At 68.6% G+C, this 57671-nt stretch carries 51 protein-coding genes (2 of these 51 only partly in view); 21 read left to right on the top strand and 30 right to left on the bottom strand.

The genetic code is table 11. The annotated features are described in order from the left end of the window. A protein-coding gene (locus EV646_RS04105; RefSeq protein ID WP_132143966.1) for a transcriptional regulator crosses the window boundary here: on the bottom strand, positions 1-162 show its start. It extends 462 nt beyond the left edge of the window; only the first 162 of its 624 coding nucleotides appear in the window; its start codon is at positions 160-162; its stop codon lies off the left edge, out of view. Beyond that, a complete protein-coding gene (locus EV646_RS04110) occupies positions 159-560 on the bottom strand; it encodes a hypothetical protein (RefSeq protein ID WP_241995260.1) in 402 nt (133 codons plus the stop codon). Before EV646_RS04110 ends, EV646_RS04105 begins: the two co-directional genes overlap by 4 nt. A gap of 58 nt (positions 561-618) precedes the next feature. On the opposite strand from EV646_RS04110, the gene EV646_RS04115 reads away from it, so the two are divergent. Continuing rightward, entirely contained in the window at positions 619-1857 is a 1239-nt protein-coding gene (locus EV646_RS04115) for a PEP/pyruvate-binding domain-containing protein (protein WP_132143970.1), read from the top strand. Here EV646_RS04115 and EV646_RS04120 read toward each other — a convergent pair. Then, a complete protein-coding gene (locus EV646_RS04120; protein ID WP_132143972.1) occupies positions 1850-2704 on the bottom strand; it encodes an LLM class flavin-dependent oxidoreductase in 855 nt (284 codons plus the stop codon). The genes EV646_RS04115 and EV646_RS04120 overlap by 8 nt on opposite strands. Positions 2705-2782: 78 nt before the next feature. Here EV646_RS04120 and EV646_RS04125 point away from each other — a divergent pair, with 78 nt between their 5' ends. Continuing rightward, positions 2783-5905: an AfsR/SARP family transcriptional regulator gene (locus EV646_RS04125; protein WP_241995262.1), complete on the top strand. Its 3123-nt coding sequence runs from the start codon at positions 2783-2785 to the stop codon at positions 5903-5905. Here EV646_RS04125 and EV646_RS04130 read toward each other — a convergent pair. From EV646_RS04130 to rimP, 9 genes are all read right to left on the bottom strand, one after another. Then, positions 5875-6354, bottom strand: coding sequence for a hypothetical protein (locus tag EV646_RS04130; RefSeq protein WP_199236772.1), 480 nt, complete (start codon positions 6352-6354; stop codon positions 5875-5877). The two genes, EV646_RS04125 and EV646_RS04130, sit on opposite strands and share 31 nt — an antisense overlap. Before the next feature lie 25 nt (positions 6355-6379). After that, positions 6380-7123, bottom strand: a complete 744-nt coding sequence (locus EV646_RS04135; protein ID WP_132143976.1) for an ABC transporter permease — start codon at positions 7121-7123, stop codon at positions 6380-6382. After that, complete coding sequence (locus EV646_RS04140; protein ID WP_132143978.1) at positions 7123-8067, bottom strand: ATP-binding cassette domain-containing protein; 945 nt, start codon at positions 8065-8067, stop codon at positions 7123-7125. The genes EV646_RS04135 and EV646_RS04140 overlap by 1 nt, the downstream gene beginning before the upstream one ends. 74 nt (positions 8068-8141) lie before the next feature. Further along, a complete protein-coding gene (gene truB, locus EV646_RS04145; RefSeq protein WP_132143980.1) occupies positions 8142-9035 on the bottom strand; it encodes a tRNA pseudouridine(55) synthase TruB in 894 nt (297 codons plus the stop codon). Continuing rightward, on the bottom strand, positions 9032-9472 hold the full coding sequence (gene rbfA, locus EV646_RS04150; protein WP_199236773.1) for a 30S ribosome-binding factor RbfA: 441 nt from the start codon (positions 9470-9472) through the stop codon (positions 9032-9034). Before rbfA ends, truB begins: the two co-directional genes overlap by 4 nt. Positions 9473-9569: 97 nt before the next feature. Next, positions 9570-12695 (bottom strand): translation initiation factor IF-2, encoded by a 3126-nt coding sequence (gene infB, locus EV646_RS04155; protein ID WP_132143984.1) that lies wholly within the window; start codon positions 12693-12695, stop codon positions 9570-9572. 134 nt (positions 12696-12829) lie between these two features. After that, positions 12830-13168 (bottom strand): DUF448 domain-containing protein, encoded by a 339-nt coding sequence (locus tag EV646_RS04160; protein ID WP_132143986.1) that lies wholly within the window; start codon positions 13166-13168, stop codon positions 12830-12832. Between the two features lie 45 nt (positions 13169-13213). Then, positions 13214-14206 carry a transcription termination factor NusA gene (gene nusA / locus EV646_RS04165; protein WP_132143988.1) on the bottom strand — a complete coding sequence of 331 codons (993 nt, stop codon included), beginning with the start codon at positions 14204-14206 and terminating at the stop codon, positions 13214-13216. 1 nt (position 14207) lies between these two features. Continuing rightward, on the bottom strand, positions 14208-14726 hold the full coding sequence (gene rimP / locus EV646_RS04170) for a ribosome maturation factor RimP (protein ID WP_132143990.1): 519 nt from the start codon (positions 14724-14726) through the stop codon (positions 14208-14210). A gap of 185 nt (positions 14727-14911) precedes the next feature. On the opposite strand from rimP, the gene EV646_RS04175 reads away from it, so the two are divergent. From EV646_RS04175 to EV646_RS04220, 10 genes are all read left to right on the top strand, one after another. Beyond that, positions 14912-15451 carry a cell division protein FtsK gene (locus EV646_RS04175; RefSeq protein WP_132143992.1) on the top strand — a complete coding sequence of 180 codons (540 nt, stop codon included), beginning with the start codon at positions 14912-14914 and terminating at the stop codon, positions 15449-15451. Continuing rightward, positions 15448-15858, top strand: a complete 411-nt coding sequence (locus tag EV646_RS04180) for a ferritin-like domain-containing protein (protein WP_132143994.1) — start codon at positions 15448-15450, stop codon at positions 15856-15858. Before EV646_RS04175 ends, EV646_RS04180 begins: the two co-directional genes overlap by 4 nt. 295 nt (positions 15859-16153) lie before the next feature. Continuing rightward, positions 16154-16492 (top strand): cupin domain-containing protein, encoded by a 339-nt coding sequence (locus EV646_RS04185; RefSeq protein WP_132143996.1) that lies wholly within the window; start codon positions 16154-16156, stop codon positions 16490-16492. Next, entirely contained in the window at positions 16485-17837 is a 1353-nt protein-coding gene (locus tag EV646_RS04190; RefSeq protein WP_132143998.1) for a class I tRNA ligase family protein, read from the top strand. The genes EV646_RS04185 and EV646_RS04190 overlap by 8 nt, the downstream gene beginning before the upstream one ends. Continuing rightward, positions 17834-20152: an FAD-dependent oxidoreductase gene (locus EV646_RS04195; RefSeq protein ID WP_132144000.1), complete on the top strand. Its 2319-nt coding sequence runs from the start codon at positions 17834-17836 to the stop codon at positions 20150-20152. Before EV646_RS04190 ends, EV646_RS04195 begins: the two co-directional genes overlap by 4 nt. After that, a complete protein-coding gene (locus tag EV646_RS04200) occupies positions 20149-20517 on the top strand; it encodes an avidin-fold protein (protein ID WP_132144002.1) in 369 nt (122 codons plus the stop codon). Before EV646_RS04195 ends, EV646_RS04200 begins: the two co-directional genes overlap by 4 nt. Continuing rightward, positions 20514-21764 (top strand): ATP-grasp domain-containing protein, encoded by a 1251-nt coding sequence (locus EV646_RS04205; protein ID WP_132144004.1) that lies wholly within the window; start codon positions 20514-20516, stop codon positions 21762-21764. The genes EV646_RS04200 and EV646_RS04205 overlap by 4 nt, the downstream gene beginning before the upstream one ends. Beyond that, complete coding sequence (locus EV646_RS04210) at positions 21761-23011, top strand: MFS transporter (RefSeq protein ID WP_132144006.1); 1251 nt, start codon at positions 21761-21763, stop codon at positions 23009-23011. The genes EV646_RS04205 and EV646_RS04210 overlap by 4 nt, the downstream gene beginning before the upstream one ends. Before the next feature lie 9 nt (positions 23012-23020). Next, positions 23021-24259, top strand: a complete 1239-nt coding sequence (locus tag EV646_RS04215) for an ATP-grasp domain-containing protein (RefSeq protein ID WP_132144008.1) — start codon at positions 23021-23023, stop codon at positions 24257-24259. Between the two features lie 12 nt (positions 24260-24271). Then, on the top strand, positions 24272-24661 hold the full coding sequence (locus EV646_RS04220) for a YchJ family protein (RefSeq protein ID WP_132144010.1): 390 nt from the start codon (positions 24272-24274) through the stop codon (positions 24659-24661). Between the two features lie 21 nt (positions 24662-24682). On the opposite strand, the gene EV646_RS04225 is transcribed toward EV646_RS04220, so the two are convergent. From EV646_RS04225 to hisD, 5 genes are all read right to left on the bottom strand, one after another. After that, positions 24683-26080, bottom strand: a complete 1398-nt coding sequence (locus tag EV646_RS04225; RefSeq protein WP_132144012.1) for an alkaline phosphatase PhoX — start codon at positions 26078-26080, stop codon at positions 24683-24685. An 88-nt stretch (positions 26081-26168) separates the two neighbouring features. After that, a complete protein-coding gene (gene hisH / locus EV646_RS04230; protein WP_132144014.1) occupies positions 26169-26810 on the bottom strand; it encodes an imidazole glycerol phosphate synthase subunit HisH in 642 nt (213 codons plus the stop codon). Then, positions 26807-27406: an imidazoleglycerol-phosphate dehydratase HisB gene (gene hisB, locus EV646_RS04235; protein ID WP_132144016.1), complete on the bottom strand. Its 600-nt coding sequence runs from the start codon at positions 27404-27406 to the stop codon at positions 26807-26809. Before hisB ends, hisH begins: the two co-directional genes overlap by 4 nt. Further along, positions 27403-28521, bottom strand: coding sequence for a histidinol-phosphate transaminase (locus tag EV646_RS04240; RefSeq protein WP_132144018.1), 1119 nt, complete (start codon positions 28519-28521; stop codon positions 27403-27405). Before EV646_RS04240 ends, hisB begins: the two co-directional genes overlap by 4 nt. Then, positions 28518-29858, bottom strand: coding sequence for a histidinol dehydrogenase (gene hisD, locus EV646_RS04245; RefSeq protein WP_132144020.1), 1341 nt, complete (start codon positions 29856-29858; stop codon positions 28518-28520). The genes EV646_RS04240 and hisD overlap by 4 nt, the downstream gene beginning before the upstream one ends. A 101-nt stretch (positions 29859-29959) precedes the next feature. On the opposite strand from hisD, the gene EV646_RS04250 reads away from it, so the two are divergent. From EV646_RS04250 to EV646_RS04260, 3 genes are read left to right on the top strand one after another with little or no spacing between them, the layout of a single operon-like run. After that, positions 29960-30628 carry an LON peptidase substrate-binding domain-containing protein gene (locus tag EV646_RS04250; RefSeq protein WP_132144022.1) on the top strand — a complete coding sequence of 223 codons (669 nt, stop codon included), beginning with the start codon at positions 29960-29962 and terminating at the stop codon, positions 30626-30628. A 41-nt stretch (positions 30629-30669) separates the two neighbouring features. Beyond that, positions 30670-30906 carry a ribbon-helix-helix domain-containing protein gene (locus EV646_RS04255; RefSeq protein ID WP_132144024.1) on the top strand — a complete coding sequence of 79 codons (237 nt, stop codon included), beginning with the start codon at positions 30670-30672 and terminating at the stop codon, positions 30904-30906. Between the two features lie 16 nt (positions 30907-30922). Beyond that, positions 30923-31225, top strand: coding sequence for a type II toxin-antitoxin system PemK/MazF family toxin (locus EV646_RS04260; RefSeq protein ID WP_132144026.1), 303 nt, complete (start codon positions 30923-30925; stop codon positions 31223-31225). Here EV646_RS04260 and ilvD read toward each other — a convergent pair. Next, positions 31222-33072 carry a dihydroxy-acid dehydratase gene (ilvD, locus tag EV646_RS04265; RefSeq protein WP_132144028.1) on the bottom strand — a complete coding sequence of 617 codons (1851 nt, stop codon included), beginning with the start codon at positions 33070-33072 and terminating at the stop codon, positions 31222-31224. The genes EV646_RS04260 and ilvD overlap by 4 nt on opposite strands. A 125-nt stretch (positions 33073-33197) precedes the next feature. Between ilvD and EV646_RS04270 the strand changes: the two genes are divergently transcribed. From EV646_RS04270 to EV646_RS04285, 4 genes are all read left to right on the top strand, one after another. Next, a complete protein-coding gene (locus tag EV646_RS04270; RefSeq protein ID WP_132144030.1) occupies positions 33198-34025 on the top strand; it encodes a helix-turn-helix domain-containing protein in 828 nt (275 codons plus the stop codon). Further along, positions 34022-34450 carry a VOC family protein gene (locus tag EV646_RS04275; RefSeq protein ID WP_132144032.1) on the top strand — a complete coding sequence of 143 codons (429 nt, stop codon included), beginning with the start codon at positions 34022-34024 and terminating at the stop codon, positions 34448-34450. Before EV646_RS04270 ends, EV646_RS04275 begins: the two co-directional genes overlap by 4 nt. Positions 34451-34520: 70 nt before the next feature. Then, positions 34521-36371, top strand: a complete 1851-nt coding sequence (gene recQ, locus EV646_RS04280; protein ID WP_199236774.1) for a DNA helicase RecQ — start codon at positions 34521-34523, stop codon at positions 36369-36371. An 85-nt stretch (positions 36372-36456) separates the two neighbouring features. Beyond that, positions 36457-37035, top strand: coding sequence for a dihydrofolate reductase family protein (locus tag EV646_RS04285; protein WP_132144034.1), 579 nt, complete (start codon positions 36457-36459; stop codon positions 37033-37035). A 4-nt stretch (positions 37036-37039) separates the two neighbouring features. Here EV646_RS04285 and EV646_RS04290 read toward each other — a convergent pair whose 3' ends face one another. The 8 genes from EV646_RS04290 to EV646_RS39825 all read right to left on the bottom strand — a co-directional run bounded on the left by EV646_RS04290 (position 37040) and on the right by EV646_RS39825 (position 50632). Next, positions 37040-38203 (bottom strand): serine hydrolase domain-containing protein, encoded by a 1164-nt coding sequence (locus tag EV646_RS04290; RefSeq protein ID WP_132144036.1) that lies wholly within the window; start codon positions 38201-38203, stop codon positions 37040-37042. 24 nt (positions 38204-38227) lie between these two features. Continuing rightward, complete coding sequence (locus EV646_RS04295) at positions 38228-38599, bottom strand: VOC family protein (RefSeq protein WP_132144038.1); 372 nt, start codon at positions 38597-38599, stop codon at positions 38228-38230. Between the two features lie 146 nt (positions 38600-38745). Next, positions 38746-40698: a DUF3352 domain-containing protein gene (locus tag EV646_RS04300; protein WP_132144040.1), complete on the bottom strand. Its 1953-nt coding sequence runs from the start codon at positions 40696-40698 to the stop codon at positions 38746-38748. A gap of 46 nt (positions 40699-40744) precedes the next feature. Continuing rightward, complete coding sequence (locus EV646_RS04305; RefSeq protein WP_241995265.1) at positions 40745-41362, bottom strand: hypothetical protein; 618 nt, start codon at positions 41360-41362, stop codon at positions 40745-40747. Positions 41363-41396: 34 nt separating this feature from the next. After that, entirely contained in the window at positions 41397-44945 is a 3549-nt protein-coding gene (dnaE, locus tag EV646_RS04310) for a DNA polymerase III subunit alpha (RefSeq protein ID WP_132144044.1), read from the bottom strand. Between the two features lie 155 nt (positions 44946-45100). Continuing rightward, positions 45101-46093, bottom strand: a complete 993-nt coding sequence (locus tag EV646_RS04315) for a hypothetical protein (RefSeq protein ID WP_132144046.1) — start codon at positions 46091-46093, stop codon at positions 45101-45103. A gap of 445 nt (positions 46094-46538) precedes the next feature. Beyond that, positions 46539-48203, bottom strand: a complete 1665-nt coding sequence (locus EV646_RS04320) for a glycoside hydrolase family 13 protein (protein WP_132144048.1) — start codon at positions 48201-48203, stop codon at positions 46539-46541. Between the two features lie 110 nt (positions 48204-48313). Continuing rightward, complete coding sequence (locus EV646_RS39825) at positions 48314-50632, bottom strand: ATP-binding protein (protein ID WP_132144050.1); 2319 nt, start codon at positions 50630-50632, stop codon at positions 48314-48316. 59 nt (positions 50633-50691) lie between these two features. Here EV646_RS39825 and EV646_RS04330 point away from each other — a divergent pair, with 59 nt between their 5' ends. Next, positions 50692-51483 (top strand): alpha/beta hydrolase, encoded by a 792-nt coding sequence (locus EV646_RS04330; RefSeq protein ID WP_132144052.1) that lies wholly within the window; start codon positions 50692-50694, stop codon positions 51481-51483. On the opposite strand, the gene EV646_RS04335 is transcribed toward EV646_RS04330, so the two are convergent. From EV646_RS04335 to EV646_RS04350, 4 genes are read right to left on the bottom strand one after another with little or no spacing between them, the layout of a single operon-like run. Further along, entirely contained in the window at positions 51480-52097 is a 618-nt protein-coding gene (locus EV646_RS04335) for a Type 1 glutamine amidotransferase-like domain-containing protein (protein WP_132144054.1), read from the bottom strand. The two genes, EV646_RS04330 and EV646_RS04335, sit on opposite strands and share 4 nt — an antisense overlap. After that, positions 52094-53002, bottom strand: coding sequence for an RluA family pseudouridine synthase (locus tag EV646_RS04340; RefSeq protein WP_132144823.1), 909 nt, complete (start codon positions 53000-53002; stop codon positions 52094-52096). Before EV646_RS04340 ends, EV646_RS04335 begins: the two co-directional genes overlap by 4 nt. 14 nt (positions 53003-53016) lie before the next feature. Beyond that, a complete protein-coding gene (gene lspA / locus EV646_RS04345) occupies positions 53017-53613 on the bottom strand; it encodes a signal peptidase II (protein WP_241995267.1) in 597 nt (198 codons plus the stop codon). Positions 53614-53636: 23 nt separating this feature from the next. Beyond that, entirely contained in the window at positions 53637-54335 is a 699-nt protein-coding gene (locus tag EV646_RS04350) for a TraR/DksA family transcriptional regulator (RefSeq protein ID WP_132144058.1), read from the bottom strand. Positions 54336-54860: 525 nt separating this feature from the next. Here EV646_RS04350 and ileS point away from each other — a divergent pair. After that, on the top strand, positions 54861-57671 hold the 5' portion of the coding sequence (gene ileS, locus EV646_RS04355) for an isoleucine--tRNA ligase (RefSeq protein ID WP_132144060.1). It continues 339 nt past the right edge of the window; 2811 of the gene's 3150 nt are visible here — the first part of the coding sequence; it begins with the start codon at positions 54861-54863; its stop codon lies off the right edge, out of view.

A 57671-nucleotide genomic window follows, 5' to 3' on the forward strand; every position in this document is an offset into this window, starting at 1 on the left:
GGCGAACTCGCTCCACGAAATCCAGCCGAAGGCCTGGTGGTCGAGCAGCAGCTCTGTCGTGTCAGCGGGATCGAGCGCGAATCGCCGAGCCACCGCGTCGTCGCCTGCCACACCGAGAAGCCGTACGGCGTGCAGCGTCAGCAACTCGGGCGTGGACGTCATGCGTCCGTCCCTGGTGTGCTGCTGCGCGCAGCCAGCCGGTCGAGTCGCTGCTGACACGCCTGCGGAGAGTTGAGCCCGAGCGCCCGGGCCATCTCGGCCCAGGTCAGCCCGAGACCGCGGGCGGTGAACATCAGTCCGGTTTCGAGCTGCTCGAGCTCGGCCCGCGCCGCCGCCAGCAGCCGCAACCCTGCCACCGCCAGGTCCTTGTCAGGAGCCGCGCCGCTGGACCGCCAGAGGACGAACTGGATCAGATCGACGGCCGACGGCGGCATCGCCCCTCGCTGCCAGGGACGCCGCGCGAGCTGGTCGGCTCCACGGTCGAGGAGCAGCGCGCGGGCCTCGTGCTCGCGTCGAGCCTGCGCCTGGTCGTCGGGCCCGTCGAGATAGTTGCTTTGCACCCCAGAACCCTGGATCATTCAACACAATGTTGTCAACATCGTGTTGAAAGGATGCTCGTTGATCGTCAGCCTCTCCGACGCCACTCCGCAGCAGGCCGGCGGGAAGGCCGCCGTACTCGGTCAGCTCATCCGCGCTGGATTCCCAGTTCCACCGGGCTTCGTCGTACCTGTCGACGTGTACCGGGCGGTGACGAGCGGCTTGAGCCTTCGCGGGCTTGGGCCGGACGACGTACGTCGGTTGATCGCCTCGCAGCCCTTGCCGTCGGGCCTGCTGGACGAGCTGGCGGATGCTATGACGCAGATCGGCGAGAACATGGTCGCCGTACGCTCGTCAGGGTCGAACGAGGACACGGCGGTCGCATCGGCCGCCGGACTGCACGACTCCTTCCTGGGCGTCACCGGAGCGGCAGCAGTCGCCGAACGGCTGCCGGCCGTCTGGGCGTCGATGTGGACACCCCGTGCGGTCGCGTACCGCACGCCCAGCGACGCATCACCCGAGATGGCCGTGATCGTCCAGCGCCACATCAACGCCGACGTCGCCGGAGTGCTCTTCACCGGTGAGCCCAGGACCGTGATCGAGGCCTCCTGGGGGCTGGGCGAATCCGTCGTCCGCGGGTTGGTAACGCCCGACAACTTCACCGTGACCCGGCACGACGTGCTCGAACGCCGTACCGGGGACAAACAGACACGCATCGACGGGACTGTCACCTCCCAAGTACGAGCGGACGACCGCGGACGGCTGTGCCTCGACGATCGGCAGCTCCTGCGACTGGCGCAGCTCGGCCACGAGGTCGCGGAGAGCTTGGGTGGCCCGCAGGACATCGAGTTCGCTGTTGAGAACGATCAGGTCTGGCTGCTCCAGGCCCGCCCGATCACCGCTTCTCTGCCAACCGCAGCCCACACCGGCACCTCAGCCAGCCTGCGCGGGACCGCCGCGAGCCTGCGCGGGACTGCCGCGAGCCTGCGCGGGGCCGCGGGGAGTCTGCGCGGGACCGCCGGAAGCCCGGGCGTCGCAGAAGGCGCGGCCCGGGTGGTCCGCGGGCCCGAGGACTTCAACCGGATCGGGCCAGGCGACATCCTCGTCTGCCGGTTCACCGACCCGGCCTGGACACCGCTGTTCGGCGTCGTCGCCGGAGTGGTCACCGAGACCGGTGGCCTGCTCTCCCACGCCGCGATCGTGGCCCGCGAGCACCGCATCCCCGCTGTACTCGGGGTCCCCAACGCGATGACCACGCTTCACGACGGCCAGGCCGTAACCCTCGACGGCAACACCGGCACCGTCCAGGCGATCAGCTGACCCGGGGTGGGCCGGCTTTGAGGCGGCGTTCGGCAGCGGGGCGGACGGTGGCGGGGTCCATCGAGGACCAGTCGGCATCGATCCACCAGGTGGCGCCGGCATCGGCCCAAGGGCGGACTGTGTCGGCGGCTGCCGGGTCGTCAGCGGCGGTCGTGCCTTCGGCAACAACGTCGTACCCGTCCATGGTCAGGCCGTTGGCGGCGCGCTCCTGCCGGATCCAGGCGACACCCTCGGCCAGCAGCTCGGGCGTCCACTCCCCCGGCTGTTCACCAATCGGTGCGTAGTTCGGCAGCCAGCCGTCCTGCAGCGCGGCCCGGCGCATGGACTTCGGCCGTGGCCACGCGCCGACGACCCAGGTCGGGATCCGCGGCTGCTGAACCGGTGGCGGCGGCGCGGGCGGCATGAGTTCGGCGACTTTCTTCGATCGGTAGTGCCTGCCGGCGAACTCGAACGGCTGATCGCGCCACAACTGCTGCAGCATCGCCAGCGACTCGTCCATCAACTCGGCCCGCACCTTGCGTCCCGGGTCGTCCTCGAACAACCAGAACCGCTCCTCGCCCGCGACCCCGAGCCCCACTGCCAGCGTCACCCGGCCGTTGCTCAGGTTGTCCACCGTCGAGGTCTGCCCCGCGACGTCCCACGGTTTCCGCCGCGGCAACGGCGTCAGCATCGTGCCGAGCCGGATCCGCTCGGTCGTCATCGCCGCCGCGGCCAGCATCGCCCAGGCGTCGATCCCCCAGATCGACTCCCACACGAAGAACCCGTCCCACCCGTGCTCCTCGGCCATCGCCGCCAGCTCCGCGGCCGCCCGGGCATCGCCATACGCCATCACAAATCCGTATTTCATGAATCGACCGTAGGACGGCCCACCGACAATCTCGGGGCGGCCGGGGTGCCGTGGGAGAATCGGCGGGTGCAGATCGGGATGCTTGGGTCATTCGAAGTTCGTACGGCCGACGGCATCGTGGCCGACGTGCCGGGCGCCCGGCTGCGCGCACTGCTGATCGCCCTGGCCCTCGAACCAGGCCGCATCGTCTCGAAGGCGACGCTGATCGACTGGATCTGGGGTGAGAACCCGCCGGCCGACGCGGCGAATGCCCTGCAGCGCTTGGCTTCCCGGCTGCGGAAGGCGCTGCCCGGAGGGTTGATCGAGGGTCTGACGGGCGGCTACCGGCTGACGGTGAGCACCGACGACGTCGACGCACTGCGCTTCGAGCGCCTGCTCGCGAAGGCCCGCCAGGAGGAGGGGTCCGGGCGGCTCCGGCTGTTGCGCGAAGCTCTCGGGTTGTGGCGCGGCGCGGCGATGCAGGACGTCGGGTTGGAGGACAGCGAAGCGTTCGACTCGGCGGTGACGCGGCTCGAAGGGCTGCGCCTGACGGCGATGGAGGATCGGTTCGAGGCAGAGGTCAGCCTTGGCCACAGCGCGGACGTGGTCGCCGAACTGAACGACGCGGTGACCGCGCATCCGCTGCGTGAGCCGCTGGTGGCCGCGCTGATGCGAGCCCTGGTGGCAGCGGGCCGCGGCTCCGAAGCCCTGCTCGTCTACGAGCGCACGAGAGAGGCCCTGGCCGACGCGCTGGGTGTCGACCCCTCGCCGGAGTTGTCGGCCCTGCACGTCGCGCTGCTGCGAGGCGAGTTGGGGCAGCGGGACGAGAACCGGAAGACCAACGTGCGTGCCGAGCTCACGAGTTTCGTCGGCCGGGACGCTGATGTCGCCGTGGTCCGCGAGCTGATCGCGGAGCATCGGCTGACCACCCTGGTCGGGCCGGGCGGCTCGGGCAAGACCAGGCTGGCCACGGAAACCGCGCGTACGCTCCTCGGCGACCTGCCGGACGGGGTGTGGTTGGTGGAGCTCGCCGCCATCGGCGCCGACGGTGATGTCGCACAGGCAACGCTCACCGGGCTCGGGCTGCGGGATGCGCTGCTCGGGGCGGGACCGAGCGCTGACCTGACGGACGGGCTCGTTGCCGCGATCCGCGAGCGGGAGGCGCTACTGATCCTCGACAACTGTGAGCACGTGATCGAGGCCGCGGCGAAGTTCGCCGATCGAGTGCTCGGAGAGTGCCGGCGGCTGCGGATCCTGGCAACGAGTCGGGAACCGCTCGGCATCACCGGTGAGGCATTGTGGCTGGTCGAGCCGCTGGCCCTGCCGGCGGACGCCAGCCCCGACGAGATCGCATCGTCTCCAGCCGTCCGGTTGCTGCGGGACCGGGCGGGTGCGGTGCGCAGGGATCTCGGGTCCGGGGACCTGACCTTGTCGACGATGGCCCGCGTGTGCCGGGCGCTGGACGGGATGCCACTGGCGATCGAACTGGCCGCGGCCAGGTTGCGCACGATGTCCATCGATCAACTGGCCAACCGGCTCGATGACCGGTTCCGCCTACTGACCAGCGGAAGCCGTACGGCGTTACCGCGGCACAAGACGCTGCGCGCGATGGTCGACTGGAGCTGGGAGTTGCTCAGCGACGCCGAGCGGACAGTGCTGCGCAGGCTGTCGGTGTTCTCGGGCGGGGCCAGCCTGGAGGCGGCCGAGCGGATCTGCGTCGATGCCGAGGTCCAGCCGGACGACGTACTCGAATTGCTCACCTCACTGGCCGAGAAGTCGCTGCTGGTTGCCGAGGGCAATGATGCTCCGCGCTACCGGATGCTCGGCACGATCAAGGAGTACGCCGCCCAGCGGCTGGCGGAGGCGGGTGAGTCGGAGCAGGCCCGCCAAGCGCATCTCGCCTACTTCACCGATCTCGCCGAGACGGCGGAACCGCATCTTCGCCGCGCCGAGCAACTGGAATGGCTCGCCGTCCTCGAGGCCGACCGTGACAACATCGGCGCCGCGATGCGCGGGGCGATCGCTGCCGGTGAGGCGCAGGCTGCGATGCGGCTTGCGGCAGGCGCCGGCTGGTACTGGTGGCTCGGCGGGCGCCGATCCGAAGGCATCGAGCTTATGATCGCGGCCACCAACATCCCCGGCGAGGTGACCGACGACGTCCGCGCGATGACGTACGCGCTGGTGGTGCTCTTCGTGACGTCTGGGCACGGCGGGGAACACCAGGGCGTGGATTGGATCCACAAGGCGTATCAGTTCAACCAGCAAAGTGAGCACCGCAACCCGTTGCTGGATTTGGTCACCCCGCTGGAACGCATGCTGGACGCTCCGGAGGCCGTCGTACCCGCGTTCGAGGCGTTGCTGGACAGCGAAGACCCCTGGGTGCGCGCCCTGGCGCGGTGGCAGGCCGGCAAGATGCGGCTCATGCTCGGCCAGGGCGTCCGCGAGGCAGAGGCCAAGATGGAGCAGGCGCTCGCCGAGTTCCGGGCGCTCGGCGAGCGGTTCGGGATTTCGATCGCCCTGTCCGAGCTGGCGGAGCAGCTCGCCAAGCGCGGCGAATTCGCCGGTGCGTGCGATCTCTATGATCAGGCGGTCGCGGTCATCACAGAGGTCGGTGCCACCGAGGATGTCATCCGGTGCCGGACCCGCCAGGCCCTGATCTATTGGCTGAACGGCGATCAGAACGCTAGCGCCGCCGCCATCGCCGAGGCCGAGCATTGTGCCGAAGAGGTCACCTGGCCCTATGCGCTGGTCGAGCTGGCGCAAGCCAAGGTGGCACTCGCACGGTGGGGCGGCAAGGCCGAAGAGGCCCGCCACCAACTCGACGTCGCGACCACGCTGCTCGGCGACGAGGCCGAGTTGCCACATGTCCGCGCGATACTTCGCGACATACTCGGCTATCTTGCGGACGATCTCAGTGACGCCCGTGCCCATCGCGTTGCGGCCTGGCAGGCTGCGTCCGAGGCGGGACAGGCTCTCCTGATCGCCCAGATCATCGTCGGCGTCGCGGACTTGGCGGTTCGCCTCGACCAGTACGAACAAGCGGCTCGGCTGCTCGCCGCCAGCGTCGCCGTACGTGGACAAATGGATCGATCCTTGCCGGATGCGGCCAGGATCGAGCAGGCGGCACGGCATCACCTCGGCGAAGAACGGTTCGCCGAGGTGACGCAGGAGGGTGAACAGACGAGCTGGGCTCAGCTGGTCGAAGCCACGCTCGCTTCCTGAATGCTGATGTCGCCGGAGCCCTTGATATCGGCGGGTCCGGAGATGTGGCGGATGGCGACCTCACCGGCGGAGACGTTCGCGTCCAGGGACTCGATCCGATCCAGCTCGACCCGGCCCGATGCCAGGTGCAGCTCGCACTCGCCGTATGAACCGTCAGCGCGGACATCCGAGTGCGCGAGGTACGCGACCAGGCTGGAGCCGGTGGGCAGGTCGATCGTGATGGCGACCGAACCGTGCTTGGCGCCGGCGACGGTCGTCTTGACCGATAGCTGCCCGCCGGCGAAGGCGACCTTGGTCTTGCTGGCCACCTTGACGTCCGACCGGCTCGCCGCGTTGACGGGCTCGACCAGCACCACGGTGTCGGTCCGGTCGCTCGCGATGAGCCGGACCCGAGCGCCGGCGACCTGCACGGTGGCCGCGATCGGCCCTGGCGTTGCGAACGTAGGCATGACAACTCCCCCTTCGATCTGTTGGTCAGGCCCGCTTCTTGAAGGTCGAGAGCGACCACACATAGCCGACCACGGCGATCCCGACGCACCAGACGACGGCCTGGATCGCGCTGCTCGTGGACGTGTCACCGGGCAGCAGCAGCCCGCGCAAGGTTTCGATGATCGGAGTGAAGGGCTGGTACTGCGCGAATTGCCGTACACCGGCCGCCATCGTGTCGGCCGGCACGATCGCACTGCTCAGGAACGGCAGCATGATCAGCGGTACGCAGGCCATCCCCGCCGATTCCGGAGTCTTCGCGAACAGTCCCAGGGCGACCGTGATCCAGGCGGTCGCGAGACTGACCAGCACCAGGAGACCGATCGCACCGAGCCATTCGGGGAAACTCGCCGTCGGCCGGAATCCCGCCGCGAACGCCACCGCGATGATGGCCGCGATCGCGATCAGGGTGCGGAGGACGGTCTCGGCGACATGGGCGTTCAGGACGGCACTGCGGGAGATGTCCATCACCTTGAACCGGTTGATGATCCCCTTCGTCATGTCGGAGTTCACCGCCGTCGCGGTCGCGCTCAACCCGTAGCAGATCGCCATGATGATCATGCCCGGCGTCGCGTAGTCGATGTACTTGACGCCGACATCGAACGCGCCACCGATCACGAAGACGAACATCAGCAGCAGCACGATCGGGAACAGGACCGCGTTGAACACGGTGATCGGGTTCCGGACCGTGTGCTTGAAGTTGCGACGCAGCATCGTCGTCGAGTCGCTCATTATGCTTCCACCTTCGTGCTGGTACGGCCGGTCAGGGCAAGGAAGACGTCATCGAGGTCCGGGGTGTGCACCGAGAACTCGTCGACGTCAATCGAATGGGCATCGAGCTGGTCCAGCAAGGAGCGCACCGATTTCGCCCCACCATCGCTGGGAACGTGCAGGATCAGGTCGTCCTCGGCGTCCCGCGTGGCGTCGGGCAGGACCCGCAACGCGGCATCGAACTCGGCGACCTCGGTGAAGCGGAACCGGACATGACTGCCGGGGATCTGCCGCTTGAGCTCTGCGGGAGTGCCCTCGGCGACCAGCTTCCCCTGGTCGAGCACCGCGATCTTGTCCGCGAGCCGGTCGGCTTCGTCCAGGTACTGCGTGGTCAGGAAGATGGTGGTGCCCTCGGCCACCAGTTGGCGGATGATGTCCCACATCGTGCGGCGGCTGCGCGGGTCCAATCCCGTCGTCGGCTCGTCCAGGAAGATGATCTTGGGCTTGCCGACCAGGGTCATCGCCAGGTCCAGCTTGCGGCGCATACCACCGGAGTACGTCGTCGACAGCTTCTGCGCCGACTCCGTCAGGTCGAACTGCTCCAGCAAGTCCCCGATGATCCGCCTGCTCTGGCCGGAGTCCAGGCCCTTGAGGTCTGCCATCAACTGGAGGTTCTCCTGGCCGGTCAGCAGCTCGTCCACCGCGGCGAACTGGCCGGTGACGCCGATCGCCGCGCGTACGGCCTTGGTCTCGGTCGCCACATCGTGGCCGGCGACGCGGATCGTGCCGGCGTCGGCCTTCATCAACGTGGTCAGCACGTTGACCGTCGTCGTCTTGCCCGCACCGTTCGGTCCGAGCAGCGAGAAGACCGTGCCCGCGGCGACCTCGAGATCGAGGCCGTCGAGGACGACCTTGTCCTTGTATGCCTTCCGCAGCCCGGAAGCCGTGATCGCTGAACTAGTCATGCGATGAGCTTCGGCGCCCGCCCCGCCACCCACCTGACACGCCGCTGACACGGCGGCTGACATGCTGACAGACGTCAGCTGACGAACACAGCGGTGGGTTTCGCGACCGGGCCGTGGGGCTCGTAGAGGGCCAGGAAGGTGCCGGTCGGGTCGAACATCGCGGTCTGCCCAGCCGCCAGTTTGAGGCCGGACAGTGGGCGGCCGGTCCGGATGGCCGCGGCTTGGTCGGCGTCGGCGTCGTACCGCGGGAAGGTGTCCGCGGCGACCTCGGCGATCGGGAGCCAGGCGAAGTCCGACGCCAGCGACTCCAAGCTGTGCGCGACCGACAGGTCGAAGGCGCCGACGCGCGTACGGCGAAGTGCGGTGAGGTGACCGCCCACGCCCAGTTCAGCGCCCAGGTCGCGAGCCAGCGCACGGATGTACGTCCCGCTGGAGCAGTCGACCGACACGTCGACGTCGATCCAGTCGGCCGACGACCGTACGTCGAGGATGTCGTACCGCGAGACCGTCACCGCGCGGGCCTTCAGCGCGACCTCCTCGCCGGCCCGGACGCGTTCGTACGCGCGCCGTCCGTCGACCTTGATCGCGGACACCTTAGACGGCACCTGCGAGATCTCGCCCCGGAAACCCGCCACCGAGGCCTCGATGGCCTCGGCGGTGACACCCTCGACCGGCGCCGTGGACACGACCGATCCTTCGGCGTCGTCCGTGGTCGTCGTCGCGCCGAGCCGGATCGTCGCGTCGTACGACTTGTCGGCGAGCTGGAGGTGGCCCAGCAGCCGGGTCGCGCGATTGAGCCCTACCACCAGGACCCCCGTGGCCATCGGGTCGAGGGTGCCGGCGTGGCCGACCTTGCGGGTGCCGGCCAGCCGGCGGATCCGGGCCACGACGGTGTGCGAGGTCATCCCCGCCGGCTTGTCGACGACCACGATGCCGTCGGACGACGAGGTGAAGTCGGTACCGGTCACTCGGCCGGCTCGTCCTCGTCGTCGGGCTTGTGCTTGTACGGGTCCGCGTCACCGGCCGGCTTGGCGCCCGCAGCGGCCTTGGCCACCTCGGCGTCGGCCGTCCGGGCCTTGGCCAGCAGGTCCTCGATGTGACCGGCGCTCTCCGGTACGGCGTCCAGGAAGAACGCCACGCTCGGCGAATGCCGGAGGCCGAGTGCCTTGCCGACCTCGCTACGGATCAGCCCGCGGGCCGACTCGAGCGCGGCCGCCGTCGAGGCGCGTGCCTGCTCGTCGCCGTACACCGTGTAGAAGACGCTGGCCTCGCGCAGGTCGCCGGTCAGCCGGGCGTCGGTCACGGTGACGAAGCCGAGCCGCGGGTCCTTCACCCGGCGCTCGAGCAATTCGGCCACGAGTACCTGGATCCGGTCGGCCAACTGCTTCGCCCTTGCTTCACCCATCAGGGCTCACTCCCTCATTCATGAGTAACGTCCGGAGAGACGACGCGCCTCTCCGGACGTTACTCCGGTGCCCGGAAGCTCCGGGCACCGACTGCTGTCAGTTCCGCGGCTTCTCGCGCAGCTCGAACGCCTCGACGACGTCACCGATCTTGATGTCGTTGTAGCCCTGGATCGTCAGACCGCACTCGAAGCCCTCGCGGACCTCGGACGCGTCGTCCTTGAACCTCTTCAGCGACGACAGCTCGGTGTTGTCGACCACCACCGCGCCGTCCCGGATCAACCGGACCTTGGCGTTGCGGCGGAGCAGGCCACTGGTCACCCAGCAACCGGCGATGTTGCCCACCTTCGAGGAGCGGAAGATCTCCCGGATCTCCGCCTGGCCCAGAGTGGCCTCCTCGTAGATCGGCTTGAGCATGCCCTTCAGGGCGGCCTCGATGTCGTCGATCGCCGAGTAGATGACCGAGTAGTACCGGACATCCACGCCTTCGCGCTCGGCCAGGTCCCCGGCCTTGCCGGCCGGCCGCACGTTGAAGCCGATGATGACGGCGTTCGACGCGATGGCCAGGTTGACGTCGTTCTCGTTGATCGCACCCACACCGCGGTCGATGACGCGGAGGTTGACCTCGTCGCCGACCTCGATCCGGACCAGCGCGTCTTCCAGCGCCTCGACCGAACCGGACACGTCGCCCTTGAGGATGAGCAGCAGCTCCTGGGTCTCGCCCTTCTCCATCGAGGCCATGAAGTCCTCGAGGGTCCGGCGCGCCCGCCGCTTGGCGTTGGCCGCCGCACGAGCGCGGGCTTCCCGCTTCTCCGCGATCTGCCGCGCCATCCGGTCGTCGTCGACGACCAGGAACTTGTCACCCGCACCTGGTACGGCGGTCAGACCGAGGACCAGCACCGGACGCGACGGGGTCGCCTCGTCCACCGGGTCGCCGTGCTCGTCGAGCATGGCCCGGACCCGGCCGTACGCCGGACCGGCCACCATCGAGTCGCCGACCCGCAGCGTGCCGCGCTGCACCAGCACGGTCGCCACCGGGCCACGGCCCTTGTCCAGGTTGGCCTCGATCGCGATGCCCTGGGCCGGCATGTTCGGGTTGGCCCGCAGGTCCAGCGCCGCGTCCGCGGTCAGGACCACGCTTTCGAGCAGCCCGTCGATGTTGATCCGGGACTTCGCCGAGACGTCGACGAACATGGTGTCGCCGCCGTACTCCTCGGGCACCAGGCCGTACTCGGTCAGCTGACCGCGCACCTTGGATGGGTCCGCGCTCGGTACGTCGATCTTGTTCACCGCGACCACGATCGGGACGTTCGCCGCCCGGGCGTGGTTCAGCGCCTCGATCGTCTGCGGCATCACGCCGTCGTCGGCCGCGACCACCAGGATGACGATGTCGGTGGCCTGCGCACCACGGGCACGCATGGCGGTGAACGCCTCGTGACCCGGGGTGTCGACGAAGGTGATGGCCCGCTGCTCGCCGTCGACCTCGGTGGTCACCTGGTACGCACCGATGTGCTGGGTGATGCCACCGGCCTCCTTGGCGACCACGTTCGCCGACCGGACCGCGTCCAGCAGCTTCGTCTTACCGTGGTCGACGTGACCCATCACGGTCACCACCGGCGGCCGCTTGACCAGATCGTCGTCGTCGCCCTCGTCGGAGCCGAAGTCGATGTCGAACGACTGCAGCAGTTCGCGGTCCTCGTCCTCCGGGGACACGATCTGGACGTCGTACTCCAGCTCCGTGCCGAGCAGCTGCAGGGTCTCCTCGTTGACCGACTGGGTCGCGGTCACCATCTCACCGAGGTGGAACAGCACCTGCACCAGCGACGCGGGGTCGGCGCCGACCTTCTCGGCGAAGTCCGTCAGGGACGCGCCACGGGCCAGCTTCACGACCTCGCCGTTGCCGTGCCGGACCCGCACACCGCCGACGGTCGGAGCCTGCATGTTGTCGAATTCCTGGCGCTTCGCCCGCTTCGACTTGCGGCCACGGCGAGCCGGACCACCCGGACGCCCGAAGGCACCCTGAGTGCCACCCCGGCCGCGGTTGCCCGGACCCGGACGGCCACCGCCGCCACCGGGCGGGCCGCTCGGGCCGCCGCCGCCACCCGGACGGAAGCCGCCACCGCCGCCACCGCCACCGGCGCGCGCACCGGCGCCCGGTCCACCCGGACCGCCGCCGGGACGGCCGCGGCCACCGCCGCCACCACCCCCGCCGCCGCCAGGACCGGACGGACGACCAGTGAACGTACCGGCCGAGGACTTCGGCATCATCGCCGGGTTGGGCCGCGGCGCACCGGGCACACCCGACGGACGCGGACGGTCGCTACCGCGGCCGTCGCCACTGCGGGACTGCGGCGGACGCGGAGGCATCCCCGCCGGGCTGGCGCCCTGCGGGCCACCCTGACCGCCGCCCTGGCCCGGGCGAGAGCCACCGCGCTGCATGCCCTGGGTCGAGCTGAACGGGTTGTTCCCCGGACGCGGCGCACCCGGACGCGGCGCACCACCCTGCCCGCCCGGACGCGGCGCACCACTCGGACGCGGTGCACCCGGACGCGGCGCACCACCCGGACGCGGGGTCGCACCCTGCCCGCCGGGACGAGGGCCGGAGCCCTGGCCACCCGGACGCGGCGCCGGACGGGCCGGCGACTCAGCGGCAGGACGCTGCTGAGACGGAGCGGCCGGAGTGGCCGGCTGAGCCGGAGTCCGGTCGGCAGCCGGCGCCTCGGGCGCGGCCTTGGCAGCCGGAGCCTCGAACGACGGCGTGGCCGCGGGGGCCTCGGCCGGAGCGGCCGGTGCGGTCTCTTGACGCGGACCTGGCTTCGGGCCAGGCCGCGGACCCGGCTTGACCGGGGACGGTGTCGCCTTCACTGGTGCCGGTGCTGCCTTCTCCTGAACCGTGGGCTCGGCGGCCACCGGAGCCGGGGTCGCCTCAGCGGCCGGAGCGGGGCGCTCGGCCGGGGCCGCGGGCGCGGCCTTCTTGGCCGGCTCGGCAGGCGCGACCGGAGCGGTCGCCTGCGGCGCGGCAGACGTGCTGGCGGCGGCCTTCTTGGCCGCGCGCTTCTTCGGCGGGTTCTTCTCGAACTCTTCCGCCAACCTGCGGACTACTGGTGCCTCGATCGTCGAGGATGCCGATCGGACGAATTCGCCCATGTCGTTCAGTCTGGTCAGAACGACCTTGCTGGTAACTCCGAGCTCCTTCGCGAGCTCGTAGACCCGGACCTTTGCCACTACTCTCCCTCTGGTCCGAGCCTGGGCGCGGACCGTTAGTTGACGTACGTGCTCATCGCATTGCACTCATCGGTAGACACTCATCGAGTGGTCATGAGTCGATGACCCGCCTTCATGTCGTCGCGACGGTCCCGCTAGACCGCTGCGGGCGGCCGGGTGGCCGCCTTGGTTACTTCAGTTGCATTGCCATTCTTGTTGCACTGCCCGACATAATCCCGCACGGCCGACGCGTCCAGCGGCCCGGGGACCCGGAAGGCCCGCGGGAACGCCTTGCGCCGTACGGCGAGGTCGAAACACTCGGCCACCGGGTGCAGATGCGCCCCGCGGCCAGGCGCCCGATGAGCGGGATCCGGGAGGACAAGCCCTCCGGAAACCGTCATCCGCAGCAGGTCAGCCGGACCGGACCGCTTCCGGCACCCGATGCAGGTGCGCTCCCTGGGCTTCCCAGGGCGCGCTTCCACCGTCACTGTCACGTGATCCTTTGGGTGTGGTTGCGACTCAGTCGACCGACCGAGAGATCAGTCTACCTTCTTGCCATCAGCAGTCACATCGGTATCCGGCCGGATGTCGATCCGCCAGCCCGTCAGCCGGGCCGCGAGGCGGGCGTTCTGCCCTTCCTTGCCGATCGCCAGCGACAGCTGGTAGTCCGGTACGACGACCCGTGCGGCGCGCGCGGCGGCGTCGACGACTTCCACCGATGTAACCTGCGCCGGCGACAGCGCATTCCCGACGAAGGTGGCCGGGTCGTCGCTGTGGTCGATGATGTCGATCTTCTCGCCGTGCAACTCGTGCATGATGTTGCGCACCCGCTGGCCCATCGGCCCGATGCAGGCACCCTTGCCGTTCACCGACGGGTTCAGCGTCCGTACGGCGATCTTGGTCCGGTGGCCGGCCTCCCGGGCGATCGCGGTGATCTCGACGGTGCCGTCGGCGATCTCGGGCACCTCGAGGGCGAACAGCTTCTTGACCAGGTTCGGGTGGGTCCGGCTGACCGTGATCTGCGGGCCCTTGAAGCCCTTCCGGACGCCGACCACGTAGACCCGCAGCCGGGAGCCGTGCTCGTACTTCTCCCCCGGCACCTGCTCCGGGGCCGGCAGCACGGCCTCGATCTTGCCCAGGTCGACCATCACCGAGCGCGGGTCGCGGCCCTGCTGGATGACGCCGGAGACGATGTCGCCCTCCTTGCCGGAGAACTCGCCGTACCGGACCTCGTCCTCGGCGTCGCGCAGCCGCTGCAGGATGATCTGCTTGGCCGTGGTGGCCGCGATCCGGCCGAAGTCGTGCGGGGTGTCGTCGTACTCGCGGGCGAGCGTGCCGTCCTCGTTGAACTCGCGCGCGTACACGGTGACGTGCCCGGTCTTGCGGTCCAGCTCGGCGCGGGCGTGCTGCTGGGCGCCCTCGGTCCGGTGGTAGGCCACGAGCAGCGCCTGCTCGATCGCCTCGACGACCACGTCGAGGGAGATGTCCTTCTCCCGCTCCAGCGACCGCAGCACGGCCATGTCGATGTCCATCTCAGTTCTCCTCCACCGTGCCGTCAGCGGCCGGTCCTTCGTCGTTGCCGGCAGCCCGGTTGAATTCGATCTGGACCTTGGCCTTGGCCACGTCGGCGTACGCGACCGTCTGCGGCTTGCCGTCCACGTCCAGCTCGGCCGCCTCCTCGGAGGCGGACTTGATCCGGCCGGTCACCTTCCCGCCCGCGGTCAGGGTGACCGCGACCAGCCGGCTGACGTTGCGGCGCCAGTGCCGGGGCAGGGTGAGCGGCCGGTCGACGCCCGGGCTGGAGACCTCCAGCGTGTAGGCGCCGTCACCCATGATGTCGTCGGCATCGAGTGCCTTGGAGATGGCCCGGGTGACCTCGGCGACGTCGTCCAGGCTGATGCCGCCGTCCCGGTCGACCAGGACGCGCAGCAATCGTCGGCGGCCGGCCGGTGCGATGTCCGCGGCCTCCAGGTCGCAGCCGAACTGCTCGACGATCGGCCGCAGGAAGTTCTCGAGGCTCGTGGTGTCCGTGTGGTCAGTCCTTCGGCTCACAGGTTGACCTGCCTCTCTCTCCAGTTGTGCACCCGTTCCACCGCCCGGCAGTCCGACCGAGGGCAGTAGCCCACCATATCCGGCCCACGACCTTGCCCATGTCACCGCCTCGTCCCAGGCCAGTCACCGGCTCGTCACCGGACCGGTCACCCCGCTCTCACTTGTCTCCCGGGTATCGTTCCGCCGTGCCGAACGAACCCCTCCGCCTGTCGCGCCGTATAGCCCTGCTGACCGCGGGGGCGGTCGCGCTGGCCGGTTGCGACGACCACCCGAACAGTTCTGGTACGCCGGGCTCCTCCAACGCCACGGCGGGTCAGCCGGCCGAGGAGACGCCCAGCACGGACCCGGTGATCGTCGCGGCACTGAGCTCAGCGGCCACCCTGGTGACTCAATTGTCCCTCCGCTACACCAGCACCGGTCAGAAGTTCCCGGCCCTGCGGACCCAGCTCGCGGCCGGGCTGAAGTACCACGCCAGCCACCTGGCCAAGCTCAAGGAGACCGCCGGTGTGACACCGGCCGCCGGCGGCAAGCTGCCTGCCCTTCCGGCAACCTCGGCCGCCGCGCTGGCCGACCTGGCGAAGCGGGAGAAGGCAGCGGCGACCGCGCACGCCGCCGCGGCAGCGAAGGTGTCCGGTCCGGCCGCCCGCCTGCTCGCGATGATCGCCGCGTCCGAAACCCAGCTGGCCACGACGCTCACCCCGAAGAAGAAAGCAGCCGCCCAATGAGCCAGGTCGAAGCACTGCAGGCCGCGCTCGCCGGTGAGCACGCGGCGATGTACGGCGTCGGGGTCGCCGGCGGCAAGCTCCGCGGCGCCCGCTTCAGCGCGGCCACGAACCTCTACGACCAGCACCGCCGGAGCCGGGACCGCCTGAGCAACCTCCTGGTCGCCGCCGGCGAGACCCCGGTCGCGGCCGAAGCGGCGTACGACCTCCCCCAGGCGGTCACGAACGCGGCGACCGCCACCGCTCTCATCCTGCTGATCGAGAAGCGGATCGCTCCCGTGTACGGCGATCTCGTCGAGGCGGCCGAGGACACGGCGATCCGGACCTTCGCGATCGACAGCCTGCTGGCCGCGTCGAGCGCTCAGCTGGCCTGGGGCGGCGCTCCGGCCGCGTTCCCCGGCGACGCCTGAGCGTAGTCATTCGATCACAATAGTGATCGACAACGAATGACTTTCTGTCCAGTTATGGCCGTGACACTAAATCGTCGCGTATTCCCCTTTACTCGCTGCGTTACCTTCCCTATATTTTTCGGTCACGGAGACTGGGGGGTCGCCGGGTTTTCAGGTCCGACGTTGGTGGCGTCGTGACGGGCTCGATTCAGAGCTGATCTAAGCGTCTGTTCCGTGCGTTCAATTCCGCTGTCATTTCAACTTCTTCAGCCGTGCCGTGTCATCACACGGGCGCGGCTTCGGAGGGTGGCGAAGCATGCGTACATTCGATCTGAGCACCGGCACCGACCAGTACGTGAAAGACCTGCGGGTGGTCCGCTGGGAGCAATACGGGCTGGAGCGCGACCTGCCGTTCCAGGCGATGTGGTACAGCGTTCCGCCGGGCTCGGAAAGCCCGGTGGACCAGCATCCTGAGCTGGAACTGTCCGTCGTCGTGGCGGGCACGGCGCACGTCGTGGTCGGCGGCAACGAGTACGAAGTCCACCAGGGCAACGCGTTTCTGCTCAGCAGCACCGAGGCACACGTCGTACAGAACCGTTCGACCGATCTGGAACTGACGGTCTTCAGCGCTTACTGGATGCCCAGCGATGGGTGAGCCGATCACGGTCTTCACGTTTCCGCAGCCGACCGTCAATGGACCGCTGCACGTCGGTCATCTGTCCGGCCCCTACCTCGCGGCCGACATCGCGGCGAGGGCCGCGCGCGCCCGCGGCGAACGCGTCGTCGTCACCACCGGTCTCGACGTACACCAGAACTACGTGCTGACCCGGGCCGAGAACGAAGGCGTCGAGGCCGGCGTGATGACGGCGGATTTCCGCGCGGACATCAAGGACACGTATGAGCTGGCCCGCATCGGCTATGACCGGTTCACCGATCCGCTCGAGGACGAGCACGCGCCGATCATCCGGCAGCTGATGAATCACCTGGTCACCTCCGGCGCGACGCCGTTGCGCGAGGTCACTCTGCACGCCTGCACCGACTGCGGCCGGACTCTGCACGAGTCGTATCTCAGCGGCTTCTGCGGCGAGTGCAAAGCGCCCGCGGCCGGTGGTGCCTGCGAGCAGTGCGGCGGTTTCACGCACGTCGAGAACATGATCGATCCGGTCTGCGGTCGTTGCGGTGGCGAGCCTCGTCCGTTCGCGGCGACAGTGCCCGTACTGCGGATGGAGGACCACCGTGAGGCGCTCGTCTCGATGTGGTTGCGGGCGGACCTCCCACTCGCCGTGCGGGAGCTGATCGACCGCAACCTCACAGCCGGTTTGCCGGAGATCGCGCTCGCCTATCCGACCAACTGGGGGATCGAGGGCGACGGCCCGTTGACCGGCCTGCGGATCGGCCCGTACACGGAGGTCGCGCTCGCCGATCTGTACGGCATCGCGCGGGCGGTCGACCCCGGGGCCGGCGACGTCGCCGGCTACCTGGCCGCGCTCGCTCGGGTAGACCACTTGTGGCACTTTCTCGGTCTCGACAACGCATTCTGGTATGCCCTGTACTGGCGCGCCGTCTGGGCCGCCGCCGGTGTCGCCCGGCTGCCGCTGTCCGGGCTGGTGGTGAACGAGTTCTACACCTTCGACGGAGCGAAGTTCTCGACCAGCCGGAAACACGGCATCGGTGCGACGGAATTACTGCGCGCCGAAGATCCGTCAATCGTTCGCTTGTTTCTGGCCTGGGATCGGCCCGACCGCTACCGCAGTGATTTCACCTTGAATTCTTTCCGGGCCTTCGCGGACCGGATCGAACCATTGCTGGCCGGTGTTCAGCGCGTTTCCGAAGCACTTGATCCGGCCTTGGCGGCGATCGAGCGTGCCCGCGGTGAGAGCGCGCTCCGGCCGGAGGGATTCGACCCGCCGCTGGCGGTTCGCAGCCTGCTCACCCTGCTGGCCGGCGGCGTCCAGGACACCGGCTCGCTCCGCGCCGCGCTGACCGGGACAGACCGATGAGAATCTGCGTCATCGGTGCCGGTATCGCCGGGGCGCTGCTGGCCTGGCGACTCAGCGAACACGTCGAGGTAGACCTGGTGAAGGGCCTGCCCGGCACCGACGCGACCGACGCGACCGCCGCGTCGGGCGGTGGAGTGCGGGGGTTCGAGACGCACCCGGTCCAGCGGCGGCTCGCGATCGACAGCCTGAGCGAGCTGTTCGAGAGCTTCCGCGACGAGGCCGGCTACACCGAAACCGGCTGTACCTACCTGTTGCCGTCGTACGCCGGTATCGAGGCAGCTGTCGCCGAGGTCGAAGGCGCTCAGATCCTCGACGGCGCCGAACTGCGCCGGCAGGGCTGGCACGGCCTGCCCGACGGCACAGTCGGCGTCTACGAGCAGCGGGCCGGCTTCATCAACCCGGATCAGCTCCGCAAGGCAGTGATCCGGCAACTGCCCAGTGTGCTCGACGGACCCGTATTGCGGCTTGTCCCGCACCCCGACGGCTCGGTGAGCTGCCACCTCCCCGGCGCCAGTCACCGGTACGACGCAGTCGTCGTGGCCGCGGGGGCGTGGACACCCGGCTTCCTTTCCGGCAACGCCCTCCCGGCCGAGCCCTACCGGACCAAGGCGATCCAGGTCGCCATCTACAAGGTGGACGGCGCTCTGCCGACCATGTTCGTCGATGAGACCAGCGACCTGTACGGGCGCCCGACGGCCGACGGCAGGTTGCTCCTCGGCGTGGACACGCACAACTGGTCCGTACCACCGGGCAGCAGCACGCCGATCCCGGACCTGGCCGCGAGGGCCGTCCGGATCGCCGGTGAGCGGCTGCCACACCTCAAGCTGTCGGCGCCCGACCTGATGGTCAACAACGCCGACTGTTACGCCGATCCGCCGGTACTGACGCTCTGGTCCGTACTCGGCAGCTCACATCGGCTCTTCACCTTCACCGGTGGGTCCGGCGGCAGCGTGAAAACCGCGCTGGCCGCCAGCCGGGCCGCGGCGAGCGACCTGCTCGCCACAGGTGAAACCACTTCGCGGACGGAGAACAGGCGCATGACGATCACCCAACCAGGCAAGCAAGTGCCCCGATATCACACCATCGGCATCGGGGCCGGGCCCTCCAACCTGTCGCTGGCGGCCCTCTACCAGAACGTCACCACTGAGCGGCTCGCGCTCTTCGACGCCCGCCCGGGCAGCGGCTGGCACACTCCGCTGCTCTACCCGGGTGTGCGGATGCAGACCGGCTGGATGAAGGACCTGGTGTCGCTGGTCGATCCCCGACACGAGCTGACCTTCCTGAACTACCTGGTCACCTCCGGACGCCTCTATGCGCTGATGAACTCCCAGTTCGACTCACTCCCCCGGATCGAGTACGAGCGCTACCTGGCCTGGGCCACTGACCGGCTCGGCGTGGTGAACTTCGGCACCCGGGTGGACGCGATCTCGATCACGGACGACGGTTTCGAGATCAGCATCGACGGCGAGCCGGCCGCGGTCTCGGAACACCTCGTCCTCGGACTCGGCACCCGTCCGGTCCAGCCGTCGTACATCCGGGAGCTGCCGGCCGCGCGGGCCTTCATCGCCGACGCTCTCGCGGACCGGCTGCCGACGCTGGACACCAGCGCGCCGGTCGCGGTCGTCGGCGGCGGCCAGACCGGTCTCGAAACCGTGCTCCGGCTGCTTGGCTCCGGTTTCACCGACATCCGCTGGATCGGCCGGAACCAGTGGTTCCGCAGCATCGACGACTCGCCGATGGCCAACGAGTTCTATCGGCCGTCGCACATCGAATACCTGCAGGGCCTCAGCCGCGGCACCCGCCGGGAGATGATCGACGACCACCGCTACAGCGGCGACGCGATCACCCCGGGCGGCCTGCGTGCCCTGTACCAGGCCAACTACGACGGTTTCCTGAACCTAGGCCGCTTCCCGATCACCTTGCTGCCGGGTCGCGACGTCACCTCGTCCGAGCTCCTTGCCGACGGCACCATCCGGCTCCGGTGTACGACGCCCGCCGCGCCGGAGGAGCACGACGTACGCCAGGTCGTCGTGGCGGCCGGCCGGGAGCACGTGGAGGCACCGTTCGACGACGACCTGCGGGAGCGGATCGAGTTCGACGACGACGGTGGGCTGCTGGTCGAGCCGGACTACTCGGTGCGCTGGAAGGGCATGAACGGGCACAAGATCTACTCGTTCAACGCGAGCCGGTACAGCCACGGCCTGACCAACGCCGGTCTGACGCAACTGCCGGTCCGGGCCGCGATCGTGCTCAACTCGATGTTCGACCGGGAGATCTACTCGATCTCCGATGAGCTGTGCGCGGTGCAGTGGTGAGCGCGCCGGCTCCGGAGCCGCTCGTACCCGACGTCGATGGGGTGTGGTTCCAGCTTGAGGCTGAGGGGCCGGCGCCGTACGGGCAGTATCACCGCGAGGACGATCTGGTCTGGGCCGAGTTCTACGCCGGCGGCACGTTGCGCAGCGGCCGGCTGGTCGGGCGGGTGCAGCCCGACGGTTCGTTCGACGCGGCGTACTGCCTGATCGACGCGGCCGGTGACCTGATCATCGGCGAGTGCCACAGCGTCCCCGAGTTCGATGCTCAGGGCAACATCCGGATCACCGACCACTTCCGCCGCAGCGACGGCACCACCGGGGTGAGCCACATCCGGCAGATCCCCGCACCCGTGAGGGAGGCCCGATGAAACCCCATCTGCTGGTGGTCGCCACCGGCATGCGGCTGTTCCGCGAGTACATCCTGCGATCGATCGCGCCGCAGTACCGGATCCACATGTTCCTGCACAGCGAACCGACCTGGGAGAAGGAGTACATCGAGGACTGGACCGTCCTGGAGAGCACCCTCGACGCCGACGCCCTGGTCGCCGCCGCACACGAGCTGCACGACCGGCAGTCGATCGACGGCGTGCTGTGCTGGGACGAGGCCCGGATCCTGCAGACCGCTCACGTCGCCGAAGCGCTCGGCCTGCCGGGCGGCGACGTCGCGATGGTGAATCGCTGCCGCGACAAACACCTCACCCGTACGGCGCTCGCCGAGCACGGCGTACCGCAGCCGAAATCGGTGCTCGCGAACACCGTCGACGAAGCCCTTGCCGTGGACGTCGGCTACCCGCGCATCCTCAAGCCACGTGCGCTGGCCGCGAGCCTCGGCGTGGTGAAGGTGAACTCGCCCGAGGAGCTGCGGGCGAACTGGGACTTCGCGCACGACACGACCGTCCCCGAAGCGCCGCACTACGACGTGAAGGTGCTGGTCGAGGAGTTTGCCGACGGCTACGAGATCAGCATCGACGCCGCCGTCTTCCAGGGGCAGGTGACGCCGTTCTGCCTGGCCCGCAAGGAGATCGGCTACCCGCCGTACGCCGAAGAGGTCGGTCACTTCGTCGACGCACACGACCCGTTGCTCTCCGACGAGCAGCTGCTGCAGGTGCTTGTCGACGCGCACAAGGCGATCGCGTTCACCGACGGCGTCACCCACACCGAGATCATGATCACGGCCGACGGCCCGAAGGTGATCGAGATCAATGCCCGGATCGGCGGCGATCTGATCCCGTACCTCGGGCTGAAGGCGACCGGCGTCGACCCTGGGCTCGCAGCGGCCGCTGTTGCGTGCGGACGTGCCCCTTCGTTGGTGCCCGACCGAACCCTGGTTGGCGGCGTTCGCTTCTTCTACGTGGACGAAAACGACACGGTGCTGGATGAGGTCAGCTTCGACGCGGAAGGTCTGCCCGATTCCATCGACCAACTGGTGCCGCTGATGGAGGCAGGCCAGACGACCAGCCCGCCTCCGGACGGCACCCTGTGGGGCCGGATCGCCTACGCGACCGCGGTCGCCGGGTCGATCGCCGACTGCCGGGCCGGTCTCGACGCCGCGGAGAAGGCGCTGCGCTGGTCGGGCGAGGTCAAGGCGAAGGCACCTGAGGAGGCGGCAGGATGACGTCCGCCACCGACGAGAGCACCGGCATCTGGGCCACCATCCGGGAGGCTCCCGTACCGGTGAAGGCGCTGCTGGTCGGGGTCTTCGTGAACAAGCTCGGCTGGTTCCTGCAGGTCTTCCTGGTGCTGTTCCTCACCACCTCCAAGGGCTTCACGCCGGTTGAGGCCGGTACGGCGCTCGGCGTGTACGGCGGCGGCTCGGTGATCGGGCTGATCATCGGCGGATCGCTGTCGGACAAGCTCGGGCCGCGGGCCGCGGTGATGATCAGCATGTTCGGGATGGCCGGCTTCGTGCTGGCGATCGCGTACGTCCCGAGCTACCCGGCCGTCGTGGTCGTGGTCGCGCTGGCCGGCGCAGTCGGGCAGTTCTACCGGCCGGCGTCGGCCGCGCTGCTGACCGAGCTGACGCCGAAGAACCGCCAGGTGATGATCTTCGCGGTCTACCGACTAGCGATGAACCTGGGAACCACAGCGGCACCCCTGATCGGCGCGGCCCTGGTTGCGGTGTCGTGGAACCTGCTGTTCATCGGCGAGGCGGTCGCCGCACTGGCTTACGCGGCTGTGGCGATCGTTGCCCTCCCCAAGCGAGCTCCCCAAACGGTCCAGGACACGGCTGCGGATGAGCCCGCAGCGGGTGGCGGGTATGTCGCCGTACTGAGGGACTACAAGTACGTGTTGTTCCTGCTGTGCATGCTCATCAACGCGGCGATCTACATGCAGTACCTGGCCGTGCTGCCGCTGCACATGAAGTCGGAAGGGCTGTCGACGTGGTGGTTCAGTGCGGTGGTAGCGCTGAACGGGTTCATCGTCATCACCTGCGAGTTGCTGGTGACGAAGGTGGTCCAGAACTGGCCGGCCCGCTTCGTCGCGATGACCGGGTTCGTCCTGCTCGGCGGCGGGCTGGCGTTCTACGCGCTGCCGGGCGGGCTGGCGATCTTCGTGATCGGCACGCTGCTGTGGACCTTGGCCGAGATCATCGGCGGGCCGACCATGTTCGCCTATCCGGGGATGGCCGCACCGAAGCCGTTGCTCGGCCGGTACGTCGGGTCCTCGCATGCCATGTTCGGGCTCGGTTCCGCGCTCGGCCCCTTCCTCGGGGTGTGGGTGTGGAACTCGTCCGGCACGCGGGTCTGGCTCTGGTGCGGTCTGGCCGGTGCGATCGGCGTCGTACTCGCGTCCGTCGGCATGCGGCCGACAGCGGAAACCACCGAGCTGGCACCGGCCGCAGTGCCGAGCGAGAGCTCCTAGGAGGATGCTATGAGCAACTACACGATCATCGTGGATCCGTTGTCCACGGGACAGGAATACCCGGCCGCGTTTCGCGAGGCCGGGCGGCTGCCGGTCGCCGTACTGAGTGCGGCCGAACCACCACCGGCGTACACGACCAGCTGGCATCCAGACGACTTCGAGCACGTGCACTACTTCACTGGCGACGTACGGGCGCTCGCCGACGAACTGCGGCAGTACGAGCCGGAGTACCTGGTTCCAGGCGCCGAGAGCGGGGTCGAGCTGTGCGACCAGCTGATCGAGATCCTGGTGCCCGGAACCGGCAACGTGCCCGGGCTCGCGTCCGCGCGGCGGGACAAATGGGAGATGGCGCAGGCACTCACGGCCGCGGGTGTGCCGCGGTTGCGGCAGTTCCTGACCGCGGATCCGGCCGAGGCGGAGAAGTGGCTGAAGGAGAACGACCTGCTCGGCAAGCGGCTGGTGATCAAGCCGCCGAAGAGCGCCGCCGGTGACGAGGTGTACGTCGTCTTCGAGGACGGCGACTGGCGGGAGCGGTTCGACCGGGTGCTCGGGCGGACCAACAAGATGGGCCTGACCAACGACGCCGTACTGATCCAGGAGTACGCCGAAGGGACGGAGTACCTGGTCGACACGTACAGCGTCGACGGGAAGCACGCGCTGGTCGACGTCTGCCGATACACGAAGGTCGGCCGGGGCGACAAGATCGGCATCTACCGGCGGATCGACTTCCTGGCCGAGGACGACCCCGAGGTGCAGGCGTTGTGGCCGTACACCCGGCAGGTGCTCGACGCCGTCGGCATCCGGGTCGGCTGCGGACACGTCGAAGTGATGATGACGGCCGACGGCCCGCGGCTGATCGAGGTCGCGGCCCGGCCCGCCGGCGGCGGTCACCAGATGGTCAGCGAGCTGGCGACCGGTGACAACCACATCAAACGGACCGTGGCGCACCGCGTTCGCGGCGAGGTCCGGGACGGGTTCGACCTGGTCCAGCACCTGCGCGGCATCTTCGTCATCGCGCCGCGCGAGGGCTACTTCCGCAACCGCGAGGTCTTCGCCGACATCGAGTCACTGAAGTCGTTCCACTGGATGAAGATCCTGTACGACGAGGACGCCGTCGTACCCGAGACGGTCGACCTGTTCACCTGCCTCGCCTGGGTCATCCTGATCCACAGCGACGCCCAGGTGCTGGACGAGGACTACAAGCGAGTGCTGGACATGGAGGCCGGCATCGTCATCGACGCCCCCTGACACAATTGGCGGATGGCCAAGCCACCATGCCCATGTGGGCTCGGAGCACCGTACGGCGACTGCTGCGGCAAGCTGCACCAAGGGCTCGCCGCAGCAGCCACCGCCGAACAACTCATGCGGTCGCGCTACTCGGCCTTTGTCGTGGGCGACGCGGCGTACCTGCTCCGCACCTGGCACTCCGCGACCCGCCCGGCCGAACTTCAGTTGGACAACAACATCCGCTGGACGGGTCTCGAAGTCCTGCACACCACCGGCGGCAGCCCTTTCCACACCGAGGGCACCGTTGAGTTCCAGGCTTACTACCAGGGCGGCTCTCTCCACGAGAACAGCCTGTTCACCCGGGAGAACGGCGCCTGGGTGTACGTCGAAGCTGTCATCGACGGCGGCGCTGCGTCGGTTTAGCGCCTTCGGCGCTGCGTCGGTTTAGCGCCTTCGGCGCCAGGGGCCGGTGATGGCGTAGGTGATGCCGGGGTTGTAGACGTTGAAGAACATCGTCCGGCCGTCGGCGGAGAAGCCGGCGCCGGCCAGTTCGCCGAACTCGGGGCCCTCCGGGGTGCCGATGTTCACCCGGTTGCGGGCGAACTTGAACACCTCGCCGTCCTCCGTCGTCCCGAGGATGTGCTGCTCGCCGAGACCGTCCTCGCACATCATCAGCCCGCCGTACGGCGACATCGTGATGTTGTCGGGCGCATCGAACTCCGGGTCGTCCGAGCCGGGCTTCGGCCGAGTGAAGATCACCTCGAGGCGCAGGGTGTGCTTGCGCGGGTCGTACCGCCAGACCTGCCCGTCGTGGTCCACCTTCGGGCCGAGCTCGGTCCGGGCGAACGACGAGACGAAGTACACGCAGCGGTCCCGAGTACCCCACCAGCAGCCCTCGAGCTTGTAGCCGCCGGTGATCGGCTTGCTGTAGTCCTGCGCCCGTACCGACACCGAGGTCGCCAGCGGGTCCGGCACCTTGACCCACTGCACGCCGTGGAACTCTGTCCCGGCCTCCTGTACGACGGACAGGTCCGGCAGATCCGGGATGTGCATGGCCTGCAGCTCTCCACCCGCCCGAAGCGTTCCCCAGCCACCGCGCGGACGGTTCGGGAGGAACCGGTAGAAGCCGCCGAGCGGCGCGACGAACGCGTCCTCGGTCTCGTACACGATCCCGGTCGCCGGATCGATCGCGACCGCCTCGTGCTGGAACCGGCCCATCGCCTTCAGCGGGGTCGGGTCGACGTTGCGGCGGTCGTCGTACGGGTCGACCTCGAAGATGAAGCCGTGGTCCTTGGTGTAGCCGCTGTCGCCGGCCTTGAGTTCTGTCTCCTCACAGGTCAGCCAGGTCCGCCACGGGGTGATACCGCCGGAGCAGTTGATCGCCGAGCCACCGAGGCTGACGAACTCCTTGGTGGTGCCGTTGTGCCGGTCCACCACGAGCGTGCTGGTCCCACCCGCGGCGCCCGGGTCGTACGTGCGCTCGGGCGGCGCGACGACCTTGATCTTGGCGGTCGGGCTGCACTCGTGGTTGCGGACCAGCCGGGCGCCGCCGTCGCGGTCCGGGAAGGTGCCCATGCCGTCGAACCGGCTCGGCGTCGGCAGTCCGTCCGGCCGGACCGTGCCCTCGCGGGACAGGATTTTGTAGCTGAACCCGTGCGGCAGGTCGAGCATGCCGTTCGGGTCCTCGATCAGCGGCCCGTACCCGAGCTTCGGACCGGAGGTGCCGAGCGCGGGTTGTGCGGTGTAGAGCGCTTCGACGGACCCCGCGACACTGACCGCAACACCGGCCGCGGCGGCTCGGGCGACGAACTGACGTCTGGACAGGTTGGATTCGACAGTCACGGGCGGCTCCTGTTCGAGAACAAGCAGTGGTCGCCAGTGAACGTACGGTAAACAACTCCCTAACGGCAAGAGAATGCGTGTCAGGAAGTCACAACGAGCGCACCCAGTTCGAGAGCAGGGCGGCGCCGGCGTCGCCGGACTTCTCCGGGTGGAACTGGGTCGCCGAGAGGGGTCCGTTCTCGACCGCCGCGACGAAGCGATCGCCGCCGTACGTCGTCCAGGTCACCTGCGGAGCGACCGACTCCCGGGCGTCGGTGAGCTGCCAGTCGCGGACGCCGTACGAGTGGACGAAGTAGAACCGCTCCTTCTCGAGGCCGTCGAACAGCGTGGTGCCGGACGGGACTTCGACCGTGTTCCAGCCCATGTGCGGGACCGGCTCGCCGTTGTGCGGCTCGAGGCGCTCGACGGTACCGGGCCACTGGTCACAACCCTCGGTCTCGACACCGTGTTCGATGCCGCGCGCGAACAGGATCTGCATGCCCACGCAGATGCCCAACACCGGCCGGCTGCCGGTCAACCGACGATCGACCAGTACGTCGCCGCGCACTTTCCGAAGGCCCGTCATGCACGCCTCAAAGGCACCGACGCCGGGGACCAGCAGTCCGTCGGCGTTCAGCGCCTCGTCGAAGTCCGACGTCACCGTGACGTCGGCGCCGACACGCTGCAGCGCCCGCTCGCCGGACCGGATGTTGCCGGATCCGTAGTCGAGCAGGACGACCTTCTTGCTCACAAGGCGCCCTTCGTGGACGGGATGCCTGGCTGCCGCGGGTCGAGCTCCGCGGCGGCCCGGAGCGCGCGGGCGAAGGCCTTGAACTGGGCCTCGACGATGTGGTGCGGGTCGCGACCGGACAGCACCCGGATGTGGATGCAGATCGCGGCGTTGAACGCGAGCGTTTCGAACACGTGCTGGGTCAGCGAACCGGCGTAGTCGCCGCCGATGATCGCGTGGACCTGGCCGTCCGGCTCGCCGGTGTGGACGCAGTACGGCCGGCCGGACAGGTCGACCGTGCAGTGTACGAGCGCCTCGTCCAGCGGGACCGTCGCGTCGCCGAACCGCCGGATGCCGCGCTTGTCGCCGAGAGCTTCCTTCAGCGCCTGGCCGATGCCGATCGCGGTGTCCTCGACGGTGTGGTGGGCGTCGATCTCGAGGTCGCCGACCGTGTTCACGTGCAGATCCAGCAGTGCGTGCTTGGCCAGCGCGTTGAGCATGTGGTCGTAGAAGCCAACGCCGGTGGAGATGTCGGCGCGGCCCTCGCCGTCGATGTTCAGCTCGACCAGGACCTTCGACTCGCTGGTCTCCCGGTCGATCCGTGCCGTGCGCGTCATGTCAGCCTTCCCACGTCTGTCTTGAGGACGCGCTCCAGTGAAGCGCGGAATGCGGCCATCTCGGCGCTGGTGCCGATGGAGACCCGCAGCCAGCCGTCCGGCCCGGTCTCGCGGATGAGGACGCCGTCGTCCAGGAGCGACTGCCAAACCGCGTGCCGGTCGGCGAAGGTGCCGAACAGGACGAAGTTCGCGTCCGAGTCGACCGCGCGCAAACCCTGCGAGCGCAGCCAATCGACCGTCTCGTCCCGCTCGACCCGAAGCTGCTCGACCCGGCTGAGCAACTCGTCGGAGTGCCTCAGCGCAGCCCGCGCGGTCGCCTGCGTGATCGCGGACAGGTGGTACGGCAGCCGCACGATCCGCAGCGCGTCCACCAACTCCTTGCTCGCGGCAAGGTATCCGACCCGGCCGCCCGCCATCGCGAACGCCTTCGACATCGTCCGCGCCACCGCCAGATTCGGGTACGACGGCAACAACGTGACCGCACTCGGAGTCCCGGTACGGCGGAATTCGGCGTACGCCTCGTCGACGACCAGGACGGCCCCGATCGCCGCGGTCCGGGCGGCGAGCGCCTCGACCACCTGGATCGGCAGCGCGGTGCCGGTCGGGTTGTTCGGCGAGGCGAGCAGGACGACCGACGGCCGATGCCGGGAGATCGCAGCGAGCGCCTTGCTCTCGTCGAGGGTGAAGTCCTCGGCCCGGCGACCGGTGACCCAGGCCGTGTTCGTGTCGCGGGCGTACTCCGGGTACATCGAATACGTCGGGGCGAAGGACAACGCCGTACGGCCTGGTCCGCCGAAGGCCTGCAGGATGTGCAGCATGACCTCGTTGGAGCCGTTCGCCGCCCAGACCTGCTCGGCGACGAGCTGCGCGCCGGACTCACGGCCCAGGTAGGCGGCCAGGTCCGCGCGGAGGTCGAGGAACTCGCGGTCCGGGTAGCGGTTCATCCCCCGGGCCGCCACGGTGACCGCCGCGGCGATGTCCGCGACGGTCTCCTCGCTCGGCGGATACGGGTTCTCGTTGACGTTGAGCAGGACAGGTACGTCGAGCTGCGGGGCGCCGTACGGCTCGAAGCTCTTGAGCTCCTCGCGGATCGGCAGCCCGTCGAAGCGACTCATGCGTCACCCTCCGGGAAGCGCACGGACACGGCGGCGCCGTGGGCGGGCAGGTCCTCGGCGTGCGCCAGCGTGACCACGTGTCCGGCGACCTGCTGGAGAGCGTCGCGGGAGTAGTTCACGACGTGCATCGCCTTCAGGAAGCTCCGGACGGACAGCCCTGACGAGTGACAGGCGCAGCCCGCGGTCGGGAGGACGTGGTTGGATCCGGCGCAGTAGTCGCCGAGCGACACCGGCGACCAGCCGCCGACGAAGATCGCGCCGGCGTTGTTGATCAGCCCGGCCCGCTCCTCCGCGTCCGCGGTCTGGATCTCCAGGTGCTCGGCGGCGTACGCGTCCACCACCGCGGTCCCCTGGTCGAGATCGTCCACGAGTACGACGGCCGACTGCTGACCACTCAGTGCTTCCGTGATCCGGTCGGCGTGCTTGGTCTTCGCGACCTGACGCGGCAGCTCGGCCTCAACTGCTGCGGCGAGAGTCTCGCTGGGTGTGACCAGGACGCCGGCCGCCATCGGGTCGTGCTCGGCCTGGCTGATCAGGTCGGCGGCGACGTGCGCGGCGTCCGCGGTGTCGTCGGCGAGGATGGCGATCTCGGTCGGCCCGGCCTCGGAGTCGATGCCGACCTCACCCAGCAGGAACCGCTTGGCCGCGACCACGTAGATGTTGCCCGGCCCGGTGATCAGGTTGACCTTGCGGCAGCCTGTGACACCAGCACCGAAGCCGTACGCGAACCCGGCGATCGCCTGCGCGCCGCCCATCGCGTACACCTCCTCGATCCCGAGCAGCGCACACACCGCCAGCACCGTCGGGTGCGGCAGACCGCCGAACTCCTTCTGCGGCGGCGACGCGAGAGCCAGCGACGGGACACCCGCCACCTGCGCCGGTACGACGTTCATCAGCACGCTGGACGCCAACGGGGCACGGCCGCCTGGGACATACAGGCCGACGCGCTGGACCGGGACGAAGCGTTGCGTGACCCGGCCGCCGGGCGCGGGCTCGGAGGCGACGTCAGCGGTCAGCTCGTCCTGGCTGACCTCGCGGACCCGGCGGATCGACTCCTCGAACGCACTGCGGAGCTCGGGCTCGAGCTCCTCGAGCGCGGTCTTCAGCGCCTCGGCCGGGACCCGGAGGTCCTCGACGCGCACATGGTCGAACTTCTCGCCGTACTCCCTGATCGCCTCGAGTCCACGATGGCGGACGTCCAGGCAGATCGGTCGGACGACGTCGAGAGCCTTCTCGACGTCGAACACGGCTCGGGGGACGAGGGCGTTCACTTCGGCTTGGAGGTCGGACACCTCTCCGGCCGCCACTCGGCCCCGCAGGTCGACGCGGCGAATCATGGGCTCAGTCTAGTGGTGACGACCCGTGGGCCTCGCCCCCATATCCACCTGCTGGCAGTTACCAGGCGTAATGAGGTAGCGGAGGCACTAGGCTCGGCAGCATGGACTCCCGCCTGCCGCTGCTCACTGTCGACACGGTGATCTTCCCCGGGCTGGTGCTCCCCATTCCGGTAACCGATGTCCAGGGCCGGGCGGTGATCCGCGATCTGGTCGAGAACGGCGGTGAGCTCGTCTGCGGCGCCCTCGCCGTCCGGGACGGATACGAGCTGGGTGAGCGGGTGTTCCGGTCGCTGTACGGCACCGGCTGCGCCGCGACGATCTCCGAGATCACGCTGGACGCGGACGACGACGGACCGGTCGAGATCACGCTCACCGGCAACCGGCGGTTCAAGGTGGCGGAGCTGGACGGCAGCGGTGACTACCTGGTCGCCGACGTCGAGTGGCTGGTCGAGAGCCTCGGCGACGATCCCTTGGGTACGGCGACCATCGCCGTCGACAAGTTCCGTCGCTACGCCGCCGCGGTGACGGAGATCAGCCGGCCGGGACTGCACATCGGCGATCTCCCCGACGACCCCAGCACACTCTCGTACCTGATGTCGGCCGCGATGACGCTGATCACCCCCGACCGGCAAAAACTCCTCGAGGCCACCGACACCACCACCCGCCTGGCCCAGCTCGTCGGCCTCCTCGACACCGAACTCGCCGCAATCGCCGCCCTCCCCTCCCTCCCCCACACCGACGTCAACTGGTCAGCCATGTCCCCGAACTGACGACGCTACCGATTTGAATCCCAGGTCGGTATGCTTTTGGTATGAGTAAGCAGATCACTGTGCGGCTGCCGGATGAGCTGGTCGACTTCATGGACCAGCTCGTGGCTGCTGACAAGGCGTCGAGCCGGGCCTCCGTGGTGGCTCGGGCGATGGAGCGTGAGCGGCGCCGGGAGCTGGCTGCCCGCGATCTCGCCATCCTGACCGAGCACGGCGATTACCCCGACCTGGAGGGGCTCGCCCCTGCGGCCGCCGGGACCGTGCTCAGCGACCTCGACTGAGGCGCCGTACGACGTCATGCGCCCGCTGCACATCGCACGTCTGGACAAGCCCCGCCCGGTCGTCGTACTCACTCGTGAGCTGATCCGCCCGCGCCTCACCAATGTGACGGTCGCGCCGATCACCAGCACCATCCGCGGCCTGTCCACCGAGGTCCTGGTCGGCCCGGCCAACGGCCTCGATCACCCCAGCGCGATCTCCTGCGACAACATCCAGACCATCCCGAAGATCCAGCTCGGCCGCCTGATCGGCTACCTCCACCCCGACCAGGAACCCGCCCTGGCCGAGGCCATCAGTCTCGCTTTCGACCTGGAGATCTAGCCCAGCTTCGAGACGTCCCGTACGGCGCCCTTGTCGGCGCTGGTGGCCATCGCGGCGTACGCACGCAGTGCCTGGGACACCTTGCGGTCGCGAGACCGAGGCGCGTAGACGCCGTTCAGCGCGGCGCGGCGGGTCGCCAGCTCCTCCTCGGACACCAGCAGCTCAATGGAGCGACCCGGGATGTCGATGCGGATCTGATCCCCGTCCTGCACCAAGGCGATCGTGCCGCCCGAGGCCGCTTCCGGTGACGCGTGGCCGATCGACAGACCCGACGTACCGCCGGAGAAGCGGCCGTCGGTGACCAGCGCGCAGACCTTGCCCAGGCCGCGGCCCTTCAGGAACGACGTCGGGTAGAGCATCTCCTGCATGCCCGGACCGCCCTTGGGGCCTTCGTACCGGATCACGACCACATCGCCCGGCTGGATCTGCTTGGCCAGGATCTTCTCGACCGCTTCCTCCTGCGACTCACACACGACCGCAGGACCCTGGAAGGTCCAGATCGACTCGTCCACCCCGGCCGTCTTCACCACGCAGCCGTCGACGGCCAGGTTGCCCTTCAGCACCGCGAGCCCGCCGTCCTTGGAGTACGCGTGCTCCAGATCCCGGATGCAGCCGCCGGCCGCGTCGGTGTCCAGCGTTTCCCACCGCTCCGACTGTGAGAACGCCGTCGCCGACCGCTTGCAGCCCGGCGCCGCATGCCACAGCTCAACGGCCTCCGGCGACGGCGAGCCACCACGCAGGTCCCACGTCTTCAGCCACTCGTCGATCGAGTCGCTGTGCACGGTGTGGATGTTCTCGTTCAGCAACCCGGCCCGGTGCAGCTCACCGAGGATCGCGGGGATGCCGCCGGCCCGGTGCACGTCCTCCATGTAGTAGGTCCCGCCCGGCGCCACGTTCGGCGCGACCTTCGCCAGGCACGGCACCTGCCGCGACACCGCGTTGATGTCGTCGAGGTCGAAGCCGACCTCCGCCTCCTGGGCCGCCGCCAGCAGGTGCAGGATCGTGTTCGTCGACCCGCCCATCGCGATGTCCAGCGCCATCGCGTTCCCGAAAGCCTCCTTGGAAGCGATGGCCCGCGGTAACACGGTGGCGTCGTCCTGGTCGTAGTACCGCTTCGTGATCTGTACGACGGTCTCGCCGGCCTTCTCGTACAGCGCCCACCGGGCGGTGTGGGTGGCCAGCACCGAGCCGTTGCCCGGCAGCGACAGCCCGATCGCCTCGGTCAGGCAGTTCATCGAGTTCGCGGTGAACATGCCCGAACACGAGCCACAGGTCGGGCAGGCGTTCTCCTCGATCCGCAGGATGTCCGCGTCGGAGACGTTCTCGTTGACCGCCTCGGACATCGCGTCGATCAGGTCCAGCTTGCGCACGGTGCCGTCGACCAGCGTCGCCCGGCCGGCCTCCATCGGGCCGCCGGAGACGAACACGGTCGGGATGTTCAGCCGGAGCGCGGCCATCAGCATGCCCGGGGTGATCTTGTCGCAGTTGGAGATGCACACCAGCGCGTCCGCACAGTGCGCCTCGACCATGTACTCGACCGAGTCCGCGATCAGGTCGCGCGACGGCAGGCTGTAGAGCATTCCGCCGTGGCCCATCGCGATCCCGTCGTCGACGGCGATCGTGTTGAACTCGCGGGCGATCCCGCCGGCCTGCTTGATCGCGTCGGAGACGATCCGGCCGACCGGGGCGAGGTGGGTGTGGCCGGGGACGAACTCGGTGAAGCTGTTCGCCACCGCGATGATCGGCTTGCCGAAGTCCTCCCGGGCTACCCCGGAGGCCTGCATGAGCGCGCGGGCGCCCGCCATGTTGCGGCCGTGGGTGACGGTACGGGACCTCAGAGCAGGCACGACGACATCTCCTCGCTGTGTCAGGACAACTCAGACGATGGTGCCACGCCCGTCCAGATGGCGGTACGCGGGTCCCGCATTCCGGAGGAAGTGAAACTGTCCGAGGGCGGATCTAGCCTGGCTTCATGCACACCCGGCAGGTGCATCGAGCCTTGCGGCCGTACGTCGCCGACCTCATCGGTTACGCGTACGCCGGTGAGCCGCCTGCCCTCCATCGCGGTCTGCCCTCGCAACACCTGACCCTCGTCATCGCGCTCGACGAACCGATCGGCATCGCCTGGCCCGGCTCACCGGTGAACAAGTTCGACACCGTCGTCGGCGGCCTGCACTCGACCGCCGTCCATATCGGCGAATCGCCCAACCGCTCTGGCGTCCAACTCGCGCTCACTCCGGCCGGCGCCCGCGCGCTCCTCGGCCTGCCACCAGGTGAGCTCGCCTCGATGGTCGTCAACCTGGACGATGTCCTCGGCCGACCGGCTCGCCTGCTGACCGATCAGCTGCGCGAGTCACCGACCTGGGAGCAACGCTTCGACATCGTCGAGCAGCTGCTGCTCGAGCACTGGGCCGATGCACCCGCCCCGGAGACGCGTGCCGAGCTCAGCTGGGCCTGGCGGCGACTCCGCGAGACGTCCGGCGGGATCGGCGTACAGGATCTTGCGGCTGAAGTCGGATGGAGCCGGCGGCATCTGACCGAGCGGTTCACCGCGGAGTACGGGCTGGCGCCAAAGGTGGCGGCGCGGGTGATGCGGTTCGAGCAAGCGGTCTGGCGGCTGAAGGCGGAACCCAAGACCAGGCTGGCGGACCTGTCGGCCGAGCTCGGGTACGCCGATCAGGCGCATCTCACCCGCGAGTGGAACGCGATCGCCGGGTGCTCGCCCCGGCAGTGGCTCGCCGAAGAGCTCCCAAACGTTCAAGACCTGACGTACGACGCTGCCGCAGAGTCGGAGGTATGAACACGACAACCGAGAAGGACATCGTCGTCGGCGTCTGGCCGGGGCTGATCTACCGCGACGGGCAAGCTGCTCTGAAGTTCCTGACCGAGGGCCTCGGCTTCACGCTGGTCGCCTCGTATGCCGGCGCCGCGGAGGGCTCGATCGCGCATGCCGAGTTGGCCTGGCCGTTCGGCGGCGGGATCATGATGGGCTCGGTGGACGCGAAGTCCGAACCCGACGAGTTCACCGCGCTCGCCGACCGGGTCCAGTCGGTCTATCTCGTCCACGACGACCCGGACCCGCTGCTCGCCCGGGCGATCGCAGCCGGCGCGGCCGTCGTACGGGGCCTGCGGGACGAGGACTACGGTTCCCGCGGATTCACCGTGAAGGATCCGGAAGGAAATTTTTGGAGCGTCGGCACGTATCGAGGCGAAATCACCAAGTAGGCAAGGGGTTTATCCACAACCCGCCTGCGAAGTCCGGGCCTCGGCGTCTCGCACTCCGTAGAATCGCCGGGTGACCGAGACATCCGCCACCCTGCACGAGTCCACGAGTGAGGCGCTCGAGGTGCTGCGCCGGGTGTTCGGGTACGACGCCTTTCGCGGTGAGCAGGCCGAGATCATCGACACCGTCGTCGGCGGCGGGGACGCGCTCGTGCTGATGCCGACCGGCGGCGGGAAGTCGCTGTGCTACCAGATCCCGTCGCTGGTGCGATCCGGCGTGGGCGTGGTGATCTCGCCGCTGATCGCGCTGATGCAGGACCAGGTGGACGCGTTGCAGGCGCTCGGCGTACGGGCGGGATTCCTCAACTCCACGCAGGACTACGAGCAGCGGCGTGACGTCGAGCGCGCGTTCCTGGCCGGCGAGCTGGATCTGCTGTATCTCGCGCCGGAGCGGCTCCGGGTCGAGGCGACTGTGCGGTTGCTGGACCAGGGCAAGATCGCGCTGTTCGCGATCGACGAGGCGCACTGTGTGTCCCAGTGGGGCCACGACTTCCGGCCCGACTACCTGATGCTCTCGGAGTTGCACGAGCGCTGGCCCGACGTACCGCGGATCGCGCTCACCGCGACCGCGACCGAGGCGACCCACCGCGAGATCGCGACCCGGCTGAACCTGACCGACGCGAAACACTTCGTGGCCAGCTTCGACCGGCCCAACATCCAGTACCGGATCGTGCCGAAGGACAACCCGCAGCGGCAGTTGCTCGACCTGTTGCGTACCGAGCATGCGGGCGACGCCGGGATCGTCTACTGCCTGTCCCGCAACAGCGTCGAGAAGACCGCGGCCTTCCTGACCCAGAACGGGATCGAGGCGTTGCCGTACCACGCCGGTCTGGACAGCCGGACCCGGGCGGCCAACCAGGCCAGGTTCCTGCGGGAGGACGGCCTGGTCGTGGTCGCGACGATCGCGTTCGGGATGGGCATCGACAAGCCGGACGTTCGATTCGTCGCGCACCTCGATCTGCCCAAGTCGGTCGAGGGCTACTACCAGGAGACCGGCCGCGCGGGCCGCGACGGACTGCCGTCGACCGCGTGGCTCGCGTATGGACTCCAGGACGTCGTACAGCAGCGGAAGATGATCGACACGTCCGAGGGGGATCTCGCGCATCGGCGCCGGCTCAGCGCGCATCTCGACGCGATGCTCGCCCTCTGTGAGACGGTGCAGTGCCGCCGGTCGCAGTTGCTTGCGTACTTCGGTCAGCACGGCGACTCGTGCGCGAACTGCGACACGTGCCTGACGCCGCCGGAGTCGTGGGACGGCACGATCGCGGCGCAGAAGCTGCTGTCGACGGTCTATCGGCTGCAGCACGAGCGCAACCAGAAGTTCGGCGCCGGTCAGCTGATCGACATCCTGCTGGGGAAGGAGACCGAGAAGGTCAAGCAGTTCCGGCACGAGCAGCTGACCGTCTTCGGGATCGGCGCCGAGCTCAAGGACACCGAGTGGCGCGGCGTCATCCGCCAGCTCCTCGCGCAACGCCTCCTCGCGGTCGAGGGCGACTACGGCACGCTCGTCCTCACCGAGGAGTCCGCGGAGGTGCTCGGCCGCCGGCGCGACGTGATGATGCGCCGCGAACCCGAGCGCGTACGTACTTCCAGATCCTCTGGCGGTTCGGCCAAGAAGGCCGCCGCCGACTTGCCCCCCGAGGCCGCACCGGTCTTCGAGCGGCTACGGGCCTGGCGGGCCGGAATCGCCAAGGAGCAAGGCGTTCCGGCGTACGTCATCTTCCACGACGCGACCCTGCGGCAGATCGCCACCGAACTCCCCAGCACCCTCGCCGAGCTAGGCACCATCAGCGGCGTCGGCGAAAACAAGCTAGCCAAGTACGGCGAAGGCGTACTGGCGGCGCTGGACGAAGACGAGCAGTAGGGCGATGTCGAATCCAGCCACGCCCCTTCGACGGGAAGGCACAAGGCGCGGAACTGCCGCGCTGCCGGACTGAAGGAGCAGGCCCATGTCTTCATCGGTGTTGTTGATGTCGATGTCCCTCGACGGCTACATCGCGGGTCCGAACGACGTACCGGGTAACCCGGGCGGCGACGGCTTCATGCGGCTGCACAAGTGGTACGAGCGCCCGGACGGGGAGTTCGGCCGTCCGGAAGGACCGGCCGGCGACATCTGGGACGAGCTCAACGCGACTGGCGCGGTGCTGGTCGGACGGCGGACCGCGGAGCAGGTCGACTACTACGGGGGCGACCACCACGGCGTACCTCTCTTCGTGTTCAGTCACGACCCGGCGCCGGCTGCGGCGGCGAAGTACCCGTCGGTGACATTCGTGACCGATATCGGGAGCGCAATGGCGCAGGCGAAGGCGGCGGCCGGTGATCGCGACGTGCTGGTCCATGGGGCGTACACGGCCCAGAGGGCCCTCGAGGCGGGTGTGCTGGACGAGCTGCAGATCGACCAGGTTCCGGTCCTGTTCGGGCGCGGACGACAGTTGTTCGACGTCTTGCCGGCGCAGATCGAGCTGGACATCGTGCGGGTCATCGACACCCCGCTCGCCACGCACCTGCGCTACCGCGTCCGCCGCTGATCGCTCAGCTGACCAGTGGTTGTAGGGCGTTGGCGAGGTCGGTCATCGCGGTGTCGATCTGCTTGTTGCCGTTGGCAAAGAGTAGGGCGATGGAGAGGCGCTTCTCCGGGATGACCACCAGGAGGCTCATGTAGTCGGGCATTTCGCCGCGGTGGCCGACGGCTGGGCCGATGCCGAAGCGTTGGGTGAACTGCATCGTGCCCAGGCCGTATTCGCCGTCGCCCTTGGTCATTTGGCCGACCAGGTCCGCGGGGATGACGCGGCCGCCGTACAGCTCGTAGCCCCATCGGGCGACCGTCGGTGCATCGGCCGCGAGGCCGGCGTTGGCGGCGGACAGGCTGGCGATGGCCCGGCATGGCAGGTAGCCGTCGTCTTTGGGTCCGCAGACCGGATTCTTGTCACCGGCGACGGGAGGCTCCGGCTTCTCGCCGTCCTGGAAGGCCGCCCGCTCCAGCCCGGCCGGCGTTGCCAGGTCACGCCGAAGGACCGTGGCCAGCGGTTGCCCGGTCGCTTTCTCGATCACCATGCCGAGCAGCACGTAACTGGGGTTGCTGTAGTTGTAGGTGCCTGGCTGGCCGACGCTGGCGGTGTCGTAGGACAGGGCCTGCTCGGGCGTCCAGTGCTTGCCCGGCGCCGCTTTGATCACCTTGTCCATCCGGCCGTAGTCGTCGGGCAGATAGTTCGGTACGCCGGACAGCATCGCCAGGTGCTGGCGCACGGTCGCGTTGTTCGCGGTCAGCTTGTTCTTCAGGTACGACGCGATCGGCGCGTCCAGGTCGATCTTCTGGTCCTTGGCCAGCAGCATCACCTCAGCGGCGACGAAGGTCTTGGTGATGCTGGCGACGCCCAGGCTCGTCGTCGGGGTGAGCGCCGTACCGAGCGCATCCTTGCCCGCGGCACCGGACCAGGTCCACTTGTCGGTGACGACCGCCGCGCTCACTCCGCGCGAGGCCGCCTCGTCGTCCGGGTTGGCGGCGTACCGGCTGACGATCTTGGCCAGCACGTCCTGCAGGGCCTGCGCCTTAGCTGGATCCAGCGGCGTGGTCGCGGCCTCCGCGAACGGCAGCCCCGGCGCACTGGTCGCCGGGACCGCCGCCTTGTCGCCGCCGTCGCCCCCGCAACCGGCCAGCACAAACACCAGGACCGCGATCACCCCAGGCCTCTTCATCCCCTGATGGTGCCACGCACCGGATCACGCCTGCGTGAGGTACAGCCGGTTGCCGTCCTGGTCGCGGAGGCTGAACATCGGCGGGACGTCCGGCCAGCGCAGGAGTTCGTCGGTGTCGACCCCGGCTGCGAGGAAGTGCTTGTGTGCTGCCTCGGCGTCGGGCGTGGCGAGCCGGATGCCGGTGTCGACGCCGGCCGGATTGTCCTCCGAGGCCGGCACCAGCGCGAGGCTGACGTCGGCGCCGGGAGGCGCGACGACGATCCAGCGACCGCCGAACTGCGGGAGCGGCGCGTCCATCAACAGCTCGAAGCCGAGCGTCTCGGTGTAGAACTGGACCGCACGGTCTTGGTCAGTCACCGGCACGCCGATGGTCAGAACACCCGTGATGTGGTTCATCTCTGTATCTCCTTCGGAGGTGAAAGGTGCTTTCACTCAGGAGGTAGAGACAGCCGCGCCGATTTCGACATCCCCATCGAAGAATTTCCTGACATGCAGAACCCGGACGGCTGTGCTGCCGTCCGGGTCCCGTCGAAATCTGCTGGTTACTTGGCGACTACTCGCAGCGTGAAGTCTGCTTCGCCGTCGCCGGTGGAGCGGGCGACGAAGCCGGCCGAGCGCAGCGCTGCAGCGTCCTTGTTGTCGCTGATTTCCTTGCTCAGCGACTCGGCCGCGGCGAAGTCGAAGTAGCCGATCGTGACCGCGCCCTTGATGTCGGGCAGGGTCTGCTTGAAGGTGTCGGAGTCGGCGAGGCTGCCGCCCTTCAGCACCTTCTCCGCGTACTCCTCGGTGGTCGCGACGACGAGCGTGTCGTCGTCCTTCGCCTGCCGAACCGGGATATTGCCGGCCTTCTCACGCAGCAGCGTGACCAGCTTCTCCACCACCGGCTCGGCCTTGGCCGGGTCGGTCTCCAGCCGCGCGGCGATCTGCGGCCCGTTGTCGGCGTCCTTGTCGATGGCAACGGCCAGGTTCTTGCCGAGCAGGGTCTTCAGGTCGTCGGGCAGCGACAGACCGGTCTCCTGCTCGATCTCCTCGGTCAGCTGCTTCACGTTGCCGTTGGAAGACTTCTCCAGCTGCTTCCACATCGTGTCGACCAGGCTCTCGCCACCGGAGACCGCAAGCGCGGCGGCAGTGGTCTCGGGCAGCTTGCCGATGATGTCGCCGGCGTCGGCGGAGTTCACCTTGACGCTCTGGTCGCCGTGGGCGATGCCCTTCAGTTCGACGTACGACGAGTCGAACCGCAGCGCGGCCGCCATACTCGCGTCCGAGATTCCGGCCAGCTCGTCGGAGCCGACCTTGCCCGAGATCGCGGCGACGCCCTTCATGTCGGCCCAGACCGAGACGAAGCCCTGCTCGCCGAGCTTCTTCATGTCCGCGCTGAACTTCTCGTTCTGCTCGAGCGAGTTGTCCTTGGCGGCGGCGACGGCCGAGTCGACGGTGGCCTGGGTGTCGGAGAGCAGCACGTAGCCGTTGCTGAACGCCTTACCGGGCTTCTTCTCTTCCTTCGCGAAGAGCTTGTCGATGCCCGCGCTGGCCTTGTCCTCGTTCTTGACCTGGATGGCGATGATCGCCTTCGGCTCGTCGTCGCCGTTCGCGGCCGGCAGCGCGGCGACGCCGGCCCGTTCGCCGAGCCAGGGCTTGATGTCCTTGTCGTAGTCCACATCGGCGAGGTCGTCACCGGCGTACTTCTTGATCGACTCGAACAGCTTCTGCCGCAGGTCGTCGTTCTCGCCGGTCAGGCTGAGGTTCTCCTTCACCGAAGGGAACTTCATCAGGAACCGGATCGCGGCCACCTTCTGGCCGGCCGACGGGTTCAGGTCGACGCGCGCGTACGCGACCGCGTTACCGGGCAGCACCGCGGCCGGCTGCTTCCCCCCGTTGAGCTTGCCGTAGGCAAAGATTCCGCCGCCCGCGGCGACCAGCGCCACAACCAGCGCGGCGATGATCGGGATCAGCTTGCCGCGCTTCTTCTTACCGGGCTCCTGCCACTGCTGGCCGAACCCAGGCCCCTGCGGCGGCTGCCCACCGAAGCTCATCTGCTCGTACGACGCCTGCCCACCAGGCTGCCCGTACGGCTGACCCTGCTGCCCGTACGACGGCTGTCCACCAGGCTGGCCGTACGACGGCTGTCCCGGCTGACCGGACGGCTGTCCCGGCTGCTGCCCATACGACCCCGGCCGCTGCTGCGGCTGCCCATACTGCGGCTGTCCCTGCGGCCGGCCGTACTGCTGCTGACCGGGCTGGCCGTACGGCTGCTGTCCCGGCTGGCCCTGCTGCGGCGGTCCCTGAGGTGCGGGGCGCTGCGGCTGGCCCTGCTGCGGGTAGTTCTGGGGTGCTCCTGTCCGACCTGGTCCTTGCGGAGCACCGCCGTACGGGCTCTGGCCTTGTGGCGGACCGCCGTACGGATTCTGCTGAGGCCCGGGGCCGTAGGGGTTCTGCTGCGGACCGCCGCCGGCGCCGGGCTGGCGCGGGTTGGGCGGGTTGGTGTGGTCGGACATATGCTCCCTCGCTTGACTGGCGGCCTCACCCGCCAGCCTGGACAGGCTAATGCACCTGAGGCGAGGACTCTGACGCACCAGGTTGCGATGTGGTTGCAACCGGTTCGGCGCGCCAGGTGGTGGCGGCGATGACTGCTGCCGCGAGCGCGGCACCCACCAGCCAGGCAGCGATCGGTAACCAAGTGTGAAGCTCCAGCGGGGCCGCGACGAGGTCACCTGGCTTGGCGGCTTCCAGCCGTGGCTGCAGCGGGTCGTGCCCGAGCAGCATGCCGACACCCCAGGCAACGCCCGAGCCCAGGCAGGAGCCCAGGGCAACAATCGCGACCGACCACGGGCCGTAGTTCCGCAGCCACCAGAACAGCGCACCGCCCAGCACCAGCGCGGCGAGGAACCCGATCGCGGTGAACGTGCCGTCCGGCCCGAACACGCGAGTCATCTGCTCCTCCCCCAGCGCCCCGCCGTTCTCGTCGACGGTGTATTGCGCGAGCGGGGAGAACTGCTGCCACGCCCACCCGGCCACCACTCCGGCGACCAGGAACACGCCCACGGTCACCGCGATGGCCTTGGCCCACGGCATGGCCGGCTCCGGCGGTGGCGGCGCACCGAACGGCACTCCGGCCGGTGGGGGCAGGTACGGCGACTGAGCAGACTGGTGTTGCGTCACCTCGACAGTGTGCCGCACCGGACCCACAACCACCTCAACTGGCCAGGCAAGAAGGCCCGAGGAGGGCTTTGAGGTCCGCCATCAGCGCCGAGGTCGGCGTCACCCGGAACCGGTCGCCGATCCGCATCACCGTGGTCTTCTGCCGCGCCTGCAGCCGCAGCTGGACCTCCGTCATGCCCGGGTGCGACTGCAACACGTCACGCAGCGCGTCGACCACCGGCGGCGTACATCGGTTCACCGCCATGGTGATCACGACCGGCCCACTCGGGCCCTCGGTCAGGTCCGGCACGACGACCTCGTCGCCGCTCAGCTCGATCCGGTCCTCGCGCTTCCGCACCCGGCCCTTCATCAGGATGATCGCGTCGTTGCTGAGCAGGTGCGCGTGCAGCTGGTACGCCGAGGAGAACATCATCACCTCGATCGAACCTTCCAGGTCCTCGATGGTGACGATCGCGTAGATGTCGCCGCGCTTGTTCACCTTCCGCTGGACCGCCGTGACCAGACCACCGATGGTCACCCGGCTGCCGTCCGGCCGGTCCTCGTCGGCGAGCAGCTGACCGATCGTGCAGTCCGTCCCGTTGGTGAGCACATGCTCGACGCCGAACAGCGGGTGGTCGGAGACGTACAGACCCAGCATGTCGCGCTCGTGCGCGAGCTTGGTCGCCTTGTCCCACTCCTCGATCTCGGGGACGGTGACGGTGAGCCGGCTGTTGCCCTCGCCCTCGTCCGCCTCGTCGTCGCCCATCGAGAACAGGTCGAACTGGCCGTGCGCCTCGTTCCGCTTCAGGTCGATCGCCTCGTCGACCGCCTGCTCGTGCACCGCGACGACCGCGCGCCGGGCGTGGCCCATCGAGTCGAACGAACCGGCCTTGGCCAGCGACTCGATCACCCGCTTGTTGCAGACCGGCAGCGGCACCTTGTCGATGAAGTCGACGAAGTCGGTGAACCGGCCCTTCTCCTCCCGGGCCGCGACGATCTCGGCCACCACGTTCACGCCGACGTTGCGGATCGCGGACAGGCCGAAGCGGATGTCGGTGCCGACCGGGGTGAAATTCGAGTCCGACTCGTTCACGTCCGGCGGCAGCACCTTGATGCCCATCCGGCGGCACTCGTTCAGGTAGATGGCCATCTTGTCCTTGTCGTCCTTCACGGACGTCAGGACGGCGGCCATGTACTCCGCCGGGAAGTTCGCCTTCAGGTACGCCGTCCAGTACGAGACCAGCCCGTACGCCGCCGAGTGCGCCTTGTTGAACGCGTAGTCGGAGAACGGGACCAGCACGTCCCAGAGCGCCTTGATCGACGCCGCGGAGAAGCCGTTCGACAGCATGCCGGCCTCGAAGCCGACGTACTCGGCGTCGAGCACTTCCTTCTTCTTCTTGCCCATCGCCTTGCGGAGCAGATCCGCCTTGCCGAGGCTGTAGCCGGCCAGCTCCTGGGCGATCTTCAGCACCTGCTCCTGATAGACGATCAGCCCGTACGTCGGTCCGAGGATCGGCTCCAGCGCCTGCTCAAGCTCCGGGTGCAGGTACGTGACCTCCTGCTGGCCGTTCTTCCGGAGCGCGTAGTTCGTATGCGAGTTCGCGCCCATCGGGCCGGGCCGGTAGAGCGCGCCGACCGCGGAGATGTCCTCGAAGCCGTCCGGCTTCATCAGCCGCAGCAGCGCCCGCATCGGGCCGCCGTCGAACTGGAACACGCCGAGCGTGTCACCGCGGGCGAGCAGCTCGTACGTCGGCCCGTCGTCCAGCGACTTGGCCAGTTCGTCCAGGTCCAGCTTGATGCCGCGGCTGGCCTCGACGTTCTTGACCGCGTCGTCCATGATCGTCAGGTTGCGCAGGCCCAGGAAGTCCATCTTGACCAGGCCGAGCGTCTCGCAGCTCGGGTAGTCGAACTGGGTGATGACCTGGCCGTCCTGCTCGCGGCGCATGATCGGGATCAGGTCGATCAGCGGCTCGCTGGACATGATCACGCCGGCCGCGTGCACACCCCACTGGCGCTTCAGGTTCTCCAGGCCGCGGGCGGTGTCGACGATCTTGCGGACGTCCTGGTCGGACTCGTACAGCTGGCGGAACTCGTTCGCCTCGGAGTACCGCTTGTGCTGCGGGTCGAAGATGCCGGACAGCGGGATGTCCTTGCCCATCACCGTCGGCGGCATCGCCTTGGTGATCCGGTCGCCCATCGCGAACGGGTAGTCCAGCACCCGGCCGGCGTCCTTGATCGCCTGCTTGGCCTTGATGGTGCCGTAGGTGACGATCATCGCGACCCGGTCGTCGCCGTACTTCTCGGTGACGTAGCGGATCACCTCGGGGCGGCGGCGGTCGTCGAAGTCGACGTCGAAGTCGGGCATCGACATACGTTCCGGGTTCAGGAAGCGCTCGAAGATCAGGCCGTGCTGGAGCGGATCCAGGTCGGTGATCCGCATCGCGTACGCGCACATCGAGCCGGCGCCGGAACCACGGCCCGGGCCGACCCGGATGCCGTTCTTCTTGGCCCAGTTGATGAAGTCGGCGACGACCAGGAAGTAGCCGGCGTAGCCCTTCGAGACGATGACCTCGATCTCGTACTCGGCCTGCTTGCGGACGTCGTCCGGGATGCCGGCCGGGTAGCGGACATGCAGGCCGGTCTCGACCTCGGAGACGAACCAGGACTCCTCGTTGTGACCCTCCGGGCAGGGGAACCGGGGCATGAACCGGCCCTCGCCCTCGGTGAAGCTGACGTCGCACTGCTCGGCGATCAGCAGCGTGTTGTCACACGCCTCCGGCAGCTCCCGCCACACCTCCCGCATCTCGGCCGCGGTCTTGACGTAGAACTCGTTCGCGTCGAACTTGAACCGGTTCGGGTCGGACAGCGTCGAGCCGGACTGGACGCACAGCAGCGCGGCGTGCGCAGTCGCGTCCTCGGGCTTGGTGTAGTGCAGGTCGTTGGTCGCGACCAGCGGCAGGTCGAGCTCGCGGGCCAGCTTGAGCAGGTCCTTCTGGATGTCGCGCTCGATGCCGAGGCCGTGGTCCATCAGCTCGCAGTAGAAGTTCTCCTTGCCGAAGATGTCGCGGAACTCCGCGGCTGCCTCGACGGCCTCCTTGTACTGCCCGAGCCGGAGCCGGGTCTGCACCTCGCCGGACGGGCAGCCGGTGGTCGCGATCAGGCCCTGGCCGTAGGTGTTCAGCAGCTCGCGGTCCATCCGCGGCTTGAAGTAGTAGCCCTCGAGACTGGCCAGCGAGGACATCCGGAACAGGTTGTGCATGCCGGAGGTGTTCTTCGCCAGCAGCGTCATGTGCGTGTAGGCACCGCTACCGGAGACGTCGTCGCGGCCGGAGTTCGCGTCGCCCCACTTGACCCGCTTGCGCTCGCTGCGGTGCGTGTGTGGGGTCAGGTACGCCTCGACGCCGATGATCGGCTTGACGTCGTACTTCTTCGCCGTCTTCCAGAACTCGTACGCACCGAACACGTAGCCGTGGTCGGTGGTCGCGATCGCCGGCATGCCCATCTCCTGGGCGGTTTTGAACAACTCGTCGATCCGCGCGGCGCCGTCCAGCATGGAGTACTCGGTGTGCACATGTAGATGCACAAAACTGTCGCTGGACGCCATGTCTACGCAGACCTCCCAGGGCGTGAGTGAGGGTGACCCCAGCAGCCTAATCGCGACGTCAGACACTTTCCGCATCGCCTCTCCGACGAGCCCCCCAACCCGCCCGCTATCCGGTCACCCTCTCCGCCTCACCGCAGACCGGGGAGTTCTGCTGATCAATTCGCGTGCGCTGCGCTCCCCAAATCCGAGAGCGTGGGAAGGAGCGAGCAGGTGGGGCCGCACGGGGTGGGCTGTCCCCGCCAACCGCGGATCTGCAGGACCCGGGCAACCTGGGCCGCCGCCGCGCAGGGATCGCCGACCAGCTGGTACCCGAACCGGAGCGTCGGCTTCGCTGTCATCAAGGCGGCATTGTCGCGGCCCATGTCACGCCAGCGCGAGACGGCGTCCTCGTGTCCGGCGCGGCCGTCGAGCTCGACGATCAAGCCGTAGTCCTCATACTCGGCGTCTCGGTACACCGTCCCGCGGCCGTTCGCAGCACGAACCTGCCGTACGGCGGTGGGCAGACCGTGGGCCCGTTCTACCTTGCGTAGGTAAATCAGCTCCAGGAACGACTCGGCACCCTCCGCGGCGTCCTTCAGTACCTCCACGAAAGCTGCGCGCCGAGGAAGTCGCTGCAATCGATCCAACTCGGCGAGCAGGCGTTGCGGCGTCGTACGACGCTGGCGACAGGCATCGAGCACCAACGCGATGGCGTCATCCGGCCGGGTCCGTCGACTTGCGACCGTCAGTACGGCGACCTCGAGCCGGACGATCGGCGGCTCGCGCGAGCCGACGACCCTGCCGTCCAGATCACGACATCGGGTGAGCACGATGCCGGCCTGGCTGCGCACGCGTCGTTCATGCGGAATATCCAGCCAGATCACCTGATCGCCCCACGCCCCGTCGAGCCCATAACGGCGCAGCGCCGTTTCGCCACCCACGGCCGCCTCCGGTCCATATGCCAACCAGGCAGCCCACACGCGCGTCGCCCACGGCAGGGGGCCGCTGAAGTCGACGTACACCCGGCGATAGACACGCTGAATCAGCCCATTTCGGCACCGCACCGCGAGCGTCCGGTCGGACACGCCGTACGTATTCGCCTGGCCGCGGCTGAACGCCCCCAACTGCAGCCGCCGCACTTCCTCGAACCCCAGTTCATTCCATCCCACACCAACAACATGCCCCCCTCTCGTCCCCACCTCCCCACCAACCTCACCTCTGTGGACAATCCCCACCACCCCAGTCGCCCAGTTGAGCCGACTGGGGAGTCCTACTGGTCGTTCCGGGTGTGCAGCGCTCCCCAAACCAGAAAGGGCGGCGGCGGGGCGGGGTACCGCCGGGCCCCGCCGGCCGGCGGCAGGTGGACGGCGGGGCCGGCGCTCCATCCTCGCCGGCCGGAGGGAGCGGTGAGGATGGAGCGGCAGACCTGGCGCGGAGCAGGGGTAACTCGACACGCCAGGTCCGCCGGGCTACGCACCGTCTGGCAGGAGGGTCCAGACGGCACTGTTCGAGGGGGGCGTCTGCATCAGCGGTCCCTCAGGTCTCGCGCTACGTCGCGCACCATCAGGATCGCGATCAGACCGGTGACGATCATCAGGATCCACATGCTCGTGATCACGCCTCGACCTCCAGGAGGGTCCAGACGGCACTGTTCGGGGGAAGTTTTTCGCCGGCCTCGGGGTCGCTGGCGAGGAGCAGCGGGCCGTCGACCGGGTTCACCACCGGCTTGGGCGAGCAGTTGACGACGCAGGCGAAGCCGTCGCCGCGGGTGAACGCGAGAACGCCGGGCTCCGTCGGCAGCCAGCGGAAGTCGCCTGAGCCAGAGCCAGCCGCGAGCGCCGGGATGCGGTGCCGCAGCGCGAGCGCCTCGCGGTACAGGTGCAGCATCGAGCTGCCGTCGTCGCGCATCCGGTCCACCGCGTGCTCGGCGAACCACCCCGGCTGCGGCAACCACGTCGTACCGGCGGATCCGTCCGGTGAGAAGCCGAAGACGTCGTGCTCCGCGGTCCACGGCAGCGGGACCCGGCAGCCGTCGCGGCCTCGTCGTACGCCGCCGGTGCGGTGGAACATCGGGTCGGTCAGCACGTGCTCAGGCAGGTCGGTGACCTCTGGCAGCCCCAGCTCCTCGCCTTGATACAGGTACGACGATCCCGGCAGAGCCAGCATCAGCAGCGCGGCCGCCCGGGCCCGGGCCACGCCGAGTTCGAGATCGCCGGGTCCGGCGCCTGGTGCCCCTCCGGCATACCGGGTGACGGAACGCGGCATGTCGTGGTTGTTCAGCACCCAGGCGACGGAAGATCCGGACCCGGCGATCGTCTGGAGCCCCCGGTCGATCACGTCGTACAGCGACAGGTCGTCCCACTCGGCGCGGAGGAATTCGAAGTAGAAGGTCTGGTGGAGCTCGTCCGGACGCTGGTACTGCGCGAGCTGCTGGGTGTCCAGCAGGCCCACCTCGCCGACGAGGACCCGCTCCCGGCCGGTCCGCTGCGTGTACTCCTCCGCGATAGCTCGCCAGCTGCGCCACACATCGTGCACCTCGGGTTGGTTCCAGGCGTGGGGGTTGACCGGGTCGCCGGTGAGCTCGTCCAGGTCGGCGTGCTCGTGGTCCGGCAGGCCGTCGGCCTTGTGCAGCCCGTGCGCGACATCGATCCGGACGCCGTCGACGCCCCGGTCGAACCAGAACCGCAGTACTTCTTCGAAGGACGACACCACCTCCGGGTGGCGCCAGTTGAAGTCAGGCTGCTCCGCGGCGAAGGTGTGCAGGTACCACTGACCGTCGTCGACCTGCTGCCACGCGGAGCCACCGAAGATCGACCGCCAGTTGTTCGGCGGCTCTGAACCATTGCCTTCGGCAAAGTGAAACCGCTCCCGCTCCGGACTGCCCGGACCGGCCGCGAGAGCCTCTGCAAACCACGGGTGTTCGATCGAGCAGTGATTCGGTACGACGTCCACGAGCACCCGGAGGTCGAGCCGGTGAGCATCCCGGATCAGCCGGTCGAACGCGTCGAGGGTCCCGTACTCCGGGTGGACACCGCGGTAGTCGGCGACGTCGTACCCGTGATCGTGCTGGGGCGAGGGGTAGAACGGGTTGAGCCAGAGGCCGTCGACGCCGAGGCTGCGCAGGTACGCGAGCCGGCCCCGGACGCCGTCGAGGTCGCCCACCCCGTCGCCGTTGGAGTCGGCGAAGCTGCGGACGTAGACCTGGTAGATCACCGCGGTTCGCCACCAGTCGCGCGCGCCGCCCAGCGGCAGCGGCGGGATGGGGGATTCGCCAGACATGGAACCTCGGCAACGTGTGAGGGGGACAACGTTGTCAGCAAGGATCCCGGCGATAGGGACCAAAGACATCGGTACACCTACGGATTTGGCTACGTAGGTAGCCGACCTGGTCAGCGTGGTTCGGGGTGCTCGGCGATCCAGCGAGCGATTTGCGTCCGGGAGTTGAAGGACAGCTTGCTCAGGATGTGCTCGACGTGGGTCTCCGCGGTGCGCTGGGAGATCACCAGGCGGGCGGCGATCTCGCGGTTGCTGAGACCCTCGCCGATCAGGCCTGCGATCTCACGCTCGCGCCGGGTCAGCCGCCCGGCCAGGCCGGGCTTGGTGGTGACCTCGCGCTCCTCCCCCAGCGCCAGTCCGACCGCCTGCTCGAACGCGTACGCCGCACCCTGCGCGAAGGCGGCATCGAACGCCGCGTCGCCGACCGCCGCCCGGATCCGCTGCTCGGTCATGGTGTCGAACTGGCTGTACGGCGTGGTCTCGTCAACGTGCGCACCGCTCGACCGCCAGACCGCCCGCGACGCCCCCATCAGCCGGGCCGCACGCTCGTCCGGCGCCGCCGACCCGGCACACCAGGACAGCGCCTGCACGCAGAAGCCGATCCCGGTACGGTCGTTCAGCGGCAGCCACAATCGGATCGCCTCCCGGAAGGCGCTGGTGGCTTCCTCGAACTGGTCGTGATCCCGCCAATGGACGATGCCGACGCTCCAAAGCGCGTACGCCTTGGACGACTCCGCACCACGGGACGAGGCCAGCTCGTAGGCCTGCCGGCTGAAGTCCTCCACCCGCGGGTCCGCCAGGAAGAACGTTGCCGCCGACAACAGAATCAGCATGTCGAACTCACCGAGCGGATCCCCCACCGCGCGGAAGCCGGCCAGACCGCGCTCCAGCAGCCCGATCGCGCCGGCCAGATCGCCCTGATAGATCAGCGCGTGACCCGACACCTCTGCGATCCGCGCCCGCAGCCGGTCGTCGTCGTACCGCTCGGCCAGTTCCTCACATTCGGCCAGCAGCCGGGTCAGCTCCTCGGCCTCGCCCAGAAACATCGCCAGATAGCTGCCCGCCCACAGTCCGAGGGCCCGGGTCGGTGTCTGCTCCGGCGCCGCGTCGATCGCGCGGCTGAGATAGCGGTGGCCCTCGCGCAGGAACCCAGCGAACCAGAAATTCCAGATCGGCGCCGCGATCTCCAGGGCGGCCGCCCCCTCGCCCGGCTCGCTCAGGCAGAAGTCAAGCGCGGCCCGGAGGTTGTCGTGCTCGCGACGCAGCCGGAGGTACCAATCGGACTGCCGCGGACTGAAGCTGTCCTCCGCCCACCGCGCGGCCAGGCTCCGGTAGTAGTCGCGATGCCGGAGCCGGAACTCTCTGGTCCGGCCGGCCTCCGCGAGCCGCATTCCGCCGTACTCGGAGATGGTGGAGAGCATGTCGTACCAGGCGACGGTGTGGGTCGTGCCCATCGTGCGGGTGATGATCGACTTGTTGACCAGGCCGGCGACGAGGTCGAGCACGTGATCGCGCGGGATACCGTCGACGTCGCTCGAGCAGACCTCCTCCGCGCTCTCCAGGTCGAAGCCGCCGGCGAAGACGGACAGCCGCTCCCACAGCATCCGCTCGGCCGGCGAGCACAGGTCGTAGCTCCAGCCGACGGCCGCGTCCAGCGCCTGCTGCCTGGCCGGTCCGGCCGGGCGCCCACTGGCGAGCAGCCGGAAGCGGTCCTCGAGGCGGTCCAGGATCTGCGACAGCGTCAGCGTCCGCATCCAGACGGCCGCGAGCTCGAGTGCCAGCGGTACGCCGTCCAGTCGGCGGCACACCTCGGTCACCTCCTGCCGGTTGGCCGCGTCGATCTCGAACTCGGGCAGCACCGAGCGGACGCGATCAGCAAACAGAACCAGGGACTCGTACTGATCAGCATCGGCACTCGGCGCCTCCGCCGGAGGTGTCGACAACGGAGGCACCGACAGAACCTGCTCGCCTTCCACTCCGAGCACATGCCGGCTGGTGGCGAGAATCCGCAGCTGTGGTGCCGCAGCCAGCAGCTTGCTCGCCAGTACGGCGCACGCCTCGGCCAGCTGCTCGCAGTTGTCGAGCACCAGCAGCAGATGCTTGTCCTCAAGGTAGTCCGCGAGGTCGGCCGTCGGGTTGGCCGAGATCTGGCTCAGCTCGAGCGCCCCGGCCAGTGTGTGCGGGAGCAGGCCGGGGTCTTGGAGTGCAGCCAGTTCCACGAACCACACGCCGTCGGCGAACGTACGTCGTACGTCGGCGGCCATCCGCAGCGCCAGCCGGGTCTTGCCGACACCGCCGGGGCCGGTCAGCGTCAGCAGACGGCTGCTCGACAGCAACCGCCGCGTGTCCGCCAACTCACGGCGTCGCCCGACAAAACTCGTCAGCTCAGCCGGGAGCCGCCCCCTACCCGCAGTGGGCCTTCCATCGCCCATTGGCTCAGCCTAGGGCGGATTACCGTGCTTGGGACCGGCTCGACGCGCACACTGAGGGAATGATGCGCATCGCAGTCGTTGCGGTGTCAGTAATACTTCTCCTGCTGGCTGTGGTGTGGGGGTACCAGCGGCAGCTGATCTACCTGCCGGATACGTCCGCGGCGCGAGTCGGTGGCAACGACGTTGTGCTGCAGACGAGCGACGGCCTGCTGCTGGATGCCTCGCTGGTGCCGGCGCGGCAGCCTGACCGTGGCATCGCCGTACTGGTCGCCAATGGCAACGGCGGCAACCGGGCCGGACGGGCTCCGCTCGCGCAGGCACTGGCTGCTGAAGGCATGACGGTGTTGCTGTTCGACTACCGCGGCTATGGCGGCAACGAGGGCAGTCCGACTGAGCGAGGGCTTGCCCGGGACGTGCGGGCGGCTCAGCGGTATCTGGTCGAGAAGGCCGGCCTACCTCCGGAGCGGATCATCTACTTCGGTGAGAGCCTCGGGGGCGCGGTGGTGACTGCGTTGGCGACTGAGGCGGCGCCGGGAGGGCTGGTACTGCGGTCGCCGTTCGTCGACCTGGCGTCGGTCGGGCGGGAGCACTATCCGTTCCTGCCGGTCCGGCTGCTGCTCCGCGACAAGTTCCCGCTGGCCGAGCAACTGGCCGGGGTGAAGGTGCCGGTCGTGGTGGTCTACGGCAGCGCCGACTCGATCGTTCCGCCGTCGCAGAGCCGGTCTGTGGCTCAGGCCGCTCCGACGTTGAAGGATCTGGTCGAGATCGCGGGCGCCGACCACAACGACGCCTCGCTGGTCCACGGCCCTTCAGTGATCGCGGCCGTGGTCAGGCTCGCTGACCAGCTCTAGATCAGTTCGCGGTGGTCCCCGTCGATGACGAGAGCCTGACCGTCGCGCATGGGGAGATACGGTACGCCGGTCCGGTCGTAGAGCTCGGCCACCTTCGCGAGGAGCTCCGTCTCGGGGTGACCGGGTGAGTCGAGGTGCGGGACGATCGCGTGGTCGAGGAGGCCGAGGCCGTCCCAGATGAGCTCGCCGTCGACCGCGTCGGCGTCGTCGCACAACTCGAGGCCGCGCAGGCTGGGCGTGAGGACGCACGGTCCGGCGCTGTAGCCGGCGTACACGAGCTGACCGTCGCGGACCAGCTCCGGCAGGACCTTGTCGGCCCCACTCCGCGCCATCGCTGCCCGCAGCACGAACACGTTGCCGCCGCGCACCCACACGCCGTCGTACTCGAGGAACCGCGCCCGGAGGTCGGTCTCGTCCCGGAGGTCGAGCTCTTCTGGGTGCAGGCCGAGTTCGGTGAGCCAGGTGATCTCGTCGGCGACCTTCTCCCGTCGTACGGCGGGGTCCTCGGTGTCGATCGAGTTGCAGATGACCGCGACCCGGCCGCCCGGCGGGAGGAGCGCGACGAGGCGCTCCGGGTGGTCGCCGAGGCGGAAGGAGGAGAGGTACAGCTTCATTGCGCGTCGACCAGGAGGTCGAGGGCGTGGTCGAGGTCATCCGGGTACTCCGAGGTGAACTCGACGTACTCACCGGTGCCGGGGTGGTCGAAGCCGAGGCGCATCGCGTGCAGCCATTGCCGGCTCAGCTGTAGCCGCTCCGCGAGCACCGGGTCGGCGCCGTACGTGAGATCGCCGCAGCACGGGTGCCCGATCGCGGACATGTGGACGCGGATCTGGTGGGTGCGGCCGGTCTCGAGGGTGATCTCGAGCAGGGTCGCGTACCGGAACGCCTCGAGCGTCTCGTAGTGGGTCACGCTCGGCTTGCCGCCCGCGACGACGCCGAACTTGTAGTCGTGATGCGGGTGCCGGTCGATCGGGGCGTCGACGGTGCCGGTGAACGGGTCGGGATGGCCCTGGACCAGCGCGTGGTAGATCTTGCGGACGGTCCGCTCCTTGAAGGCGCGCTTCAGGACGGTGTAGGCGTACTCCGTCTTGGCGACGACCATCAGGCCGGATGTGCCGACGTCGAGCCGATGCACGATGCCCTTGCGCTCGGCGGCGCCGCTGGTCGAGATATTGAACCCGGCGCCGGCCAAGTGGCCGATCACGGTCGGACCGGTCCAGCCGGGTGACGGGTGCGCGGCGACGCCGACCGGTTTGTCGACCACGATGATCTCGTCGTCGCCGTACACGATCCGGAGGTTTTCCACCGTCTCCGGTACGACGGTCACTTCGGCGGGCGGAGGTGGTAGCTCGACGTCGAGCAGGACGCCGGCGGCGACGCGGGCGGACTTCGGCGCCGGTACGCCGTCGACCTGGACCAGACCGGACTCGATAAGCTCGGCGGCCTTGGTCCGGGAGACGCCGAACAGCCGGGACAGCGCCGCGTCGAGGCGCTCGCCGGCGAGGCCGTCGGGCACCATCACCGTCCGGGCACTCACTTCCGGATCTCCCGGGTGCCGTCGAGCTTGATCCCGCGCAGGGTCTGGATCACCAGCAGGATGGCGGCCGAGGTGACGGCCATGTCCGCGACGTTGAAGATCGCCCAATGCGGCGTCTGCAGGAAGTCGACCACGTGCCCGTGGAACGGCGACGGCTCGCGGAAGATCCGGTCGATGATGTTGCCGACCGCGCCGCCGAACAGGAACCCGAACGCCACCGCCCAACCCACCGACCCGAGCCGCCGGGACAGGTAGATGACGCCGACCGCGACGATGATCTGGACCGCGCTGATCACCGGCGTGTACCCGGTGCCTAGGCTGAAGGCCGCGCCGGAGTTCCGGATCAGGTTGAACTTCAGGAACGTCCCGATCACATTGACCGGCTCACCCGGCGTCAGATGCTCCAACGCCAGCGCCTTGGTCAGCTGATCCAGGAACAGGATCAGCAGGCCAACCCCACCGAACAGCACCATCCATTTCCAGGATCGTGCCTTCGGCGTGACGGCGTCAGGTTCGGGAGCATCAGGCTCCGGAGACGACGGAGAACCGGCCGACTCGACGTCGGCCGGTTCCGGTGACTCTGCGTCCCCCACCTGATGGGACGAGGCGGGGTCGCTCAGCGGCGTTCTTCGCGTTCTTTGCATGACACGCACAGTGTCGCACGCGGGAACGCCTGCAACCGACCCTTGCCGATCGCGTTGCCGCAGCTCTCGCAGATACCGTAGGTGCCGTCCTCGATCCGGGCCAGCGCGCGCTCGATCTGGTCGACCATGTCCCGGGCGTTGTTCGCCAGCGACATTTCGTGGTCCCGCTCCAGCGTGGTGGAGCCGACGTCGGCCTGGTCGTTGCCGGCGCCGTCACCGCCGTCCCGGAGCAGTCCGACGATCTCCTGCTCGGCGTCGCGGATCTCCTTCTGCAGGTGCACCACGTCGGCCTCCAGCTCACCGCGCAGTTCGGCCAGCTCGGCCGCCGTCCACGGGGTCTCGCCGGCCTTCACCGTGAGGGTCTCTGCCTTGTGCGGGGCGGACTTGGCCGGCGCCGTCGCCGGTGTCCTGTTCTCGTTCGTCTTCATGGCCACCCTCTTCGTCGGAGCTTTCTTGGCAGGGGTCTTCGCCGTCGTTCTCTTGGCCGCGGTTTTGGCCGGCGTCTTCTTCGCCGCCGTCTGCTGCGCGGAAGTCTTCTTGGCCGGCGTGGTCTTCGCCGGCGTCTTACGGGCCGCAGTTTTCTTCTTGACCGTCTCGCTGGACTTCGCGGCACTCTTCTTGGCCGTGGCGGAGCGTTGGGGGGCGGACTTCTTGGGAGCCGATGTAGCCATGGTCAGCTACCCCCTGCCTTCGTCGGAGACTGAAGCGGACTGGGCGCATGACACTAGGCCACGTACTCACCTCGTGCCAGTGCGACGCGCAGACCGTGGACATACGGTAGTCGGTTCTTCAAGCCCACTCGATGTTCCGCGCGTCACAGGGGTATTTCGGCACCCGTCTGCCTTAGCCGGGGCAAACGTTCGAGCCCCGGCCTGATATCGCTCTCCTCCCCCTTCACGTCGACCAGATTCTCCCGCCCCGGCTCTGGCCTGACCACTGATTAACGATTCGTAGTCACCCGGTACGACGTCGTACACTGAGGGCTGCGATCCGCAAGGCAGTGATGGGGCCATCACCCCGGAGCCGCCGGAAGAACGGTCCTGTAGCGACCTATTAGAACCGGCAGCGACGCGTAAAGGAAGTGGGTGATCCACACTCAGGATCACCAAGGAGGGTGGTACCGCGCGGCACCGGCCAACGCCGGCGCTTCGTCCCTCGTCCAGCACGCATCAGGCTCGACGAAGGACGACGCAACGATGGCCGCAAATCCCGGCACCCCCTGGCGGCAGGTTCCCGCGCAAGTTGACTTCCCCGCGCTCGAGCGCGACATCCTCGCGCACTGGGACGCCCACGACACCTTCACCAAGAGCCTCGAACAGTCCGCCGGCGGCGAGCCGTGGACCTTCTCCGAGGGCCCGCCGACCGCGAACGGCATGCCCGGCACGCACCACATCGAGGCACGCGTCTTCAAGGACGTCTTCCCGCGCTACCGGACCATGAAGGGCTTCTGGGTCGAGCGGAAGGCCGGCTGGGACTGCCACGGCCTGCCGGTCGAGGTCGCGGTGGAGAAGGAACTCGGCTTCAACGGCAAGACCGACATCGAGGCCTACGGCATCGCCGAGTTCAACGCCAAGTGCCGCGAGTCGGTGCTGCGGCACGTGGACGCATTCAACGAGCTGACCGTCCGGATGGGCTACTGGGTCGACCTGGAGCACCCGTACCGGACGATGGACCCGGAGTACGTGCAGTCCGTGTGGTGGTCGCTCAAGCAGATCCACGACAAGGGCCTCCTGGTCGAGGACTACCGCATCACGCCGTACTGCCCCCGCTGTGGCACCGGTCTGTCGGACCACGAGCTGGCCCAGGGCTACGAGACCGTCGTCGACCCCTCGGTGTACGTGCGCCTCCCGCTCACGTCGGGCCCGCTGGCCGGCAAGGCGTCACTACTGGTCTGGACCACCACGCCGTGGACGCTGGTCTCCAACACAGCTGTCGCCGTGCACCCCGACGTCGAGTACGTCGTAGCCACTGACGGCACGGAGTCGCTCGTGGTGGCTAAGCCGCTGCTGAGCACGCTGGGCGAGGGCTGGACCGTCACCGGCGAGTACACCGGCCGTGAGATGGAGCGCTGGACGTACCAGCGCCCGTTCGAGCTGGTGGAGTTCCCGGAGCCGGCGCACTACGTCGTACTCGCGGAGTACGTCACCACCGAGGACGGGACCGGTCTGGTGCACCAGTCGCCCGCGTTCGGTGCGGACGACCTCGCGGTGTGCCGTGAGTACGGTCTGCCGGTCGTGAACCCGGTCGAGTCGGACGGGCACTTCGCCGCCGACGTGCCGCTCGTCGGCGGGCAGTTCTTCAAGAAGGCGGACGAGGACCTGGTCAAGGACCTGCAGGAGCGTGGAGTGCTCTTCCGGCACGTGCCGTACGAGCACCCGTACCCGCACTGCTGGCGCTGCCACACCCCGGTCATGTACTACGCCCTCCCCTCCTGGTACATCCGTACGACGCAGGTGAAGGACGCCCTGCTGCGGGAGAACGAGAAGACCAACTGGTACCCGGAGTCGGTGAAGTGGGGCCGGTACGGCGACTGGCTCCGGAACAACATCGACTGGGCCGTCTCCCGGTCCCGCTACTGGGGTACGCCGCTGCCGATCTGGCGGTGCGAGGACGACCACCAGGTGTGTGTCGGCTCGCTGGCCGAGCTGGGTGAGCTGGCCGGGCGCGACCTGAGCGCCACCGACCCGCACCGGCCGTACGTCGACGACATCACCTTCGACTGCCCTACCTGTGGCGCCGAGGCGCGACGGGTGCCGGAGGTGATCGACGCCTGGTACGACTCGGGTGCGATGCCGTTCGCACAGTGGGGCTACCCCTGGGCCGAGGGGTCGCAGGAAAAGTTCGAGCAGGCGTACCCGGCCGACTTCATCTCCGAGGCGATCGACCAGACCCGCGGCTGGTTCTACACGCTGATGGCGGTCGGCACGCTGGTCTTCGACGAGTCGTCGTACCGCAACGTCGTCTGCCTCGGGCACATCCTGGCCGAGGACGGCCGGAAGATGTCCAAGCACCTGGGCAACATCCTGGAGCCGATCCCGCTGATGGACGACCACAGCGCGGACGCGGTGCGCTGGTTCATGGCCGCCTCCGGGTCGCCGTGGAAGGCGCGCGGCATCGGGCCGAACGTGCTCAACGAGATCGTCCGGAAGGTGCTGCTCACCTACTGGAACAGTGTCGCCTTCCACGCGCTCTACGCGCGGCTGGCCGACTGGTCGCCGTCCGACGCGCCGCCTGTGGCGGAGCGGTCGGTGCTGGACCGGTGGCTGGTCAGCGAGACGCACCGGCTCGTCCGGGACACCGACGAGGCCTACGCGGCGTATGACACGCAGAAGCTCGGTCTGCTGATCAACTCGTTCGTCGACGTCCTCTCGAACTGGTACGTACGGCGCTCGCGCCGGCGCTTCTGGTCCGGGGACGCCGGCGCGCTGGCGACACTGCACGAGACGCTCGACGTGCTCACCCGGGTGATGGCGCCGCTGACGCCGTTCGTGACCGAGCGGGTCTGGCAGGAGGTCTTCCGCCCGGTCACGCCCGGTCTGCCGGAGTCGGTGCACCTGGCGCAGTTCCCGTCGTACGACGAGACGCTCATCGACGACGTACTCGCGCAGCACGTGTCGATGGCCCGCCGGGTCGTGGAGCTCGGCCGGTCGGCGCGGGCGGAGGCCAAGGTACGGACGCGCCAGCCGCTGTCCCGGGCACTGGTCGGGTCGGCCGCGATCGCAGACCTGTCGCCGGAGCTGCTGCAGGAGATCGCGGACGAGCTGAACGTCGGCTCGGTCGAGCCGCTGTCCTCGGCGGGCGCCGACCTGGTCGAGTTCTCTGCCAAGGGCAACTTCCGCGAGCTCGGCAAGCGGTTCGCCAAGCAGACGCCGGTGGTCGCGGCCGCGATCGCCGCTGCCGACGCCGCCGCGCTGGCCGCTGCCCTGAAGGAGTCCGGTACGGCGACTGTCGTGGTCGACGGCGAGGACGTCCAGGTGAGCGAGTCCGAGGTGCTGCTGTCGGAGCGG

It is taken from the genome of Kribbella antiqua (assembly GCF_004345665.1).
GTDB classification, from domain to species: Bacteria; Actinomycetota; Actinomycetes; order Propionibacteriales; family Kribbellaceae; genus Kribbella; species Kribbella antiqua.

What these genes read in the sequence shown, in the direction of transcription:
- EV646_RS04330 (WP_132144052.1), top strand. Translation starts at nt 50,692, where the DNA reads ATGATGCGCATCGCAGTCGTTGCGGTGTCAGTAATACTTCTCCTGCTG.
- EV646_RS04260 (WP_132144026.1), top strand. Translation starts at nt 30,923, where the DNA reads ATGCGCCCGCTGCACATCGCACGTCTGGACAAGCCCCGCCCGGTCGTC.
- EV646_RS04190 (WP_132143998.1), top strand. Translation starts at nt 16,485, where the DNA reads ATGGGTGAGCCGATCACGGTCTTCACGTTTCCGCAGCCGACCGTCAAT.
- EV646_RS04210 (WP_132144006.1), top strand. Translation starts at nt 21,761, where the DNA reads ATGACGTCCGCCACCGACGAGAGCACCGGCATCTGGGCCACCATCCGG.
- EV646_RS04130 (WP_199236772.1), bottom strand. Translation starts at nt 6,354, where the DNA reads ATGCCTACGTTCGCAACGCCAGGGCCGATCGCGGCCACCGTGCAGGTC.
- rbfA (WP_199236773.1), bottom strand. Translation starts at nt 9,472, where the DNA reads ATGGGTGAAGCAAGGGCGAAGCAGTTGGCCGACCGGATCCAGGTACTC.
- EV646_RS04335 (WP_132144054.1), bottom strand. Translation starts at nt 52,097, where the DNA reads ATGAAGCTGTACCTCTCCTCCTTCCGCCTCGGCGACCACCCGGAGCGC.
- nusA (WP_132143988.1), bottom strand. Translation starts at nt 14,206, where the DNA reads ATGGACATCGACATGGCCGTGCTGCGGTCGCTGGAGCGGGAGAAGGAC.
- hisB (WP_132144016.1), bottom strand. Translation starts at nt 27,406, where the DNA reads ATGACGCGCACGGCACGGATCGACCGGGAGACCAGCGAGTCGAAGGTC.
- EV646_RS04285 (WP_132144034.1), top strand. Translation starts at nt 36,457, where the DNA reads ATGTCTTCATCGGTGTTGTTGATGTCGATGTCCCTCGACGGCTACATC.
- EV646_RS04300 (WP_132144040.1), bottom strand. Translation starts at nt 40,698, where the DNA reads ATGTCCGACCACACCAACCCGCCCAACCCGCGCCAGCCCGGCGCCGGC.
- EV646_RS04320 (WP_132144048.1), bottom strand. Translation starts at nt 48,203, where the DNA reads ATGTCTGGCGAATCCCCCATCCCGCCGCTGCCGCTGGGCGGCGCGCGC.
- EV646_RS04295 (WP_132144038.1), bottom strand. Translation starts at nt 38,599, where the DNA reads ATGAACCACATCACGGGTGTTCTGACCATCGGCGTGCCGGTGACTGAC.
- EV646_RS04205 (WP_132144004.1), top strand. Translation starts at nt 20,514, where the DNA reads ATGAAACCCCATCTGCTGGTGGTCGCCACCGGCATGCGGCTGTTCCGC.
- EV646_RS04220 (WP_132144010.1), top strand. Translation starts at nt 24,272, where the DNA reads ATGGCCAAGCCACCATGCCCATGTGGGCTCGGAGCACCGTACGGCGAC.
- EV646_RS04250 (WP_132144022.1), top strand. Translation starts at nt 29,960, where the DNA reads ATGGACTCCCGCCTGCCGCTGCTCACTGTCGACACGGTGATCTTCCCC.
- EV646_RS04135 (WP_132143976.1), bottom strand. Translation starts at nt 7,123, where the DNA reads ATGAGCGACTCGACGACGATGCTGCGTCGCAACTTCAAGCACACGGTC.
- EV646_RS04120 (WP_132143972.1), bottom strand. Translation starts at nt 2,704, where the DNA reads ATGAAATACGGATTTGTGATGGCGTATGGCGATGCCCGGGCGGCCGCG.
- EV646_RS04255 (WP_132144024.1), top strand. Translation starts at nt 30,670, where the DNA reads ATGAGTAAGCAGATCACTGTGCGGCTGCCGGATGAGCTGGTCGACTTC.
- EV646_RS04350 (WP_132144058.1), bottom strand. Translation starts at nt 54,335, where the DNA reads ATGGCTACATCGGCTCCCAAGAAGTCCGCCCCCCAACGCTCCGCCACG.
- EV646_RS04340 (WP_132144823.1), bottom strand. Translation starts at nt 53,002, where the DNA reads ATGGTGCCCGACGGCCTCGCCGGCGAGCGCCTCGACGCGGCGCTGTCC.
- EV646_RS04125 (WP_241995262.1), top strand. Translation starts at nt 2,783, where the DNA reads ATGCTTGGGTCATTCGAAGTTCGTACGGCCGACGGCATCGTGGCCGAC.
- EV646_RS04290 (WP_132144036.1), bottom strand. Translation starts at nt 38,203, where the DNA reads ATGAAGAGGCCTGGGGTGATCGCGGTCCTGGTGTTTGTGCTGGCCGGT.
- dnaE (WP_132144044.1), bottom strand. Translation starts at nt 44,945, where the DNA reads ATGGCGTCCAGCGACAGTTTTGTGCATCTACATGTGCACACCGAGTAC.
- EV646_RS39825 (WP_132144050.1), bottom strand. Translation starts at nt 50,632, where the DNA reads ATGGGCGATGGAAGGCCCACTGCGGGTAGGGGGCGGCTCCCGGCTGAG.
- EV646_RS04140 (WP_132143978.1), bottom strand. Translation starts at nt 8,067, where the DNA reads ATGACTAGTTCAGCGATCACGGCTTCCGGGCTGCGGAAGGCATACAAG.
- EV646_RS04275 (WP_132144032.1), top strand. Translation starts at nt 34,022, where the DNA reads ATGAACACGACAACCGAGAAGGACATCGTCGTCGGCGTCTGGCCGGGG.
- EV646_RS04185 (WP_132143996.1), top strand. Translation starts at nt 16,154, where the DNA reads ATGCGTACATTCGATCTGAGCACCGGCACCGACCAGTACGTGAAAGAC.
- EV646_RS04180 (WP_132143994.1), top strand. Translation starts at nt 15,448, where the DNA reads ATGAGCCAGGTCGAAGCACTGCAGGCCGCGCTCGCCGGTGAGCACGCG.
- EV646_RS04240 (WP_132144018.1), bottom strand. Translation starts at nt 28,521, where the DNA reads ATGAGTCGCTTCGACGGGCTGCCGATCCGCGAGGAGCTCAAGAGCTTC.
- hisD (WP_132144020.1), bottom strand. Translation starts at nt 29,858, where the DNA reads ATGATTCGCCGCGTCGACCTGCGGGGCCGAGTGGCGGCCGGAGAGGTG.
- EV646_RS04195 (WP_132144000.1), top strand. Translation starts at nt 17,834, where the DNA reads ATGAGAATCTGCGTCATCGGTGCCGGTATCGCCGGGGCGCTGCTGGCC.
- EV646_RS04270 (WP_132144030.1), top strand. Translation starts at nt 33,198, where the DNA reads ATGCACACCCGGCAGGTGCATCGAGCCTTGCGGCCGTACGTCGCCGAC.
- EV646_RS04215 (WP_132144008.1), top strand. Translation starts at nt 23,021, where the DNA reads ATGAGCAACTACACGATCATCGTGGATCCGTTGTCCACGGGACAGGAA.